Annotated in this window: 52 protein-coding genes, 1 tRNA gene, 4 pseudogenes and 1 other annotated feature (2 of these 58 running past the window's edge); of the genes and pseudogenes, 32 read left to right on the top strand and 25 right to left on the bottom strand. The window is 66.2% G+C overall.

The window, feature by feature from the left end; genetic code table 11:
- The 3 genes from PW843_18870 to PW843_18860 form a co-directional block, all read left to right on the top strand.
- Positions 1-240 carry the final stretch of a DUF4743 domain-containing protein gene (locus PW843_18870; protein MDE1148647.1) on the top strand. 624 nt of this gene lie to the left of the window's left edge, so 240 of the gene's 864 nt are visible here — the last part of the coding sequence; its start codon lies off the left edge, out of view; it ends in the stop codon at positions 238-240.
- A 163-nt stretch (positions 241-403) separates the two neighbouring features.
- Positions 404-892, top strand: a complete 489-nt coding sequence (locus PW843_18865; GenBank protein MDE1148646.1) for a VOC family protein — start codon at positions 404-406, stop codon at positions 890-892.
- An 11-nt stretch (positions 893-903) separates the two neighbouring features.
- Positions 904-1350 (top strand): DoxX family protein, encoded by a 447-nt coding sequence (locus PW843_18860; GenBank protein MDE1148645.1) that lies wholly within the window; start codon positions 904-906, stop codon positions 1348-1350.
- A 146-nt stretch (positions 1351-1496) separates the two neighbouring features.
- Here the strand turns inward: PW843_18860 and PW843_18855 are convergent, their stop codons facing one another.
- Together PW843_18855 and gluQRS are read right to left on the bottom strand one after the other, a co-directional pair.
- A complete protein-coding gene (locus PW843_18855) occupies positions 1497-1976 on the bottom strand; it encodes a hypothetical protein (protein MDE1148644.1) in 480 nt (159 codons plus the stop codon).
- Between the two features lie 95 nt (positions 1977-2071).
- Complete coding sequence (gluQRS, locus tag PW843_18850) at positions 2072-2947, bottom strand: tRNA glutamyl-Q(34) synthetase GluQRS (protein MDE1148643.1); 876 nt, start codon at positions 2945-2947, stop codon at positions 2072-2074.
- 243 nt (positions 2948-3190) lie between these two features.
- Between gluQRS and PW843_18845 the strand changes: the two genes are divergently transcribed.
- On the top strand, positions 3191-3754 hold the full coding sequence (locus tag PW843_18845; GenBank protein ID MDE1148642.1) for an HNH endonuclease: 564 nt from the start codon (positions 3191-3193) through the stop codon (positions 3752-3754).
- A 164-nt stretch (positions 3755-3918) separates the two neighbouring features.
- Here PW843_18845 and PW843_18840 read toward each other — a convergent pair whose 3' ends face one another.
- Genes PW843_18840 through PW843_18830 form a run of 3 tightly spaced genes read right to left on the bottom strand, consistent with a single transcriptional unit; the run spans position 3919 to position 5644 of the window.
- A complete protein-coding gene (locus tag PW843_18840; protein MDE1148641.1) occupies positions 3919-4491 on the bottom strand; it encodes a demethoxyubiquinone hydroxylase family protein in 573 nt (190 codons plus the stop codon).
- 10 nt (positions 4492-4501) lie between these two features.
- The gene (locus PW843_18835; protein ID MDE1148640.1) at positions 4502-5026 is read right to left on the bottom strand and encodes a disulfide bond formation protein B; all 525 of its coding nucleotides are present in this window, start codon (positions 5024-5026) and stop codon (positions 4502-4504) included.
- 30 nt (positions 5027-5056) lie between these two features.
- On the bottom strand, positions 5057-5644 hold the full coding sequence (locus PW843_18830; protein ID MDE1148639.1) for a DedA family protein: 588 nt from the start codon (positions 5642-5644) through the stop codon (positions 5057-5059).
- A gap of 373 nt (positions 5645-6017) precedes the next feature.
- Here PW843_18830 and PW843_18825 point away from each other — a divergent pair, with 373 nt between their 5' ends.
- Complete coding sequence (locus PW843_18825; GenBank protein ID MDE1148638.1) at positions 6018-6293, top strand: hypothetical protein; 276 nt, start codon at positions 6018-6020, stop codon at positions 6291-6293.
- A gap of 177 nt (positions 6294-6470) precedes the next feature.
- Here PW843_18825 and PW843_18820 read toward each other — a convergent pair.
- Positions 6471-6881 (bottom strand): annotated as a pseudogene (locus tag PW843_18820) (ATP-binding protein).
- Between the two features lie 318 nt (positions 6882-7199).
- On the opposite strand from PW843_18820, the gene PW843_18815 reads away from it, so the two are divergent.
- Together PW843_18815 and PW843_18810 are read left to right on the top strand one after the other, a co-directional pair.
- On the top strand, positions 7200-7361 hold the full coding sequence (locus tag PW843_18815) for a hypothetical protein (GenBank protein ID MDE1148637.1): 162 nt from the start codon (positions 7200-7202) through the stop codon (positions 7359-7361).
- Positions 7342-9390, top strand: a complete 2049-nt coding sequence (locus PW843_18810) for a recombinase family protein (protein MDE1148636.1) — start codon at positions 7342-7344, stop codon at positions 9388-9390. The genes PW843_18815 and PW843_18810 overlap by 20 nt, the downstream gene beginning before the upstream one ends.
- A 31-nt stretch (positions 9391-9421) precedes the next feature.
- On the opposite strand, the pseudogene PW843_18805 reads toward PW843_18810, so the two are convergent.
- Together PW843_18805 and istA are read right to left on the bottom strand one after the other, a co-directional pair.
- Positions 9422-9742 (bottom strand): annotated as a pseudogene (locus PW843_18805) (ATP-binding protein).
- Positions 9742-11241, bottom strand: a complete 1500-nt coding sequence (istA, locus tag PW843_18800) for an IS21 family transposase (GenBank protein MDE1148635.1) — start codon at positions 11239-11241, stop codon at positions 9742-9744. The pseudogene PW843_18805 and the gene istA overlap by 1 nt, the downstream one beginning before the upstream one ends.
- Positions 11242-11681: 440 nt before the next feature.
- On the opposite strand from istA, the gene PW843_18795 reads away from it, so the two are divergent.
- The 3 genes from PW843_18795 (at position 11682) to PW843_18785 (ending at position 13123) form a co-directional block, all read left to right on the top strand.
- Positions 11682-12098 (top strand): hypothetical protein, encoded by a 417-nt coding sequence (locus tag PW843_18795; GenBank protein ID MDE1148634.1) that lies wholly within the window; start codon positions 11682-11684, stop codon positions 12096-12098.
- 40 nt (positions 12099-12138) lie between these two features.
- Positions 12139-12223: transfer RNA gene (locus PW843_18790), tRNA-Leu, on the top strand.
- Between the two features lie 279 nt (positions 12224-12502).
- Positions 12503-13123: a hypothetical protein gene (locus PW843_18785; GenBank protein MDE1148633.1), complete on the top strand. Its 621-nt coding sequence runs from the start codon at positions 12503-12505 to the stop codon at positions 13121-13123.
- 161 nt (positions 13124-13284) lie between these two features.
- On the opposite strand, the gene PW843_18780 is transcribed toward PW843_18785, so the two are convergent.
- Positions 13285-13698 carry a hypothetical protein gene (locus PW843_18780; GenBank protein MDE1148632.1) on the bottom strand — a complete coding sequence of 138 codons (414 nt, stop codon included), beginning with the start codon at positions 13696-13698 and terminating at the stop codon, positions 13285-13287.
- A gap of 368 nt (positions 13699-14066) precedes the next feature.
- On the opposite strand from PW843_18780, the gene PW843_18775 reads away from it, so the two are divergent.
- The 6 genes from PW843_18775 to PW843_18750 all read left to right on the top strand — a co-directional run bounded on the left by PW843_18775 (position 14067) and on the right by PW843_18750 (position 18639).
- Positions 14067-14957, top strand: a complete 891-nt coding sequence (locus tag PW843_18775) for a zincin-like metallopeptidase domain-containing protein (protein MDE1148631.1) — start codon at positions 14067-14069, stop codon at positions 14955-14957.
- Positions 14958-15000: 43 nt separating this feature from the next.
- A complete protein-coding gene (locus PW843_18770; protein ID MDE1148630.1) occupies positions 15001-16278 on the top strand; it encodes a ParB/RepB/Spo0J family partition protein in 1278 nt (425 codons plus the stop codon).
- Positions 16279-16287: 9 nt separating this feature from the next.
- A complete protein-coding gene (locus tag PW843_18765) occupies positions 16288-16692 on the top strand; it encodes a hypothetical protein (protein MDE1148629.1) in 405 nt (134 codons plus the stop codon).
- A gap of 233 nt (positions 16693-16925) precedes the next feature.
- Positions 16926-17822 carry a hypothetical protein gene (locus PW843_18760; GenBank protein MDE1148628.1) on the top strand — a complete coding sequence of 299 codons (897 nt, stop codon included), beginning with the start codon at positions 16926-16928 and terminating at the stop codon, positions 17820-17822.
- A gap of 7 nt (positions 17823-17829) precedes the next feature.
- Positions 17830-18156 carry a contact-dependent growth inhibition system immunity protein gene (locus PW843_18755; GenBank protein MDE1148627.1) on the top strand — a complete coding sequence of 109 codons (327 nt, stop codon included), beginning with the start codon at positions 17830-17832 and terminating at the stop codon, positions 18154-18156.
- A gap of 171 nt (positions 18157-18327) precedes the next feature.
- Positions 18328-18639, top strand: a complete 312-nt coding sequence (locus tag PW843_18750) for a hypothetical protein (GenBank protein MDE1148626.1) — start codon at positions 18328-18330, stop codon at positions 18637-18639.
- Here the strand turns inward: PW843_18750 and PW843_18745 are convergent.
- The 4 genes from PW843_18745 to PW843_18730 all read right to left on the bottom strand — a co-directional run bounded on the left by PW843_18745 (position 18602) and on the right by PW843_18730 (position 23364).
- Positions 18602-19381 (bottom strand): hypothetical protein, encoded by a 780-nt coding sequence (locus PW843_18745; GenBank protein ID MDE1148625.1) that lies wholly within the window; start codon positions 19379-19381, stop codon positions 18602-18604. The genes PW843_18750 and PW843_18745 overlap by 38 nt on opposite strands.
- 43 nt (positions 19382-19424) lie before the next feature.
- The gene (locus PW843_18740; GenBank protein ID MDE1148624.1) at positions 19425-20735 is read right to left on the bottom strand and encodes a radical SAM protein; all 1311 of its coding nucleotides are present in this window, start codon (positions 20733-20735) and stop codon (positions 19425-19427) included.
- Positions 20736-21001: 266 nt separating this feature from the next.
- Positions 21002-22230, bottom strand: a protein-coding gene (locus PW843_18735) for an IS3 family transposase (protein ID MDE1148623.1) whose coding sequence is annotated in 2 segments (ribosomal slippage) — positions 21002-21942 and positions 21942-22230 — 1230 coding nt in all. Because the reading frame shifts where the segments join, the coding sequence is not laid out codon by codon here.
- Positions 21833-21949 (bottom strand) — a sequence feature (AL1L pseudoknot). (Overlaps the previous gene by 117 nt.)
- 15 nt (positions 22231-22245) lie before the next feature.
- Positions 22246-23364, bottom strand: coding sequence for a site-specific integrase (locus PW843_18730; GenBank protein MDE1148622.1), 1119 nt, complete (start codon positions 23362-23364; stop codon positions 22246-22248).
- A 360-nt stretch (positions 23365-23724) separates the two neighbouring features.
- On the opposite strand from PW843_18730, the gene PW843_18725 reads away from it, so the two are divergent.
- The 3 genes from PW843_18725 (at position 23725) to PW843_18715 (ending at position 25627) form a co-directional block, all read left to right on the top strand.
- Positions 23725-24666 carry a S1/P1 nuclease gene (locus PW843_18725; GenBank protein MDE1148621.1) on the top strand — a complete coding sequence of 314 codons (942 nt, stop codon included), beginning with the start codon at positions 23725-23727 and terminating at the stop codon, positions 24664-24666.
- A 126-nt stretch (positions 24667-24792) separates the two neighbouring features.
- Complete coding sequence (locus PW843_18720) at positions 24793-25026, top strand: hypothetical protein (protein MDE1148620.1); 234 nt, start codon at positions 24793-24795, stop codon at positions 25024-25026.
- A gap of 46 nt (positions 25027-25072) precedes the next feature.
- Complete coding sequence (locus PW843_18715) at positions 25073-25627, top strand: GNAT family protein (protein ID MDE1148619.1); 555 nt, start codon at positions 25073-25075, stop codon at positions 25625-25627.
- A 158-nt stretch (positions 25628-25785) separates the two neighbouring features.
- Here the strand turns inward: PW843_18715 and PW843_18710 are convergent, their stop codons facing one another.
- From PW843_18710 to PW843_18680, 7 genes and pseudogenes are all read right to left on the bottom strand, one after another.
- On the bottom strand, positions 25786-26385 hold the full coding sequence (locus PW843_18710) for a YitT family protein (GenBank protein MDE1148618.1): 600 nt from the start codon (positions 26383-26385) through the stop codon (positions 25786-25788).
- A gap of 659 nt (positions 26386-27044) precedes the next feature.
- Positions 27045-28382: pseudogene (eat, locus tag PW843_18705) on the bottom strand (ethanolamine permease).
- Positions 28383-28464: 82 nt separating this feature from the next.
- Positions 28465-28746 (bottom strand): transposase, encoded by a 282-nt coding sequence (locus PW843_18700; GenBank protein MDE1148617.1) that lies wholly within the window; start codon positions 28744-28746, stop codon positions 28465-28467.
- 9 nt (positions 28747-28755) lie between these two features.
- Positions 28756-29901 carry an N-acetylglucosamine-6-phosphate deacetylase gene (gene nagA, locus PW843_18695; GenBank protein MDE1148616.1) on the bottom strand — a complete coding sequence of 382 codons (1146 nt, stop codon included), beginning with the start codon at positions 29899-29901 and terminating at the stop codon, positions 28756-28758.
- On the bottom strand, positions 29901-30938 hold the full coding sequence (locus PW843_18690) for an SIS domain-containing protein (GenBank protein MDE1148615.1): 1038 nt from the start codon (positions 30936-30938) through the stop codon (positions 29901-29903). The genes nagA and PW843_18690 overlap by 1 nt, the downstream gene beginning before the upstream one ends.
- Positions 30935-31711: a GntR family transcriptional regulator gene (locus PW843_18685; GenBank protein ID MDE1148614.1), complete on the bottom strand. Its 777-nt coding sequence runs from the start codon at positions 31709-31711 to the stop codon at positions 30935-30937. The genes PW843_18690 and PW843_18685 overlap by 4 nt, the downstream gene beginning before the upstream one ends.
- The gene (locus PW843_18680; GenBank protein MDE1148613.1) at positions 31708-32616 is read right to left on the bottom strand and encodes a BadF/BadG/BcrA/BcrD ATPase family protein; all 909 of its coding nucleotides are present in this window, start codon (positions 32614-32616) and stop codon (positions 31708-31710) included. The genes PW843_18685 and PW843_18680 overlap by 4 nt, the downstream gene beginning before the upstream one ends.
- A 373-nt stretch (positions 32617-32989) precedes the next feature.
- On the opposite strand from PW843_18680, the gene PW843_18675 reads away from it, so the two are divergent.
- Genes PW843_18675 through PW843_18665 form a run of 3 tightly spaced genes read left to right on the top strand, consistent with a single transcriptional unit; the run spans position 32990 to position 34147 of the window.
- The gene (locus tag PW843_18675) at positions 32990-33511 is read left to right on the top strand and encodes a DUF2975 domain-containing protein (GenBank protein MDE1148612.1); all 522 of its coding nucleotides are present in this window, start codon (positions 32990-32992) and stop codon (positions 33509-33511) included.
- 3 nt (positions 33512-33514) lie between these two features.
- Complete coding sequence (locus PW843_18670) at positions 33515-33721, top strand: helix-turn-helix transcriptional regulator (GenBank protein MDE1148611.1); 207 nt, start codon at positions 33515-33517, stop codon at positions 33719-33721.
- A 15-nt stretch (positions 33722-33736) separates the two neighbouring features.
- The gene (locus PW843_18665; protein ID MDE1148610.1) at positions 33737-34147 is read left to right on the top strand and encodes a hypothetical protein; all 411 of its coding nucleotides are present in this window, start codon (positions 33737-33739) and stop codon (positions 34145-34147) included.
- 5 nt (positions 34148-34152) lie between these two features.
- On the opposite strand, the gene PW843_18660 is transcribed toward PW843_18665, so the two are convergent.
- Both PW843_18660 and PW843_18655 read right to left on the bottom strand, forming a co-directional pair.
- Complete coding sequence (locus PW843_18660; GenBank protein MDE1148609.1) at positions 34153-35043, bottom strand: N-acetylmuramic acid 6-phosphate etherase; 891 nt, start codon at positions 35041-35043, stop codon at positions 34153-34155.
- Between the two features lie 82 nt (positions 35044-35125).
- On the bottom strand, positions 35126-36817 hold the full coding sequence (locus PW843_18655; GenBank protein MDE1148608.1) for an ABC transporter substrate-binding protein: 1692 nt from the start codon (positions 36815-36817) through the stop codon (positions 35126-35128).
- A 378-nt stretch (positions 36818-37195) separates the two neighbouring features.
- On the opposite strand from PW843_18655, the gene PW843_18650 reads away from it, so the two are divergent.
- From PW843_18650 to PW843_18605, 10 genes and pseudogenes are all read left to right on the top strand, one after another.
- Positions 37196-38644 (top strand): hypothetical protein, encoded by a 1449-nt coding sequence (locus PW843_18650; protein ID MDE1148607.1) that lies wholly within the window; start codon positions 37196-37198, stop codon positions 38642-38644.
- A 307-nt stretch (positions 38645-38951) separates the two neighbouring features.
- Positions 38952-41621 (top strand): TonB-dependent receptor, encoded by a 2670-nt coding sequence (locus PW843_18645; GenBank protein ID MDE1148606.1) that lies wholly within the window; start codon positions 38952-38954, stop codon positions 41619-41621.
- Between the two features lie 267 nt (positions 41622-41888).
- Positions 41889-43937, top strand: a pseudogene (locus PW843_18640) (glucose PTS transporter subunit IIA).
- A gap of 88 nt (positions 43938-44025) precedes the next feature.
- A complete protein-coding gene (locus PW843_18635; protein MDE1148605.1) occupies positions 44026-44481 on the top strand; it encodes a hypothetical protein in 456 nt (151 codons plus the stop codon).
- A gap of 1 nt (position 44482) precedes the next feature.
- Positions 44483-46228: an N-acetylglucosamine-specific PTS transporter subunit IIBC gene (nagE, locus tag PW843_18630; protein MDE1148604.1), complete on the top strand. Its 1746-nt coding sequence runs from the start codon at positions 44483-44485 to the stop codon at positions 46226-46228.
- A 27-nt stretch (positions 46229-46255) separates the two neighbouring features.
- Positions 46256-48271, top strand: a complete 2016-nt coding sequence (locus PW843_18625) for a family 20 glycosylhydrolase (GenBank protein MDE1148603.1) — start codon at positions 46256-46258, stop codon at positions 48269-48271.
- A gap of 138 nt (positions 48272-48409) precedes the next feature.
- Positions 48410-50350, top strand: a complete 1941-nt coding sequence (locus PW843_18620) for a potassium transporter Kup (protein ID MDE1148602.1) — start codon at positions 48410-48412, stop codon at positions 50348-50350.
- A 102-nt stretch (positions 50351-50452) separates the two neighbouring features.
- Positions 50453-50719, top strand: a complete 267-nt coding sequence (locus PW843_18615; GenBank protein MDE1148601.1) for a hypothetical protein — start codon at positions 50453-50455, stop codon at positions 50717-50719.
- A gap of 14 nt (positions 50720-50733) precedes the next feature.
- Positions 50734-51975, top strand: a complete 1242-nt coding sequence (gene zigA / locus PW843_18610; protein ID MDE1148600.1) for a zinc metallochaperone GTPase ZigA — start codon at positions 50734-50736, stop codon at positions 51973-51975.
- Entirely contained in the window at positions 51972-52640 is a 669-nt protein-coding gene (locus PW843_18605) for a DUF1826 domain-containing protein (protein MDE1148599.1), read from the top strand. The genes zigA and PW843_18605 overlap by 4 nt, the downstream gene beginning before the upstream one ends.
- Here PW843_18605 and PW843_18600 read toward each other — a convergent pair.
- From PW843_18600 to PW843_18590, 3 genes are all read right to left on the bottom strand, one after another.
- Positions 52637-53953: a DUF1501 domain-containing protein gene (locus PW843_18600; GenBank protein MDE1148598.1), complete on the bottom strand. Its 1317-nt coding sequence runs from the start codon at positions 53951-53953 to the stop codon at positions 52637-52639. The two genes, PW843_18605 and PW843_18600, sit on opposite strands and share 4 nt — an antisense overlap.
- Positions 53954-53966: 13 nt before the next feature.
- Complete coding sequence (locus PW843_18595) at positions 53967-55571, bottom strand: DUF1800 domain-containing protein (protein MDE1148597.1); 1605 nt, start codon at positions 55569-55571, stop codon at positions 53967-53969.
- Positions 55572-55825: 254 nt separating this feature from the next.
- Positions 55826-56949 carry the 3' portion of an oligopeptide transporter, OPT family gene (locus PW843_18590; protein MDE1148596.1) on the bottom strand. It continues 904 nt past the right edge of the window, so 1124 of the gene's 2028 nt are visible here — the last part of the coding sequence; the start codon falls outside the window, past its right edge — the gene reads right to left on this strand; it ends in the stop codon at positions 55826-55828.

Genomic DNA, 56949 nt, shown 5'->3' with positions numbered 1-56949 from the left:
CTGTTCTGCTATGACCTGGCGCTCAGCCGCGACATCATCCCGCGCAACACCGATGGCGAGGTCGAGGCGTTCGAACTGTGGCCCCTGGACCGCGTGGCCGCCAGCGTGCGCGACAGCGACGATTGGAAGTTCAACGTCAACCTGGTGATCATCGACTTCCTCATCCGCCACGGCCAGCTGATGCCGGATGCGGAGCCCGACTACATGGATCTGGTCACGGGCCTGCGCGCCGGCGCCTGAAACCCTGCGCGATCATTGGTGATTTTCCCGCAAACTTAAGTTCAGGCGGCACGGGATGGAGCGCCTTGGCGCCCGGGCGCTAAGGTGTTGTGCCGATCTCCGGCCTTGGGGCCGGGGCGGAACAACAACAAGCGCCGCCAGCGCATGACCGGGAGCGGGACCCATGGATCAGCCGAAAATGTCCATCAACCACCTTGTCTTCAACGTGGAAGACCTGGACAAGGCCGTGCGCTTTTATACCGAGGTGGTCGGCATGCAGCTGGTGCTGAAGTTCGACGACCGGCGCATGGCCTTCCTCTCCTTCGGCGGACGCCACCACGACATCGGCCTGTTCGAGGTTGGCGGCACGGCGGAGCATGACCGGCAGTGGCACGGCTTCAACCATCTGGCCATGGAATATGAGGGCGGCCCCGAAATCCTGGATGGCCTGCATGAGCGCCTGAAGGAAAAGGGCGCCAGGATCGACAATGTCGAGGGCCACAACGGTGGCCGGCACAAAAGCGTCTACTTCTTCGATCCCGACGGCAACCGCCTGGAATTCTATTGGGAGAATCCGGATTGGCGCCGCCAGGCCAGCCAGGGCGGCTGGCAGCAGGGCGGCTTCACCGCCGACAAGGCCACGGCGGTCCCCGCCGGTTCGGCGAAGGAATAAGCGGGGCGGTGATGATGATCTTCAACGGCGGGATCGGGCGTTTCACGCCCCAGGCCCAGGCGGCCCTGCGCATCGTGGCGGCCCTGGTCTTCATGCAGCATGGCTTGGAAAAGCTGTTCCATTTCCCGGCGGCGGGGCACTTTCCCGGCCCCTTCGTGCTGTTCAGCATGCCCGGTGTGGCCGGCATCCTGGAAACCTTCGGCGGCTTGTCGCTGGTGCTGGGTCTGTTCACGCGGCCGGTGGCCTTCCTGCTGTGCGGGGAAATGGCGGTCGCCTATTGGACCGTGCATTTCCGCGTGGGCCTGGCCCTGCACAACGGCTTCTTCCCGGCGGTCAACAACGGCGATGCCGCCGTGCTGTTCTGCTTCATCTTCCTATTCATCTGGGTGGCGGGCCCGGGGGCGTGGAGCCTGGATGGCTTGCGCGTGCGGCCCAAAACCGTGGCGCTCTCGGCCTGACATGCGCTGACCATCACCGGCATGAGATTTGACTCATGCCGGTGTAGGCCCCAACTGGGGCCGCCGGAGTTTTGCGGGGAACGAAGTGGACTGCAAAACGAGGAAGCCAAGCCAGCGGATGCTGGCGCCCGGCGCTTGAGGGAACCCTAAAACATGTCGTCGATGGCGCTCTGGTCCAGGGTGGCATGCTCGGTGGCGCCATGGACGATGGCGCTGCCCCTATCCACCAGCTTCTGCAGCCGTTGCCAATAATCGGTGGCCAGGAAACCCAGCATTTCCGGCGAGTCGGTCTGGGCCGATAGGGTTTCCACCGCCTCGGCGATGGTGGCTTCCAACTCCATGACCGTCATGTCGAACGGTTCCCGGAACTGGGGGGGCACATGGTCGTACGCCTCGATGGCCAAGGCGGCGAAGCCCAGGCCGCTGCCCTCGAAATGCTGCGTATAGGTCTTGGGCTGCCAGGCCCGGATCTCGTCCAGCATGTCCGGCATGTCGCCCAGCATGGACAACAGCATGATCACTTCATTGAAGTGATTGAAGTAGTCCGTCGACAGCAGCGTGTTGCTGTCTATCGTCGTGTCTTTGACGAGGTCGCGGTACTGGGCAAGGGTATCGGCATCAGGCATAAGCCGTTCTTACCATGACCTCTTCCGTCTTGGTGCCGAAAAATTCGCTAAAAATCGAAGTGGGGCCTGCGCGGGACGCGTTACTCGCAGGTCGATCACGGCGCCTTGATCACGGGTGGGAACAGGCCCAGGCGGGCGCAGACCTCAGCCGGGGTCACGCCCGCCTCACGCAAGGTTGCCAGGGCCGCCGCACCGTCGCGTTTGGCCAGCCGTTCCCCCCGTTCATTGGTCAGCAGCGGGTGGTGGTGCCAGGTGGGGACGGACAGGCCCAGCAAGGCCTGCAGCAGGCGATGGATGTGCGTCGCCTCCATCAGGTCGCGACCCCGGGTCACCAGCGTCACACCCTGCAGATGGTCGTCCACCGTCACCGCCAGGTGATAACTGGTGGCGACGTCACGGCGCGCCAGCACCACGTCGCCCAGGATGCCGGGCTGCGCCGTGATGGTGCCGGCCGCGCGGTCGGTCCAGGTCAGCGGGCCGGCAACATCCGCCGCCTTCGCCGCGTCCAGCCGCCAGGCGTGCGGGGTGCCGGCCGCCAGCATCTCCGCCCGCCGGCCCGCATCCATGTGGCGGCAGGTTCCGGGGTACAGGGGGCCCTCCGGCCCGTGTGGCGCCGCGCCGGCCCGCGCGATCTCCTCCTGGATGTCCTTGCGCGAACAGAAGCAGGGATAGATCACACCCAGACCTGCCAGCCGGTCCAATGCCGCGCGATAGTCGGCCATGTGTTCCGACTGGCGGCGGACCGGTTCCGGCCATGACAGGCCCAGCCAGGTGAGATCGCGGATGAACGCCTCCTCGAACTCCGGCCGGCAGCGGTTGGGGTCGATGTCCTCGAAGCGCAGCAGGAAGGTGCCGCCGGCCGCCCTGTTTCCCCTTTGGGCCGCGTGCCAGCCGAACAGGGCGGAATAGGCGTGGCCCAGATGGGGCAGGCCGGTGGGGCTGGGGGCGAAACGGGTGACGGCATGGTCCATGCCCCCTGATAGCATGGACGGCCTGGAGTCGCGAAATAGCGACCGCTGAACGGCCCCATTAAAAGGGGCGGTGCCGGATGCTGCCCCCATATCTTGTGGCCAGGGGTGTGACGTTATCGTGAAATCGCGATACCCCCGCGCCAGGGAGGATTGCCGAGAGGGGCTGGAATCAGGTAAGAGGAATGTGCTTTCTGGCCGAGGGTCCGGCCCTCGGCTGTTCTCGGGAACGGCGCGGGGGTGGTATTGTCTCCACCACTAGACAGTTGTCCGGCCTTGGTGCTGAACGCCGATTTCCGGCCGCTCAGTTACTTCCCCTTGTCCCTGTGGTCCTGGCAAGACACCATCAAGGCGGTCTTCCTGGACAGGGTGAACATCATCTCCGTTTACGACCGCGTCGTTCGGTCACCCACGGCGGAAATCCGAATACCTAGCGTCATCAGTCTGAAGGAATACATACCGGCGACGCGAAGGCCGGCCTTCACCCGCTTCAATGTTTTCCTGCGCGACCATTTCTGTTGTCAGTATTGCGGTGAGCCTTTCCCCACCCAGGAACTGACCTTCGACCACGTGATCCCACGCTCCCGCGGCGGACGCACCACCTGGGACAACGTCGTCACCTCCTGCTCCGCCTGCAATCTCGCCAAGGGCAATCGGTTGCCGCATGTCTGCGGCATGATCCCCTTGAGCCCGCCGTTTCAGCCCACGGTCTTCCAGTTGCAGGAAAACGGCCGCGCCTTCCCGCCCAACTTCCTGCACGAAAGCTGGCGGGATTTTCTCTACTGGGACACGGAACTGGATCCGTTCTGAGTTCCTCAGGCGCCGGCAGGCCCGTCCGGGCCTTTGGCTATCCTCCCTTTCCAGTCCACTTCGTTCCCGGGAAAGGTCCGGCGGCCGCGGTCGCGGCCTTGTCGTCGTGGCACTCCTCCGCCGGTGCCGGGGCCGGCGGATGCGGGGGTGGCTTGGGCCCGGCCTCAGATCCGCTCGGCCACCCAGATGACGGCGCGGGTGCCGGCTTTGATGAGGGTGTACAGCACGGGATAGCCGGTGGTCAGTTCGGCCTCGTTGGCGATGCCGATGTCGCGGTGTTCCACTTCTTCCGCGCGGAATTTCTCGATGGTGGCCTTCAGGTCGGCCTCGCCGGGACCCAGGCGTTCGGCCTGGGCGGCGTAGTGGGCGTCGATCACCTCTTCCACCGCCACGGTGCAGGCCATGGCCGCGCGCTCGCCCATCAGGGCGGTGCCGGCCCCCAGGGCGTAGCCCAGCACCTTCCACAATGGCTGCAGCGCCGTCGGGCGCACCCGGCGTTCCACCATCAGCTGGTTGAAGGTGTCCAGGTGCACCTGCTCCTGCTCCTCCATGTGGCGGATGGTGGGGCCGATGGGGGTTTTGCCCAGCACCGACAACTGGCCGGCATAGATGCGGGCCGCCCCGTACTCGCCCGCCTGGTCCACGCGGATGACGCGGCGCAACTGCGCCTCCGTGCCTAAATCGCCCGGCAGGGGGCGGCGGGCCAGGCGTTCGGCTTGCGGGGTGGTCTGCGTCATGGGTCTGTCCTCAAGCCTTACGGGCACGGATGGCCAGCACCGCCACCAGGGCCAGCAGCAGCGAGGCGGGGGTGTTGAACCCGGCCATGGAGATGCCATGCCAGGTCCACTGCGCCTGGTCGCAGCGCACCAGGGGGGCGGCCATCAGCATCTCCCGCATCTGGTCCAGCGTCAGGTGTTTGGGCGCTGAACTGCTGCAGGTGGTGAAGCCTTCCCACCAATGCTGTTCCACCCCGGTGTGGAAACCGGCGATCAGTCCGCCCGCCAGGAAGGCCAGGCCGCCCAGCGCCAGGGCCAGGGTGCGGTAGCGGGGCAGCACGATGGCGGGCACCAGCGCGATCAGGGCCGCGACATAGGCCCAGCGCTGCCACATGCAGAACTCGCACGGGTGCAGGCCGCCGACATATTGCGACAGCAGCGCCATGGCCAGCGCGCCGGCCGATGCCAGGGCCAGTGCCGCCTGCGGCAGGCGCGAATGGGCCAGGAAGGTCTGAGCGGCGGACGGGGTGACGGGGGCGCTGGGGACGGCGGTCATCGGGGCGTGGGGACCTTCGGATGGATGGCGTCAGTGCAGGTGCACGTATTTCACCAGGATGAAGCCGCCGACCAGCAACACCAAAAACAGGGTGGTGACCAGCGTCAGGCGCTTCTCCACGAATGTGCGGATAGGCTCGCCGAATTTCCAGAGCAGTGCGGCAACAAGGAAGAAGCGCAGGGCGCGGGAAATGATCGAGGCACCGGCGAAGGTCAGAAGATCGAACTTGAAGGCGCCGCTGGCGATGGTCACCAGCTTGTAGGGGATGGGCGTCATCCCTTTCAGGATGATGATCTCCGCCCCGTACCGGTCGAAGTCGGCCTTGAAACCGTTATAGGCATCGATCAGGCCATAGGCCTCGATGATGCGGTGACCGATGGTGTCCCACAGGTAGAAGCCGATGGCGTAGCCCAGGAAGCCGCCCAGGACCGAGGCGACGGTGCAGACGGTGGCGTACCAAAAGGCCTTGCGCCGATCCGCCAGCACCAGCGGGATCAGCAGCAGGTCCGGCGGAATGGGGAAGACCGAGCTTTCGATGAAGGAGACGGCGGCCAGGGCCCATACGGCATGGCGGTGCCCGGAAAGGCGCAGGGTCCAGTCATAAAGGCTTTTAAGCAACGGGCGTCTCCGACAGCGGGGCCCCCGCTTACAGGGCGGGGCCGGGCGCTACCCGTCTATCAGGTGCGCCCCCCGCCCGCAACCGCGCCCCGAGGCCGCGTGCGTGTCAACGCGGTGACTCCCGGGTGCGATGTGGCGCTTGACCCCCGGCTTTCTATCGCTATGATCCCCCGCACGCTGAAAGCGCCCGGTGCCTCCGTGGCGAAATGGTAGACGCGGCAGACTCAAAATATTTTCGCCACTACCAAAACGCTGAAAATAGCTGAACAAAATCAGCGTCTTACGGCGTTAACGATTTCTAAAACAACCTACGGTACACTTACACATCACTTACACAAAATCGCGTCCAAGGCGGTTGTGAGTGGGGTGCACCATGGCTGAGCAACACACGATCCTTGAAGGCAAGGTTCACCTCTATCAACGAGGTGAAAGCCGCCATTGGCAGTGCTCGGCATTCCTCAACGGAAAAAACCATCGGCGCAGCACGAAGGAAGAAAGCCTCTCCCACGCGAAGGAAATCGCGGAGGACTGGTATTTCGAGCTGCGGGCCTCCCTGCGCAAAGGCACCAATGCCATCAAGGTCGAGGGCAGCGAAGCCGCCCCAGTGTCAATCGGCAGCGTAACGGGACCCCGTATCGGCGCCCAATAGGGACCCCAGTGATGTGCTGGCAATCGGGTTGTCCCGGTAGCGCATAGGAGGGCCCTGTCCCCGGAGCGCAGCGCCTCCGGCGATGCGCGGAGCGGAGGGGACGGGAGGTGCCTGTGCGCCCACCGGGGGAACCCGCGGGGGTGGGGTCCGGGGCGGGGGGCGGTGATGGGAGGGCGGTCAGGCGCGGTTCTTGAAGCGCCAGCTCTCGTTGCCGGTCTCGACGATCTCGCAGTGATGGGTCAGGCGGTCGAGCAGGGCGGTGGTCATCTTGGCGTCGCCGAAGACGGACGGCCATTCGCCGAAGGCGAGGTTGGTGGTGACGATGACCGAGGTCTGTTCATAGAGGCGGCTGATGAGGTGGAACAGGAGCTGGCCACCCGCCTGGGGGAACGGCAGGTAGCCCAGTTCGTCCAGGATGATGAAGTCCAGGCGGCTGAGGTGATCGGCCAACCGCCCCTGGCGCCCCAGGCGGCTCTCGGCCTCCAGCTTGTTGACCAGGTCGACGACGTTGAAGAAGCGGCCGCGCCTGCCGCCCCGGATGCAGGCACGCGCGATGGCGATGGCCAGGTGGCTCTTGCCGGTGCCAGTCGAGGCAGCGGCATACTGCCCGATATCAGGGGCAGGACGCGACGATCCATTATCCGTTTCATCCGCGATGCGGTGAACGCGTAGGCATCATCCGGCGCCATTGCCTTGGCGGTAGCGTCATGCTGGTGGTCGAGCAACCGGACGGCACGCTGACCCATGTGCCGGAATGGATGACCGCCCCTGCAGCCCGTGACGCCGCCATCCGTGACGCTCCCCGCTTTCCCATGGAGGTATTGCAGGCTCTGCGTCTGACCGCTGACGCGGCCCTATCGTTGCTGTGTGAACGACGCAACGGAGGGCGGCATGAGGCATCGCGGAATGATGGTGCAGACGGATCTGTTCACGGCGACCCGGCCACTGGCAGCTCTTCCGCAGGAGGTTGCGCGCCGAGTCTTGCCGCTTCTGGAACAACTTTTGCTGGAAGTCCTGGCGAGCGAGGCCGTGACGCTGGAGGGGAACGATGAACAAGATCACCCCTGACCACCTGGCCCGTCGCGCCTACATCTACGTCCGTCAATCCAGTGCCGACCAGCTCCTGCACAACCATGAGAGCCGACGGCGCCAATACGGACTGGCGGATCGTGCCCGCCAACTCGGTTGGACGGATGTGGTGGTGATTGACGATGACCTCGGGCGATCAGGTGGTGGCATCGCGCGTCCCGGGTTCGAGCGGCTGCTGGGGGCGATCTGCGAAGGGCGGGTCGGCATTGTCCTGGCGATCGAAGCGTCGCGGCTCGCCCGCAACGGCCGGGACTGGCACACGCTGTTGGAGTTCTGCGGCCTCGTTGACTGCCTGCTGGCGGACGAGGACGGGGTCTACGACGCGCGGCTTCCGAACGACCGTCTCGTCTTGGGCATGAAGGGCACCATGAGCGAGATGGAGCTTTCCATCCTGCGCCAGCGATCGCTGGAAGCTCTGCGGCAGAAGGCCCGCCGGGGCGAGCTGTTTTTGACCGTGGCGGTCGGCTACGTCAAAACCCGCCATGACCGGATCGCCCTGAATCCGGACCAACGGGTGCGCGAGGCGCTCGCCTTGGTGTTTCGCAAGTTCGCCGAGTTCCAGAGTATCCGGCAGGTCCACCTCTGGCTTCGTCAGGAGCAGATCAGGCTACCGGCTGTCGAACAGACCGCCGACGGCCCCCGCATCGCGTGGAAGCTGCCTGTCTACAACACCATCCACCATCTGCTGACCAATCCCGTCTATGGCGGCGCCTACGTGTTTGGTCGGACCGGCAGCCGGGTCAGCGTGCGGGATGGGCGCAAACATGTCGTGCGCGGCTTCCGTCGCGCCCAGTCGGAATGGGAGGTGTTGATCCCCGAGCATCACGAGGGCTACATCTCGTGGGCGGAGTTCGGAAGGAACCAGGCACTGATCGCCGATAACGCCAACGGCAAAGGGCTTATGGCCCGCGGTTCGGTGCGCCGCGGTGACGCGCTGTTGGCTGGGCTGCTGCGCTGCGGGCACTGTGGTCGACGACTGCACGTCTCCTACAGCGGCACGGGCGGCTATTGTGTGCGTTACAACTGCCGTGGCGCACACATCAATCATGGAAGCGAACGCTGCATCTCGTTTGGCGGCTTGCGGGTCGATGGTGCCGTTGCGACAGAGGTCCTCAGGTTTCTGGCCCCATTGGGCATCGAGGCGGCCTTGCAGGCGATCGAAGCCCGCGAGGCCGAGGGGTCCGAGGCGCGCCGACAGACGGAACTCGCTTTGACCCAGGCCCGCTATGAGGCCGAGTTGGCACGCCGCCAGTATGATGCGGTTGATCCCGGCAACCGTCTCGTGGCGGCCGAGCTTGAGCGTCGGTGGAATGACCGGCTGGTAGAGGTCCACCGGCTGGAGGAACGCATAGGGGCGTTTGACGCCAACCCACGGGCCAGTTTCAAGGCCCAGGACCGTGCCCGCCTGATGGCGCTGGGCGCCGACATCCATACGCTCTGGCATCATGCTGGCGCGACGGCGGAGACGCGCAAGCGTATCCTGCGCACGGTCATCATCGAGATTGTCGCGAGGGTCGCCGCCGACACGATCCACCTCACCATTCACTGGCAGGGAGGCGATCACACCAGTCTGACCGTGCCGAAGAACCAAACCGGCAAACACCGTTGGCGAACCGACGCCGACACCGGTGACCTCATTCGGACCCTGGCACGGCAGCAGCCGGACGGGGGTATCGCCGCGATCCTGAACCGGGCCGGTAAACGTACCGGCAAGGGTAATAGTTGGACCGAAGCGCGGGTGCGCAGCTTCCGCAGCGCCCATGGCATAGCCGTCTACAGGGAGGGCGAGATCGCTGAACGAGGGGAACTGACCTTGGAGGAAGCGGCCACACGCCTACAGGTCAGCAAGATGACGGTGTTGCGTCTGATCGCCGGTGGTGCCATCCAGGCAAACCAGGCGTGTAAGGGAGCGCCTTGGGCGATTCCTGAAGCCCAGCTATCCGGGCTCAATCCGGCTTACCGTCCGGTAACAAAAAATCCGGATCAGAAGACCTTTGATTTCCAATAACGTAGCGAGGTGGGCATCATGACGCGAGAGCGGTTCCGCCGACCAGGACGACGTTACGCTGATGGGCCAGGAAGTCGCCGCCCGCCAGGTCACGGACCAGGGTCTGGTTGATGGGTGTGCCCTCGAACGCGAAGTCATCGACGTCCTTGGCCAGGGGCAGCTTGGCCAGGGTGATCTGGTAGCGGATGGAACGAGCCTGCTTCTCGCTGATCTCTGCACCCAGCAGGTCGCCGACGATGCGCTGGGGTTCGTGCTGGCGCTTGACGGCCGTGGTGATGATCTCGTCATACGCCGCCTTCATGCCGTAGAGCTTCAGCTCGGCCATGGCGGCCAGGATTTCCGGGCGCTCCATCACTGTACCCTCCCCAAGGTGTCGTACCGGGCGCAATCGGCCATGGGGGCTTGGTGCAACCGCAGCGTCTCGGGCGTTTGAATGGGCGCCGGCGCCGCCGCTTCCCGCCGCCGGGCCAAGATGTTGAGGATGACGGCGGCGGAATGGACGTTCTCGCGCAGCGCCTCGGCACAGGCCGCCTCCACCGCCGGGAGGCCGTCGCTCAGCACCGCCGTCAGGATGTCGACCATCTGCCGGTCGCCATCGTCGCTGCCCGCCAGCTTGCGCCGCACCCGGTCCAGCGCCGTGGGCAGCACCCAATCCTTGAAGGGCGCGCCGTTGCGCAGGGCCCCCGGCTTGCGCGCCAGCACCGGCACATAGTGCCAGGGATCGTAGACGGTGCGGTCGCGGCCGAAGCAACGCGCGTGCGTCCCCACCACCTGGCCGTCCTGGCGCAGTTCGATCCGGTCGGCATAGGCCCGCACCTCCACCGGGCGCCCCACCGCCTTGGCCGCCACCGAGTACTTGTTGTGGTCGAACCGCACCAGGCAGGTCTTGGACACCGACGCCGGGGTGGCGTGGAAGCCATCGAACCGCCCCACGTAGCCCACCAGGCTGGGTCGCTCCGCCTCGAACATCTCCCAGACGGTGCGGTCCCGCTGCTCGGGATGCCGGTGCGCCCTGGCGTAGGCGACGCACTGGTCCAGCAGCCAGCCGTTCAGTTCCTCGTAGCTCGCCACCCGCAGGCGCGGCGTGAAGAACCGTTCCCGCACCAGGCCCACCTGGTTCTCAACCTGGCCCTTCTCCCATCCCGCCGCCGGGGTGCAGGCCACCGGCTCCACCAGGTAATGGCTGCACATCTGCTGGAAGCGCCGGTTGTAGGCTCGCTCCTTGCCCACGAAGATCGTCTCCACCGCCGTCTTCATGTTGTCGTAGATCCCGCGCGTGCACGTGCCCTTGAAGAAGGCGAACGCCCGGTCGTGGGCGTCGAACACCATCTCCTGCGTCTCGCGCGGATATGCGCGCGCGAACAGCATCCGGCTGTGGCACAGCCGGACATGCGCCACCTTCACCGTGACCGTCACCCCGCCGATCAGCACCACCTCGTGGCTCCAGTCGAACTGGTAGGCCTCCCCCGGCGCGAAGCTCAACGGCACGTAGGCCGCCGCCTGCGACGCCCCCCGCGCCTTCTGCCAGGAACGGGCGTAGCGCCGCACGGCGTCATAGCTGCCGTCGTACCCGGCACCCCGCAGTTCCTCGTAAATCCGCACCAGCGTCAGCCGCTCACGCGCCGCCTTGGTCTCGTTGGCCAACAGCAGCGCGTCCAGCCGATCACGCCACGGGCCGATCTTCGGCTGGGGCTGCGCCGTTCGCTCGTACCGGAACTCCGTCGCCTCCGAACGAAGCACCTTGCGGACTACCTTCCGCGACAAACCCAGTTCACGGCAGATCGCCTTGATCGGCTTCTGCTGAACAAAGTAGGCGCGCCGGATCTTCGCGATCGTCTCCACTATCAGCATCCCAATCAAGGCTCCCGCCATTGCCATGGGAGCCAGTATGGACCCGCACAAAAGGGGTCCCGATTGGACGCCGATCACCCCTCATACGGGGTCCTTATTCCACGCCGATTCACATCCACCACGCCATCGTCGTGCAGATCGAAGGCGCCAGCTACAGGCTACGCCAGCATGCCGACCTCATCCCCGAGAACGTGCGGCGAAGACCCGACACCGCGCCGCTCCAAGCCATCCGAAAACGTGGAAGACCGCCGAAAGTGAGGCCCGCCGACACCCACCCAATCAATTAGCCAAACAAACCATCTGGGGATTTTTAAGTCGCCACTTCTGGGGAAAATCACTTCGCCATTTACAAGGATCACGACAGCGGCAAGACCATTCTTGAAATCGAGGTGCGTGGGAAACGGGGGGTCGGCTTTTGCAAATCCACCCCTGCGGCCGTTGTGCCTTTCGAGCGTTTGAAGGCACGCCCGAGGCCGGAGGCCATCGGCCGAAATCTTCGAGTCGAGGACGAGAGCCGCCGTGGCAAACCACCCGCACCGACCGACCTGATATTCCCCGGCAGTTGCCGGGACTTGCTCAATACGATCCTTGATGATGAAGGGCTCAAGCATGACCGGGACGGCAACATCCGTACCGCGTACAGCTTACGTCACACCTACATCTGCTTCCGCCTGATGGACGGGGCGGACATCTACCAGATCGCCAAAAACTGCCGCACGTCGGTGGAGATGATCGAGAAGCACTACGCGGCGCATCTCAAGAATACCCTCAACGCCGCTGCCATCAACGTGCGGCGTTCCCGACCCAGACGGACGGCAAAGGCACCGGCCGACACCCAAGATGCCGCGCCGAATTAAGGCTTCCAGTTTCCGAATTGGTAGGCTAGAAGGGGGGCGCGCGGGCGTGGTGGAACTGGTAGACGCGCCGGACTCAAAATCCGGTTCCGAAAGGAGTGTCGGTTCGATTCCGACCGCCCGCACCACCTTCTAAATTTAAGCTTGAATGGGTTTTGGGAAGCCGAAGGGCTCGCCCATTCAAGCCTTTGAGCCCGCCTTGTGCGGGCGTTGAGGTGCACCGCTTGGCGGTGCACCCTTCTGCGGGCTTGGCCCGCCTTTTCCCGCCGAAGGGCGTTTTCCAAATTTGATCTGATCGCTCTATATCCTAAACTACTTTCCGGCTTCGCACTTTAAGGTTGCTGCCTGACTCCATAAATGAAAGCGTTACAGAGTAATCTGTTTCGCTCACTGAACGGAGAGTTCCGATGGACACTTATTCGCTGCGGGTAAGAGAAAATATTCTCCCTCTATCCGTTGCAGATACTTTGCCGAAAGCTTTTGAGGAGTGGTATTTCACTGAGTCTGTTCATGACCATGAAGAGCCCGTAGAAACCTGTGGGCTATGCGATAAAGAACAAATTCGGTATCACTTCGAGATTGCCAATTTATTTACAAAAAATACTCTTTGGGCTGGCTCTCATTGCATTTTACAGTTTGATGTTTCTGTTTTTGAGGAGGATAGGCGTCTGTCGCCGGAAGAGGCAAAGAGAAAGCTCGACAAGCTGACAACGCAGATGCGACAGGAGGCTTGTATTAGGGCGCTTCGTAAGCTGGCTGAAGCGGAAGATTCGGATATACTTACCAATGCTCTTCATTATTATGAGTTGAATAAGAAGCTTACGCCGAATTTTGCGTTCGTAGTTTTTTGGCGACTGCAAAAGAATCGCATCGATCATAACCCATCATTCTTCAAGATAAATCTCAGTAAGGGAAAATACGTCGCCGATCTGAGAAAGATGGAAACATCGCGGGTTCATTTCTTCTGGCATGCGTTGTCGGCAAGCCAAAAAAAGAAGGCCATCGCTTTGGGGCATAGAGCCCCCTAGGGTAGGAGGACGGGAATGTGGGTATGAGGCCTGTCTGTTCGCACCATCCTCTTTCCAGTCGTTACCAGACGGCTGGTGACGTGCCGCTTGGTAGTGCGCCTTTGCCGGGCTTGGCCCGGCATCCGGGTAGGCTTGGCCTGCCTTTTTATGCCTAAGCGCTTTCACTCAAAATCGCTGTAACTATAGCCCATTTCTTCCCGTAGATTGCGGCGAATAATCGGCACAAGTTCGTTGAGGGCATCTTTTGTCTTTGGCCAGTCAGCGCTCTCAAGAGCTTCTACAAGTGCTTCGTATCTTGTTCGCTCCGCCATGTAGCCATATAGTTGAACAGAAAGCCGTGCTTTGGCCAATTTTTCCGGCAAGTCCTTGTCCTGCTCAAAAGGAACCCGATAGTTCATAAGAGGCACGACAGCTTGGATGACATCATCCAGCATGGACAAGCGTCGCTCCAGTCTTTTCTGAAATATGTGATGTTTTCTATCTTTTCGTGCCGCCATTACCCAGCCAACAGATGCCACAATGGCCGAAGCAAATATGGCGGCGGCCGATATCCAGTCTTTAATTTCTAATGGCATGTTTATACCTCGGGCACTTGCAAGACTTTACCGTCAGTAACACTCACAACCTTTAGGAGCAAGCGGCACCCCCCGCCCATGCGGGCGGGTCGGGCTGTCGTGAACCGAACCCGCCCAGGGCGGTTTCGGCCATGCGGCTTCCATCCCTGATGCAGTCATGCCGTCCGCAGACGCGGACTCAGGGGGGAGTGCGGGGACGCTGCCCCTTCTCTCCCCCGAAGCAAAATCGACGTGGCCGAGGCTCGCCTGCGGCTGCGCCCGCACCACCCACATCGATTTCCCTTCTCCCCCTCCCAACCCCGCGTTCGCCACGCGGCAGAGGTGCAGCAGCAGCGCTGCGCACCTCAATTCCAAAGGGAGAAGGAACCATGACCGCCGATCACCGCCAGAACGTCTATAGCCGGGTCACTGACAGCATCATTGCCGCCATCGAGGCGGGGGCCGGGGATTGCCGGATGCCGTGGCACAGTCAGGGCGACCTTGCCCGACCCGTGAACGTGGCCAGCAGCAAGCCCTATCGCGGCATCAACACTGTGGCCTTGTGGGTGGCGGCGCATGCCACCGGCTTCGGCTCCCCGGTGTGGGGTACCTACAAGCAGTGGCAGGAACGCGGCGCGCAGGTTCGCAAGGGTGAGAAGTCCTCCACCGTCGTGTTCTGGAAGGTGAGCGACACCGGCGCCGACGATGTGGGCAGTCAGGCTGAGGAAGAAGGCCAGCCCCACGCCCGCGTGTTCGCCCGCGCCTACAGCGTGTTCAACGCCGCGCAGGTGGAGGGGTGGGAAGCGCCGGCGATGCCGGTCCTGCCGCAGGCCGAACGCATCGCCCATGCCGAGCAGTTCTTTGCCGCCCTTGGCGCGACCATCCGGAAAGGCGGCCCCCGCGCCTGCTACATCCCCAGCCGCGACGAAATCCACCTGCCGCCCTTCGCCGTCTTCCGCGATGCCGTGGCCTACTATGCCACCTTGGCCCATGAGGCGACCCACTGGACCGCCCATGCCAGCCGGTGTGCCCGTGACCTCAAGGGCCGCTTCGGTTCCGAGAGCTACGCCGCCGAGGAACTGGTGGCTGAGCTGGGGGCTGCCTTCCTGTGCAGCGACCTCGCGCTGACGCCGGAACCCCGGCCCGACCACGCCGCCTACATCGCGTCATGGCTCACGGTGTTGCGGGGCGATCCGCGCGCCATCTTCACCGCCGCCGCCAAAGCACAGGCCGCCGCCGACTGGATGCATGCGCGCCAGTCGCAGGCCGTGGCCGCCTGACCTCCCCCGTTTTTTTTAACCTCACTTTTTAAGGAGTTTGACCATGACGACCCTCATTATCACCCCCATCCCCCTCAACGATCTGGTGCCCTCCGCCGCCAATGCGCGGCGTACCGGGCGCATGGACGGCATCAAAGAATTGGCCGCATCCATCGCCGCCCACGGGCTGCGCCAGAACCTCAATGTCCGGCAGGCCCCCAGCGGGCGCTATGAAGTGGTGGCGGGCGCGCGCCGCCTCGCCGCCCTCAAATGGCTGGCCAAGCGGAAGCGGCTGGCACTGGACGCCCCCATTCCCTGCCATGTGCTGGGCGACAACGACGACCCCACCGAAATCAGCCTCGCCGAAAACGTCATGCGCAACGCCATGCATCCGGATGACGCATGCCGTGCCTTCCTCGAACTGGCCGAGGGCAAGGGCATGACCATTGACGACATCGCCGCCCGCTTCGGCACCAGCCCCGCCATCGTGCGCCAGCGCCTGAAACTGGCGCGGGTGTCCCCGGCGCTGCGGGCCCGCTTCCGCAAGGGCGAGCTGACCCTTGCCCATATGGAAGCGCTCGCCATCAGCGATGACCATGCCGCGCAGGAACAGGCGTGGGAAAACCTGCCGGACTGGAACCGTTCCCCCCACCTCCTCAAACAGGCCCTGACCTACGAGGCCGTGCCGCTCACTGACAAGCTGGCCGTGCTGGTCGGCGTTGCCGCTTACGAGGCGGCGGGCGGCGTCATCATCCGCGACCTGTTCGACGCCGAGGACGAAGGCTACATGGCCGACCGGGCGCTGGTGCTGCGCCTTGCCGCTGTGGCCATGGCCGATACCGTCACCGCCGTGCAGGCCGAAGGCTGGAAATGGGTCATTCCCGAGATCGAGCCGGACTACAGCACGCGCTATAGCCGCGTCTATCCGCAGGCCGATGGGGAAGGGATGGCCTACGCCGCCGAGGACAAGGCGCGGGCGGGGGCACGGGTGCGGCTGGAACATGACGGCAGCTTGCGGGTGGAACGCGGGCTGGTGCATCCCGACGACGCGTCCGCCGACACCAAGCCCGCCGGTGCCCGCCCCGCCAACACCGACCTTCCGGCAACGCTGGTGGCGGAGCTGACCGCCCACCGCACCGCCGCGCTGCGTTTGGAGCTGGCCCGTAACCCCGCCGTTGCCTTGGCCGCCACGGTGCATGCGCTGGCCCTGCCGCTTTGCTACGGACAGGAGCGCGGCACCTGCCTCGCTATCCGCAGCCAGAGCGCCAACCTCGCCCGCCATGCCAAGGCACCGGGCGAGTGCCCGGCCCATGCCGCCATGGAGGCGGAAGGTGAACGCTGAGGCGACCGCTTGCCCGGCGATGCCGCCGACCTGTTCGGCTGGTGCGTAGCCCAGCCGCAGGAGGTGTTGCTTGACCTGCTGGCCTACCTTGCCGCCAGCACCGTCGATGCCGTGCAGCATGGCGGACAGGAACGCAGCCAGCTTGCCCATGCTGACCGGCTTGCCCGCGCCCTGTCCCTCGATATGGCGGCCCATTGGGCGCCCGGTGCCGATGGGTTCTATGCCCGTCTCTCCCGTGCCCAGCTTGCGCAGGCGGCACAGGAGGCCGGGGTGGTCGCAGCCTGCGGCAATCTCAGCGCCATGAAGAAGGCCGATGCCGTGCGCCGGGTTGCCGGGGCGATGGCCCCCACCGGCTGGTTGCCCGTGCCGTTGCGCTCGCCGGAGGTGCTGCAGGTCGAGGCCATGGCGGCGTGAGGGACGGCACGTACGGCACCGCCTCCGCCCTTACGGGGCGGGGGCGGTTTGCGTATCCGGCCCGCGCCGCCGGTGCCAAGGCACGCGGCCCCGCCCGCCTGTGCGCATGCGGACCACTGGCCGATACGGGGAGCGCGCTTCCCCCTTTGGCGTACTGCCTTCCCCTACGTTGAAGAAATGCACCGCACCACCAACCTCGCTGCATGGCCGGACGGCAGCACATGGAGGGGTGGATGCAACAGGCACAGACGGTGCAAGGCGCTCAGTGGTGGTCCGCTGCCCCCTATGACCTGGCCGACGATCAGGAGAAGGAAAGCGGCCTGTCCATCATCCTCTCCCCGGTGCAGCTTGCGGCCATCCTCAAGGGCATGTCCATCGAGGCGACCGAGACGGACACCGGCCGGTTCATGACCCGCGCCTTCGGGGCGCTGGAGATCGTGGGCGGTGCCATTGAGTTCGTCGCGGCGGGCGCGCTGCTCATCACCCCCGAGCCCACCATGGCGACCAAGGTCGGCGGCGTGGTGCTGGCCTTCGATGGGGCCGACAACGTGAACACCGGCCTGCATGACCTGTGGACCGGCAATCCCCACAACACGCTGAGCTATCGCGCCGTGCGGGCCGCCGCCGAAAGCCTTGGCCTATCGCCGGAGTCGGCGGACAAGGTAGGCGTGGCGGTGGAAATCGCCGTGCCGCTTGGCATCGCCGCCAAATGGGCGGCCCTGCGCATCATCTCCATCCGTAACGGCTGGTTTAACCTCGCCGTCGAGGATGCCGCCGGCGGGCACACCATCCTCAAGCATATCAGCAAGGACGAACGCTACCTGCGCCAGCGGCTGATCGACGAGCCGGGTATCCCGGCCGCCGGCACCTTCACCACGCGGTTCGAGGCGGAGAAGTTCATCAGTCAGGCGGTGCAGGCCAACAGCCAGCGGATACAGCAGTGGGCGGCGGCGGGCACGAAGGGCAAACTTGCCTTCACGCATCAGGCGGGCCAGACGGTGGGGTGGGTCATTCCCCGCGCCAGCGGCGTGATGACCCGCACCAGCGAAGTGCTGGTGGTGCTGCGGCGCGTGACGCCTGCCGGGACCAGCAAGACGTACTATATTCTCACCGCCTATCCATCCATCTGAGGGAAGCATGATGGAGCACGCGACGGAGCAGGATTTTCCGGAACTGTACCAGCTCATCCGGGCCTACCTGAATCAGGACTACACGATCAACGGCCCGGAGCTTGAGGACTCGGTATACGCCTTCATTGAGGATTCTGTGCCGGAGGTGATTCAGGCCGCCCGCGAGGATATCGCGCGGTTCCTCGTCACGTTCCCCGGCAACCTTGATGCGGCGATGGAAGTGTTTGTGCGCGGCGACTGGGCCCGCTTGCCGGGAACCACGGCGCACGACTACCTGCTATGGCTGGACGGGCTACTCGCCGGTGCCCTCGAACATAACGGCCAGCACGTTTAGCGCTGGGGCTGCTGGTCCATTCGGGTTGGGCGATATCAAGTTGGGACAGGCAGGAGCTTGCGGCTAATATCCAATTAGCTTCGGCCAATCTCAATGCGAATTTATGATATAATATATCAATTGCAAATATTTGAATAATGTGAGATAGATTATTCCATAATGGAGATGTGTATGGGTGATAAAAAGAGCGTACCCGAATCAATGGCTCCGGCAGAAGCGCTTGCTCGCGCAGATCATGAAAAAATAAAAAAATGTGTTGATCAGGCGAATTCTGATGAGAAGCGTTTCCTTGAAACGGTTAATTCTATGCCTGAATTATCTTTCAGGGTTTTAGGGGTGGAGCCATCTAAAGACCATGATGGGAATTACATAATGTGGGGAGACGTACTTCGTGGTGCATTAGGAAGAATTGACCCTGGATTAAAGAGATTGGCCCGTAACCATTTTAATGGCGTTCGAAAATCTTGCGAAAGCGAGAGATAGCTAATCCAAGAATGCTTTTATTTTGATTCTTCTTATGGCATTCTGAATTTTCGTTCCCGGCCTGGGCGGGGGAGGGATCATTTGGCGGAATATCAGGGTGTTTCCCCTGTACATTTGGTGTGAATGTTTGCGCAACCCCTGTTGTCTTTTCTCTCATAATTTTAGCCATCATATTATGAGCACGTGCGTAATCGCAGTCTGCCGGGGATTCTCCGATGGTTAGAATATCTCTGAGTTGGTCATTTAAAAAGTGAACCAGATGCTTCTTGTATTCTTCGTCAAATAGTCCAGATTCCGGCTGTCTTGTTTTCTGAGCGATTGATAGGCACAAAGAGTTCATTGTCCTGTGGCGATCTTGTGATGATATTAGCGTCGACCTCTTAGACATTACTGAGAGATATAAGGAGTACACGGAAATTAATGCCGACGCGGCGATGAAAAATTTCGATAAAAAAGAAAGTGTTTCTCCAACATATTTTTCGAATTCTAAATGAAATAAATCGGACAGTAACTTTCCAAGAGAATCAGAGATTCCGACATCTGATATTGAGAGGCCGGCCACTAGAACACCTATCCCAGAAATGGCATAACGCATTTCTTTTCTATATTCCGTTCTTTCTTCTTTTTCTATTCTCGATACAGCAAAATCATGACCAAATGCTTTTGCGCGAGCGCGGTACCATATTATGTATAAAGATGGATCTTCGGGGCAATCTAATCGCTCATCCGTATTTTCGTTCATGTCTTGGGCCAATCATGTAGTTGTCCTACCTTTTTGCAGATTCTTACACAGAGAGCGCATTCATGTCGGATGGAACATAATATCCCCCATTCCGTACAATTCTTTCAAAGAAGAAATCGGCTGAAAGATCAGTTGCCTCAGCGTCAAAATAAGTTCGCCGATCATAAGACTCAATGGTGATGGCATCCAATTCCACCGCTGTTTTAGAGCGAAGCTGATGTAGCGGGGTATATCCAGTGTAGCGAAGCATAATGCCCCATTCTTGAGCAAACTCCTCGAGACGAAGGACATCGTCCTCATTTTGTCCAGGATACCCTAGCATCACCAAGCCCTTTAGGCGGATGCCGCTATTACGTGCCATCTTAATGACAGATTCAAGCTCTGAGATCGATGATTTTGCCGTTCTGTCGTGGGAACGCGAGAGTGTTTCAATGCCTACCGCCAACTCAATACAGCGAGCCTTTCCTGCAAGATGAATGATCTCTTCATTGAGCAGAGATTTGATCGTCGTTACGCCACGCCAGGTGAAGGTATCGCCGCGCCGAATATATTCGTTGCAGAAATCCCTCATCCAGGTGCGATTGGCAAAAAGTGTCGATGCAAATAGGTGAAGAGTTTCGCTGCGCTTTTTAAAGCCAGATTCGTCAATCCATTTGAAGACATGACTTATAGGGCGGCGCCTGTCTATGGCTCCCTCTTCCTGAGGGGCGCCACAATACGCACAGCCAAAGTCGCATCCTTTGGACACGGTTATTGCTAACCGTGTCCGATAATCTTTTCCATGGGTGTTCCGCGTAAATTCCGCGTACTTATCTAATGGAAGATCAACGAGGCTTGGCACTGGCCAGTTGGCAGGTGCAAGTCGCTGCCCTTGATGGCGCACATAACGCTTTTCTTCTGGGGAGAATATTGACCATCCGGCTGGCGGGCGGGAAGTTCCTATTGTCTCAATATAATCAATGATGGCAGCCTCGCGGTCGCCGCTCACATGAATGGCATCAAATGGAGGCCGCTCAAAATATTGAGGCATAAAAGCCGTCGCTCTGCCGTAGACTAATACGGGAGTTTCGGGCGAAACTTTCTTTGCTAGTTCTGCGATTTGTTTGGCAAGTCGTGCCTGATGTACGTCGCACCAAATTAAAATTAGGCTCGGTGATTTGAGGAAAACTTCAATATATTTCGTGAGGCTTGGGGTATCGACATCAAGATCATGGCACTCGACGCCCCAACCGAAACGCCGAACGGCATCGACCATCTCACCCAGGTAGACCGCCTTGTAGACGGTCGCCGGATTATGCTCCAACGCATTGCGTAGAGCGAAAAAGACGGCGAAGGGCGACTGCTGCTTAGACATGGCACCAAGCGATCCTAGAAGCGGTGATGGCGATGGGCAGCGCCAGAAACCTTGCTTGGTGCCGCCCGGCTATCGGACTGATTGACGGCGACGGTAACGTAAAGTAAATATTCTAGTTCTCCGTATTGTCCCACTGTGAGCGTAACCCGGCAAGGGTTTTTATCCATGCTCACAGGCCATAGTTGTGCGCCGGGTGTGATGCTCTTGGCCATTCTATGGCGAAGCCATGAACCGCGCCGGGATTGTCGGAGGCCGTTTGGTTTGAGTCAGGCGGCCATCGCCGGGGTGTCCGTCATGGCGTGGAAGCGAGCCTCAGCTTCGGCGGGTGGGATGTTGCCGATGGGGCCCAGGATCCGCCGGTGGTTGAACCAATCGACCCATTCCAGGGTGGCGTATTCGACGGCCTCGAAGGATCGCCATGGCCCACGCCGGTGGATCACCTCGGCCTTGTAGAGGCCGTTGATGGTTTCCGCCAGGGCGTTGTCGTAGCTGTCGCCGACACTGCCGACCGAGGGCTCGATCCCGGCGTCCGCCAGGCGCTCGGTGTACTTGATGCTGACGTATTGAACGCCCCTGTCCGAATGATGAACCAGGCCGCCGTGCTTGGCCGGTTGCCGTTCATGCAGGGCTTGCTCCAGTGCGTCGAGCACGAAGGCGGCATGGGCCGTCCGCGATACCCGCCAGCCGACGATGCGCCGGGCGTAGGCGTCGATGACGAAGGCCACGTAGACGAAGCCCTGCCAGGTGGCAACGTAGGTGAAGTCCGACAGCCACAGCATGTTCGGCCGGGGCGCATGGAATTGCCGATTGACATGGTCCAGCGGACAGGGTGCCGCCTTGTCGCTCACCGTCGTCCTCACCGGCTTGCCCCGGATCACACCTCGCAGGCCCAGGTCCCGCATCAGCCGGGCGACCGTGCAACGCGCGATGGCTTGGCCCTCCCGCTTGAGCTGGTGCCAGACCTTGCGCACGCCATAGACGGCGAAGTTCTCGTCGAACACCCGCCGTATTGCGACCTTCAACCGTGTGTCCCGCTTGGCCCGCGCCGGCAGGCGGTCCGGGTTGGAACGCCGCGACGCATGCCGGTGATAGGTCGACGGGGCGATCGGCAACACCTGGCAGATCGGCTCGACCCCGTGCGCACCCCGATGCTCATCGATGAAGGCAATCATGGCTTGAACCGGCGGTCGAGCTCCGCCGCCGCAAAATACGCGCTCGCCTTGCGCAGGATGTCATTCGCTTGGCGCAGTTCCCGGTTCTCCCGTTCCAGCGCCTTCAGCCGTTCCGCGACATCGCTGGGAACACCGGCCCGCGTGCCTGCTTCAACCTCGGCCTTCTTCACCCATTCGTTCAGCGTCTGTCCGGAACAGCCGATCTTCGCCGCGATCGACATCACCGCCGCCCAACGGGACGGATGATCCTTCTCGTGATCCAACACCAGCCGCACCGCGCGGGCACGAACTTCGGGGGAAAACTTGTTCGTCGTCTTGCTCATCGTGGCTTCAGTCTCTCAGGAGTGAAAGCCTCCGACAATCCCGGCGCGGTTCAGGGTCTTGTGTCCCAGCTTGTCGCGTACCAGGAAGGCGTTGGCACCCGTCTGGCCGGCGTAGGTCCCGACGGTGTGGCGGAGGTCGTGCAGGCGGACGTCCTCCAGCTTGGCCTTGGTGCGGATGCGGCCCCAGGTGTGGCTCAGCGAGTTCGCCGCCAGCGGCTTGTTGGCGTCCTGGATGCCGGGCAGTACCCATGGCGATGTCCGCCCCATCTCCGTCAGGAAGGCTACCGCGACGGCGCCGATGGGGTGGGCCCGGGCGCCGGCCTTGGCATCGCGGATGAGGAGGAGGGCCGCCTCCAGGTCGATGTCTGTCCAGCGCAAGGCCAGAAGCTCACCCACGCGGCAGCCGGTCAGAAGCAGAAGGCGAATGGCGTTCAGGACCGAGTCGTGCGCCGTCCGGTCATGTTCCGCGGCGGCCACCGCCTTGCCCACCTCCACCACTTCGTCGTCGGACAGGAAGCGCTCGCGGGCGGTTTCCCGATAGCGCTCGATCAGCCGGCACGGGTTGGTGTTGTCGGGGCGGAAGCCCCACACCTCCGATAGGCTGAACATCTTGGACAGCACGGACAGGACGTGGTTGGCTTGGCGGGGCGTCGCCCTTAGCCGGTGGTGCAGGGCGGAGATGTCGCCCCGGGTGATGGATGCCGTCGCGCGGGTGCCCAGCTCGGGCTTGATGATCGTTTCGACGAGGCGCCGGAACTCCTTCTGCGTGGTCGCCTTGTTCTTCATATCGACGTGCTGGGAGAGGTAGCGGTCCGCCAGTTCGGTGACCGTGAAGCCCTGGGCCAGGCGTTCCTTTTTCTCCACCGCCGGGTCGGTGCCCTGCCGCACCTTGGCCAGCAGCTTCTCCGCCTCCGTACGGGCGCTGTCCGGCGTCCAGGGGGAGCCGTGGCGCCCGATGGTGTATTTGCGCAGGGGAGTGGCCCGGCCGCCCATGCGATAGCGCACCAGGTATGTCTTGGCGCCCAGCGGCGTGACTTTCAGGATGAAGCCCTTCAGGAGGGTGTCGAACACCAGGATATCGGTCGGTCCGGGCTGCATCTGGTCGACCAGTTTTTTGGTGATTTTCGCCTGCATCAAAACCCCCAGGACTCACGGTTTTGGACTCACCCAGGACTCACCGTAGCGGCAATCCAGGGGTTTTCGCCCCGTTATCGGAAAACTGGGAAAGCCTATAATGCGTGTTAAATCAAGGCAATGACATATGGGCGGAAAATTCCCCCAATCCGGGAAAATTCTGTTGGACGAGACTCAAAATCTGTTGGCCGCAAGGTCGTGTTGGTTCGAGTCCGACCGGGGGCACCAAATTCCGCATCAGTTTGAAAAGTGGCCCCTTTGCGGGCCATTTTTTTTGACCATGCGGTCAACTTCTCTGACATGACAGCGCAACGTTCGCCGGTTACCTTGGGCGCTCTTCAGCCAGACCGGGAACCCCAGATGACCGCCACGCGCCGCCTGCTTGCCGCCGCCTTCCTGTCCGCCACCGTCCTGAGCGCCGGCCCGGCCCTGGCCTGGGGCCCCAACGGGCACGCCATCGTCGGCGACATCGCGCAGGATCGGCTGAGCCCGAAGGCCAAGGCGGTGGTGGAACAGCTGCTGGCCCTGGAAGGCCATCACACCCTGGATGAGGTGGCGTCCTGGCCGGACACCGTGGGCCACATTCCGGAGGACAAGGGCGGCCTGCCCAAGACCCTGCCCTGGCACTATGTCGATGTGCCGGTGGAGGCGCCGGGCTATGACGCCGCGCGCGACTGCGCCGGCGACAATTGCGTCATCGCCCGTCTGCCGGAACAGGCCCGCATCCTGGCCGACGCCCACGCCACGCCCGAGGCCCGCCTGGCTGCGCTGAAATGGGTGGTGCACCTGGTGGGTGACCTGCATCAGCCCCTGCATGCCAGCGAGCGCGACCACGACAAGGGCGGCAACGACGTCAAGGTCCGCTATTTCGGCGAGGACCGGAACGGCCGCCTGAACCTGCATTCCCTGTGGGATGAGGGCATCGTCGATCGCAAGCTGGGCCTCAGCGTCAACAAGGACTATTCCATCGACCTGGCCCAGGCCAAGGCGGCCGCCGGCACGCTGGAACAGGGCATCTCGCTCGCCGACGCCAAGGCCTGGGCGCCGCACACGCCGCTGAAGGCTGGGCTGGGCGGACTGGACCAGGACGTCCAGGCCTGGGGCGAGGAAAGCCACGGCCTGGCCCGTGACGTGGTCTATGGCTTCCTGCCGGCGCCGGAATCGGACGGCAAGGAAGGCCTGGCGGGCGGTTATGAGACGTCGGCGTGGCCGCTGGCCCGCATGCGCCTGGAAATGGCCGGCGTGCGCCTGGCCTGGCTGTTGAACCAGGTGCTGGGCGGCAAAGGGACGGCGCACTCTTGATGGTGGCGCTAACATTGGAATGGGTCCAAATACTTGACCCATGTCAATAACGCCACCCAATACTATTGCTCAGTTGCCTGAAAACCTCCCCGGGATTTCCATGGAGATCCAAGGTGGGAGGTTTTCATGGACCAGAACAGCACCTACGCTCTTGTTTTAAGAGAACATATCGCCGATCTCGATCCCCTGATCGCCCGTTGGACCAGTGGCCATTTCATCCTGAGCGGCATGGCCCGGGACGAGGCGGCGGAATTCGTGGAGCGCTTGCGGGCCATACGGTCGGAAATGGTGGGCCGCATGGGCCGGCCGGACCTGGATGCCCGCCTGCCCCGGGTGGCCGACGGCCTGATGGCGCGCTGAGGGCCGGAATGGCGGCGGCGCCCATGCAGCCGGCGTAAGATAAGGCATGACCGAACCTCCATTGCTGATCCAGGCCGACGGGTTTTCCTTGCGGCCCTTTCATCCTGACGATGCGCCGTCCCTGTGGGGCGCGCTGGAGGAGAGCCGGCCCGCCCTGCGGCGCTGGGTGGGCATCGGTGACATGGACGGGTCGGTGGATCTGGTCCGGGCGCGCATCGCGCAATGGTCGGCCGCGTTCGATGGGCGAACCCGCCTGCAATATGCCCTGATCAGCGCCGATGACGCGGTGCTGGGCGGTTGCGCGCTGGAACATATCGACTGGCCGGCGCGCACCTTTCAGCTGGGATACTGGGTCCGGACGTCGGCCCTGGGCCGGGGGCACGCCACCGCCGCCGCGCGGGCGCTGACGCGCGCCGCCTTTGAAGTGCTGGCTGCCCGCCGGGTCGCGATCTGGACCGATGTGGCGAACGGGGCCAGCGTGGCGGTGGCCCGGCGGCTGGGCTTCGTCCTGGAGGGGCGGTTGCGCCATGAGCGCCTGAACGCCGCCGGCCAGCCGCAGGACACCTGTATCTTCGCCCGTACGGACGCGGCCGGCCTTTAGCAGGGTGCGGAAAAATCATTGTGCTGCTGCGCTCGGGAAACTTTCGGTCATCTCGCGTCAAACCCTCGTTAGATAGCGCCGCTATCTCGCCTCGGCTTTTCCTAATCTGACCGAATTTTCCCGTCGCTCGCCACGCACAAGCCTTTTTCCGCACCCTGTTAGGCCGCGGCCGGCGGCCTTTCGCGGCGGGCCAGGTCGCTGCTGAGCGCCAGATAGCGGTCGCCGCGGTGGTTGATGGCCACGATCATGTTGGCGATGAAGGCGCCCATCACCGACAGGGCCAGCCGGTCCGGCGTCAGCACGAAGCACGCCGCCGTCATGATTATGGCGTCCAGGCCCAGTTGGACATAGCCGGCGCGTAGGCCGAACCGTTCCTGAAGATACAGGGCCAGGATGTTGATGCCGCCGATGCCGATGCGGTGGCGGAACAGGATCAGCAGCCCGGTGCCGATCAGGCCGCCGCCGGCCAAGGCCGCATAGATGGGATTCAGCACGGCGAAATCCATCCAGCCGGGTGTCAGCCGCGTTTCCACCGTCACCAGGCAAACGGCGATGAAGGTGCGCATGGTGAAGCGCCAGCCCATGCGTTTCCACGCCAGGACATAGAAGGGCAGGTTCAGCACGAAGAAGATCAGCCAGAACCCCGTGCCGGTCACATATTGCAAAAGCAGCGCCGCACCAGCGACACTGCCCACCAGCAACGTCGACTTCGCATACAGCGTGGTGCCCAGCGAGACAAACAATGTACCGATGAACATGGCGGCGAAGTCTTCATGCAATCTGTGGTGGATTTGATTTTGTGATCGCATAATTCGCCGCCGTATTTGAAATCCGCTGTTATCAGCATAAATTTATTATTGTGCAGTGCGAAACGACTTTATTTCATAGGTGTGCCCCGCGCCTTGTCCATACTGCGGATCTGGGTTGGGTCCATAATTGGGACCTAGCCGAGGCAACCTAGTCGGACCGCATAGGGCGCATTGTCGCTTACGGGCTTTCGGCTTAGGGGCATTAACCAATGCCCTGTTGCCGATCCGCCCTGTTTTTGAAAGCCTTGAAGGGTATCAACGCCGGAGGAAGTCATGAGCCAGAACGCCGCGTACACCCGTATCCTGCAGGAACGCATCGCCGATCTCGACCCGCTGATCGAGCGGTGGAGCAGCGACAGCCTGATCCTGAACGACACCGCCGGCGATGAGGCCGAACAGTACCTGGAACGCCTGAAGGTAATCCGCGCCGAGATGGCCGGCCGCCTGGGCCGCCCCGATTTGGAGGAGCACCTGCCCGGCATCACCAACAGCATGCTGGTGCGCTGAGGTCGGTTTTGCCCTGTACGGAATTCGAAAACGGCCCGGACCTCAGGTCTGGGCCGTTTGTTGTTCAGAACGGCCGTTTCCGTCACCACCTCGGCCACCGGCGCCTCATCCCGCTGGTGGGCGGTCAGGCGGTAATACGCCCACGCCGCCGCGAACAGGGCGACGAACACGCCGAAGACCAGCAGGTTGTAATAGACCATGGCGACCAGGCACAGGACGGCCAGGCCCAGGGCGATGGCCGGCACCAGCGGGTATCCCGGTGCCAGGAAGGGGCGGTCCAGGCCCGGCGCCAGCCGGCGCAGGCGGAACAGGCTGGCCATGCTGATGATGTACATGACGATGGCGCCGAACACCGACAGCGTGACGATGTTGGCGGTCAGCGGCTGGCCGCCGAAGGCCAGCACGTCGTCGGAGAAGATGGCGGCGATGCCGACCGCCCCGCCGGCCAGGATGGCCCAGTGCGGCGTGCGGCGGCGCGGGTGCAGGCGGCTCAAGGCCACGGGCAGGAAGCCGGCGCGGGCCAGGGCGAAGATCTGGCGGGAATACCCCATGATGATGCCGTGGAAACTGGCCACCAGGCCGAACAGCCCGATCCACACCAGCATGTGCAGCCAGCCGCTGTCCGACCCCACCACCGCCTTCATGGCCTGGGGCAGGGGATCGTTGATGTTGGCCAGATCGCGCCAGTCGCCCACCCCGCCGGCCAGCACCATGGTGCCGAAGGCCAGCGCCACCAGGGTCAGGATGCCGGCGATATAGGCGCGGGGGATGGTGCGGGCGGGGTCCTTGGCCTCCTCCGCCGCCATGGCCGCCCCCTCGATCGCCAGGAAGAACCAGATGGCGAAGGGGATGGCGGCGAAGATGCCGCCCAGGGATGTCGCGGCCAAGGGGCCGTCGCCAGCCCAGCCGTGGGCGGTGAAGTGGCCCCAGGTGAAGCCCGGCGACACCACGCCCATGAACACCAGCAGTTCGCCGATGGCCAGCAGGGTGACGCACAGTTCGAACGTGGCGGCGATGGTGACGCCGGCGATGTTCAGGCCCATGAACACGACATAGGCGCCGACGGCGGCGATCTTGGGGGACAGCCCGGGGAACTGGACGTTGAGATAGGCGCCGATGGCCAGCGCTATGGCTGGCGGGGCGAAGACGAACTCGATCAGCGTCGCGGTGCCGGCGATGAAGCCGCCCAGCGGCCCGAAGGCGCGGTGGCTGTAGGCGAAGGGCCCGCCGGCATGCGGAATGGCGGTGGTCAGCTCCGTGAAGCTGAAGATGAAGGTGGTGTACAGCACCGCCACCAGCACGGTGGTGGCCAGGAACCCCAGGGTGCCCGCCTGGGCCCAGCCGTAGCTCCACCCGAAATACTCGCCCGAGATCACCAGGCCGACGGCGATGCCCCACAGATGCAGCCCGCCCAGGCTTTTGGTCAGCCCTTCCGCCATGTCCCCATCACCCCGTCAGCCCGTCCCCAAGCCGCCAGTATGCCTGCGACGGTCGGGGCGCGCAGGGGAAAATGCGCAAGGTTTAGGCGAATTCGCCGATGCCCAAACCTTGGGCATCCGGCGTGCGGCCGGTGATCTGGGCCAACTGGCGGCGCAGGGCGGCGTTCTCCGCCTCCAGCCGCAGCACCCGGTTGTGCAGGTCGGCCACCGGTGTTGCCGTCTGGTCGCGGCGCCAGCGATAATAGGTCATGCGGCTGACGCCCAGGATGCGGGCCACATCCACCACCTTGGCGCCGTCCCCGATCAGGCTGTCGGCGCGGGCCAGGCATTGCGCGATCTCTTCCGCGGAATGGTTCCGTTTCATCTGATCCCCCTAGTTCTTGATCCCGGCCACCCAGACGTCGCGGACCCCCAATTCCGGCGACAGCAGGACGAAGTCGGCGCGGGCGCCGGCGCCGATGCGGCCCAGATCGGCCAGGCCCAGGAAATCCGCCGGCACGCGCCCCGCCATGGACAGCGCGGTCTCCGGCGTCACCCCCATCAGGCGCACGGCCCCGCGCACGGCGGCGGCCATGTCGATGTCGGCCCCGGCCAGGACGCCGTCGGCCGTCACCAGGCGGCCGTCGCGGCGGTAGATGGTGTGGCCGTACAGCTCGAATTCCTGGGCATCCGTGCCGGTGGGCGACATGGCGTCGGTCACCAGGAACAGGCGGTCCGGCCCCTTGGCCCCCAGGGCCAGGCGCAGCATGGCCTCATGCACATGCACGCCGTCGGCGATGACGCCGCACCAGCCCTGTTGCCCCGCCGCCAGGGCCGCCCCGGCGATGCCCGGTTCCCGGTTCATCAACGGCGGCATGGCGTTGAACAAATGGGTGAAGCCGGTCAGGCCGTGGTTCAGCGCGGCACGGGTGCGGGCATAGCCGGCCGCCGAATGGCCGCCGGCCAGGATCACGCCGGCCTGGGCCAGGCGTTCCAGCACGTCGTCGCCCACCACTTCGGGGGCCAGGGTCAACAGCACGCGGCCCGTGGGGAAGCGCGCCGGCAGGCCCAATAGGAAGTCGATATCCTCGGCCGTGGGGGCCCGGACATAGGCAGCCTCATGCACGCCGCGCCGTTCCAAATTCAGGAACGGCCCTTCCAGGTGGATGCCGACCACGCCGCCGCCCGGAACCTGGGACGCCGCCGCCGCCGCGTCCACCGCCAGACGCCACTTGCCGGCGGCATCCGTGATGAAGGTGGGCAGCAGGGCGGTGGTGCCGAAACGCCGGTGGGCGGCGGCGATGGCCCGCGCGCCCGCAATCGTGGGCGTGTCGTTGAACAGCACGCCGCCGCCGCCGTTGACCTGGGCGTCGACAAAGCCCGGGGCCAGCAGCCCGTCCTCGGGCAGGGCCACCACCGGCACGCCGGCGGGGGCTTGGGCGCGCAGGTCCAGCACCCGGCCGCCCTCCACCAGCACGCCGACATCGGTCAGCGTGGCCTCACCGGTGAAGACGGGGCAGCCCTGGAAGAACTGGCGCATCACACCGTCTCCGTCACCTTGCGCAGGTTGGGCGGCACGTCGGGGTCCAGGCCCCGCATGCGCGCCACCTTGTGGATGGCCATGTAGAAGCTGGCGACCGCCGCCAGGGGGCCCACCTCCGGCGGCAGGCCGGGCACTACGGGCAGGGCCTCGACGCCCTCGATCCCCTCTTCGGTCGCCAGGATGGGGGCGCCCAAGGACGCCGCCTTGGCCAGCGTGCCGCGCGTCACCTCCGCCGTCACGTCGTGCTGGGTCAGCGCCAGGATGGGGAAGCCGGGACCCACCAGGGCGAAGGGGCCGTGCACCACCTCCGCCGCGCTGAACGCCTCGGCGTGCAGGCGCGAGGTTTCCTTGCACTTCAGGGCGATCTCGGCCGCCGCCCCGCTGCCGATGCCCCGGCCCAGGACGTACAGGCCGGTGGCCAGTTCCAGGCGGCGCAGCGCGGGGTACCAGTCCAGGCCCACGGCGGCATCCAGCCAGCCCGGCACCTTGGACACGGTGTCCAGCAGGGCCGCATCCTCCTGCCAATGGGCCACCAGTTGCAGGAAGGCGACGCAGGCGGTCAGGTAGGACTTGGTGGCCGCCACACTCTTTTCCGGGCCGGCGCACAGCGGGATGAACACGTCGGCCAACTGGGCCAGGGGCGATTCCTCGTCATTGACGAAGCCCACCACCAGGGCGCCGCCGGCCTTGGCCGCTTCCGCCAGGCGCAGCAGGTCGGGGCTGCGGCCCGACTGGGATACCGCCACGAACAGGGCGCCCTCCACCTGCAAAGGCGCGTTGTACAATGACACGACCGACGGCCCGACGGAGGCGACGGGCAGGCCCAGGCGCGTCTCGATCAGGTACTTGCCATAGGCGCTGGCGTGGTCGGAACTGCCCCGCGCGCAGGTGATCACCACCTTGGGCTTCAGGGCCCGCAGGCGGGCGCCCAAATCGCGGAACAGGGGGGCGGCGCGGTCGATCTGGCGGGCGGCGGCGGCGCCGGACTCGGCGGCCTCAAGGGCCATCAGCGGGGTGGCCTTAAGCGTGCTCATGACAAATCCTGTGGGTCGGTTGCATCGGTGTGCGGCGGCAGCGACAGCTCCACCACGAAATCATAGGCGTCGCCCCGGTAGTGGGAGCGGACGAGTTCCAAGGGCGCCCCGCTGGCCAGGAAGCTGCGGCGCTCGATGGCCAGGGCGGCGGCACCGGCGGGGGTGTCCAGCAATCGCGCCACCCCCTCGCTCAGCACCACGGCGGTCAGGCGCTGCACCGCGCGGTGGGGGGCATAGCCCTGGCGGCGCAGGGTTTCATAGAGGGAGCCGGTGACCTGTTCCGGGTTGGGCAGGTAGGCGTGCGGGATGACGGAGGTTTCCACCGCCAGCGGCACGTTGTCGGCCAGGCGCAGGCGCTTCAGTCGGCTGACCTTGGCGCCGGGGGCCAGGCCCAGGGCCATGGCCTCATCCGGTGCCGCCGGGCCGGTGCCGCGCGCCAGCCAGCGGGAGGAGGGCTCCAGCCCCCGGCGCACCATGTCCTCGCTGAAGCCGGTCAGGGTGGACAGCGGCTGTTCCACATGGATGGCGCGGCTGACATAGGTGCCGGCGCGGGCGCGGGGTTGCAGCAGCCCCTCATCGGCCAGGGATTGCAGGGCCTTGCGCACCGTGACGCGCGAGACGTCGAAGCGCCGCGCCAGGTCGCGTTCGCCCGGCAGCGCGTCCTCCACCTGCAAGGCGCCGTTGGCGATCATGCGGCGCAGATGGCGGGCCAACTGCCGGTACAGGGGCAGGGGGTCGTCGCTGGACAGGGTGGTGAGATCGGCCGTGGTCATGCCGCGCGCTCCCGCGCCATCACGCCGGCCGCCTGGCGGGCCAGCCACAGGCCGCCGTCCAGGGCGTCGCCCCGGGCCGGCACCAGCAGGCGGCGCGCCCAGGGCGCCATCCATGGCTCGATCACCGGCGCCAGGCCGCCCATCATGCAGACGCGCGGCGCGCCCAGTTCCACCAGGCGGCGGACGTGGGTCGTCAGCCGGTCGGCCGATTCCGCCACCAGGCTTGCCGCCACGGCGTCGCCAGCGGCGGCGAAATCCAGGGTCAGGGGGGCGAAGGTGCCGTAGTCGCCGGGCTTGGCGGCGCCCACCCACGCCACCACGGCGGCGGGGTCGCCGCCTATCCGCTCCATCACATGGCGGGTGAAGGCGCTGTCGGGCCCCAGGCCGTCATGGCCGCGCAATGCTGCCCGCACCGCCTCCCGCCCCAGATAGGCGCCGCTGCCTTCGTCCGACACCTCGAACCCCCAGCCGCCGATGGGCCGCCCGACGCCGCCTACCAGGGCGTAGCCGATGCTGCCGGTGCCGGCGATCAGGATGGCGCCGTCCTCGCCCTCAAAGGCGCCCAGGCAGGCGGTGTGGGCGTCGTTGCGGGCGGAAGTGGAGGCGAAGGGCTGGCCGGCGCACGCCGTCGCCGCCCCCTCCACCGCGCGTTCGTCCGCCGGCTTGCAGATGCCGGCCAGGCCCAGGCCGACATGGATGCGGGGGAATGCCGAACGGGTCAGGCTGGCCTGGGCCAGCGCCTGGTCGGCGGCGACCAGGATGGCGCCCCAGCTGACCTCCAGGCCCAGGCGGATGTTGGCGGCACTGCCCTGGCCCTCGCCCAGGCGATCGCCGTCGGCGTTGCTCAGCCGCACGCGGCAGCCGGTGCCGCCGCCATCCACACCCATGAAAAGAATCTCGTCCATGCCGCTGGTCCGTTTATCCCTGCGCCTCTCTCAGGTAGGGACAATACCAGAAGAAGACCAGATGGGAAGGGGCGAGGGCGATGGCAACGCGGGAAAATTTCGCCAGAGCGCGGGAAGTGTGCCGAAAACAACGCTGAAATCGTCAAAGTCATTTCATATTTAATAAACATATCAATTAGTTAACTTCCTTGTGAGATGGCATTCCAGGGTGCCACCGCTGACGGAACCAGTGGCAGACCAGGACGAGGCCAGAAACAGACCAACGGGCCTGTCGCTCTTGTCCCGGCAGCTTGATGGCCTTATCGTTTTTCGATAAATCCAGTTGACGATGATGGTCTTCAGTGTTTATCGTTTTTCGATAAGGAGATCGATCATGAACAAACGCACCACCTTGATTCACTCATCGGCGCTGGCCGTGCGGCTTGCCTCGGCCGCCAACCTGGTCTGCCTGTTGGCGCTGGTGGCCGGCCTGGCCGCGTCCTGGCTGATGGCCGGGCAATTCACCACCCTGCTGCTGGGCGACGGCGCGGCCATCGACCTGGCCGAACGGACGGCGGGCCTGCGCTGGCTGCTGGTGCTGGGCATCGCCATGGCGGTGTCCACGGCCGTCCTGCTGCGCACCCTGGGGGCCATGGTCGCCACGGTATCGGCCGGCGACCCCTTCATCGCCGCCAACACCGACCGGCTGCGGTGCATCGGCTGGGCCCTGCTGGTCCTGCAATTGCTGGACATCCCGGGCTTCCTCATCCGCCAATCCTTCCCCGCCCTGGGGGCCGCGGCGCCCGAGGGCGGCGTCTCACCGGGCGGTTGGATCGCCGTCCTGATGGTCTTCGTGCTGGTCCGTATCTTCGCGGCGGGGACGGCCATGCGGGACGATCTGGAAGGGACCGTCTGACCCATGCCCATCATCGTCACGCTGGACGCGGCGCTGGAGCGCAAGGGCATGACCCTGACCCAGTTGTCGGAGGCGATCGACATCACCCTCGCCAACCTTTCCATCCTGAAGACGGGCAAGGCCAAGGCCGTCCGCTTCTCGACCCTGGAGGCGATCTGCCAGGTGCTGGACTGTCAGCCGGGCGAAATCCTGTCGTTCGAGCGGGAATGAAATAGGAGTATCGAGATGCCCACCGTTTCCGTTTTCCGCCTGAACGCGCTGCGTGGCGGCTATCTGCTGTTGGCCGCCGGCATCGGCGCCGCCATGGCCCCCCAGCTGCTGGTCCAGGGGCCGGACCTGGAACTGATGCAGGGGGCCACCCTGTCCATGCTGTGCGCGGTCGGGCTGCTCGCGGTGCTGGGCCTGCGCTATCCCCTGGCGATGCTGCCCCTGCTGATGTTCGAGATGGCGTGGAAGGCCATCTGGCTGCTGCGCATCGCGGTGCCGCTGTCGCTGGACGGCCGGCTGGACCCCAGTTTCATGGGCACGGTCGATGCCTGCCTGATCGCCGTGATCTTCCCCTTCCTCATTCCCTGGCGCCACGTCCTGGATACCTACGTGCGCCGGGCGGCCGATCCCTGGCGCCGTGCCGCCTGACCGCTTCAGGCGGGCGGCAAGGCCAGGGCGGCGCGCAGCCGTCCGCCGGTGGTCTCCAGCGCCTGGGCGGCGCCCTCCGCCGTGTGGCCGGCCAGCAGCAGGGCCGCTGTCTTGACCCCGCCGCCCGCCTGGTCCAATGCCGCCAGGGCGTCGGCCTCACTGGACCCGGTGATGCGCACCAGCATGTCGGCGGCGCGCTGGCGCAGCTTCACATTGTCGATGCGGACGTTGACCATCAGGTTGTCGTAGGTCGCACCCATGCGGACCATCAGCGTGGTGCTGAATAGGTTCAGCACGGCCTTCTGTGCCGTGCCGGCGCCCAGGCGGGTGGATCCTGCCACCACCTCATCCCCCGTCAGCACGGCGATGCGGTGCGCCGCCGCTGCGAACAGCGGGGCCGTGGGCGTGCAGGCCACGGCGATGGTCAGCGCCCCGCGCCGCCCGCCCTCGGCCAGGGCCTCGATGGTGAAGGCGCTGCGCCCGCCGGCGGAAATGGCGACCACCACGTCCAGGGGGCCACAGCCGGTGGCGGCCACCCGCCGCGCGCCTTCATCCCCGTCATCTTCCACCGACCCGTCGAACCCGGTGGCCAGATCTGAGATGCCGGCCAGGATCAGGCTCAGCCGCTCGCGTGGCCAGCCGAAGGTGGGCCCCAGTTCCAGCCCGTCCAGCGCCGCCAGCACGGCGGAGGTGCCCGCACCCACATAAATCAGCCGGCCGCCTTGCTCCAGCCGCGCCATGGCCTCGTCCACCGCCGCCCCCAGGGTGGGCAGCACGGCCAGGCAGGCGGCCACCGCCCGGTCCTGCCCCGCCCACAGGGCCTCCAGCACGTCGGCGGTGGACCAGGTGTCCAGCCCCTTGAACCGTTGCCCCACGCTTTCGGTCGTAACACTCATGCCGCTTCCCGTTCTTCCGCCGTCCCGACTCCACGATAGGGCCCTGGAATAACACGGGAGGCCCCTTCCGCGACAAGGCCGCTCAGCCGCCGGTCGCCGCCTGCCCCCGCACCGGTTCCAGCGCCAGCAGGTGCAGCAGGCGCTCAGGCGTGCCGTCGAAGACGTCGGGCCGGGCCACGGGGTTGTCGGCGTTGAACCAGCCCTTGAAGCGGGTGGTGTTGTATTCGTACCAGGTCGGGTTGCTGAACAGCGGCACATAGGGCGTGTTGGCCGCGATGATCATCTGCACCCTGTCCATGGCGCGGCGCTGTTCGCTGGGGTCGATGGTGGCCACAAACGCGTCCAGCGCGCTGTCCAGGTCGGGGTCGGTGAAGCGGGTGGGGGCGAAGCGCGTCTTGCCGCTATAGCGGGAATGGAAACCCGTATCGAAGCTGCGATACGGCGTCTCCCCCGGGAACAGGCCGTTGATGGCCATGTCGTAGTCGCCGCTGATCAGCCTCTGTGCCCAGGACGCCGGCTCCACCGTGGACACGCGCACGTTCAGGCCCAGGGCGTTCAGGCTTTCCGCCACCAACTGGGTGGCGTTGACCCAGTCGGTCCAGCCGGCCGGTACCAGGATGTCGAAGGCGATGAGGCTGCCGTCGGCGTTGTCGACATAGCCGTCGCCGTTGACGTCGCGGAAGCCGCTTTCGGCCAGCAGGGCCTGGGCGCCGTTCTTGTCGAAATGGGCGTAGCGGCCGTACTGGCGCTCAGCCTCCGGGTTCACCCAGTCCTGGTAGGCGCGGCCGATGCCGCTGGCGTACTCGTTGACCTCGGGATAGCCGTAGCCGGCGATGTCGACGATGGCGCGCCGATCCACGGCCATGCTGACGGCGCGGCGGAAATTGACGTTGCGGAAGGCGGTACGGTTGCCGCGCGAGGGACTGTCCAGATTGATGTCGATGGCGACGGTGCCGCCGGGCGGGAACCAATAGCGGTGATGCCTGGGATCGGCCGCGACGTAGGTGCGTTCGATATCCGGCAGGAAGGCGCCGAACCAGTCCAGCTTCCCCTCGGCAGCGGCGGTCAACAGTTGTTCGTTGTTGCGCACCTGGGGGAAGCTCAAACAATCGACCTTCAGGTCGGTGGCGTCCCAATAGTCCGGGTTGCGGCACTGGACGTAGATTTGGGGGGTGAAGCGCCGCACCTCCGTCATCGGGCCGGTGCCCACGGGATTGTCGTTGGTGAAGGCCACCGGGTCCGCCACCTTGGACCAGACGTGGCGCGGCACGATGGGCACGCGCACGATCTCGAACACGATGCTGGTGTTCACCTTCTTCAGGGTGAACACCACGGTGTGGGCGTCGGGCGCCTCCACCCCCACCACGCGGTTGTCCATGTCCAGCGTGTCCAGCGCCTTGTGGCGGCGCAGCAGGTCGAAGGTGTAGGCGACGTCGGCGGCGGTGAAGGGCTGGCCGTCCGACCACAGCACGCCGTCGCGCAGCTTGAAGGTCAGCTTCAGCAGGTCGGGGGAAAAGGCGTAGTCGGTGGCCAGGCGCCATTCCGGCCGGCCGCCATACATGGAATTGAACACCACCAGCGGCTCATAGATGAACTCCCGCACGCTGGGCAGGCGGCCGGTCTCGCTGAAGGGGTTGAAGTTGCGCACCCAGCCGCTGGACATGGCGGCCAGCACCGTCAGGGTGGTGGGTGGGGCGTCGGCGCCGATGGCCGTTCCCGCCAGGCCCAGGGCTACAAACGCGGTCGCGATGCTGGTAACGAAACGTCTGATCAAAGGCCGTCCCCGGAACTGGAAACTCATGACGATGCGCCGCCGGATTCTAATGGGTCCGGCGCGCGCCGTCCCGCCCTTGCCCAACCGCCAACGGGTGGGGCGGTGATGGATCTGTGGGATCGCCAGGACGATTCCACGGGGAATTTCAGGGGCTTCTGATTGTCGGTCAAGCTCCCCGGCGATCAAGGCCCGCTTTGCGGATTGACGATTTTGACGGTATGCTCGCGGTCGTGCGCCGGTAAAGCCGATTTAAAAACAGTAAAGTTTGGGGATTTGGATGTAATCCTGTCCCCATCAAAGAAACAGGGGGTGGCTGGGGTGGTCGGGTTTGACAGGTGGGCTATCAGGGCGCCGGCCGGCCTCGTCACGCTTGCGGTGTTGCTGGGGCTGTCGCTGCTGACGGCGCTGTACGCCGTGACGGACCGGGCCGACACGGCCGTGGCCACCGCGCGCGACATGGCCGCCCATGACCTGAGCGTCCTTTATGAATCGGCGCGCGACCAGAGTGCCGCCTTCTCCAGCACCAGCTTCATCGGCTACAGCGTCGGGCGGTATTACGGCTTCGCCTCCGCCTTCGCGCAAATCTCCCCCAATCCGGAACGGGCGGCCACCATGCTGCGCACGGCGTTCGCCCAGGGCGACGCGCAGCAGCAGGGCGCCACGTCGGCGCTGGCCCCCTACATGGCGGTGCACGACCGCTTCCATGCCAGCTTCGTGGACATGATCGGGTCGTCTGTGTTCGACGACCTCTACCTCATCGACCGCTTGGGCCGCGTGGTCTATAGCCTGCGCAAGGACGGCGCCTTCGGCCAGGATCTGAACGACGCCCGCGCCCGCGACACGCCGCTGGGCGAGGTGTTCCGCGAGATCATGGCCCGGCTGCAGAAGGTGGACGATCCCGCCCAGGTGCTGGTGGTGACGCACCCCGAGGCGCTGGACGGCACACCCGGCGGCAATGGCGAGGCCGCCGGCATCGGCATGCTGGTGGCCCGGCCGGTGGTGCGCCACGGCGCCGTCGAGGGCGTGGTGGCCTTCCGCCTGCCGCTGGCCACGGTGGACCGGCGCCTGGCGGCCTTGGCCCGGCCCGGCATCGGTTTCATCCTGACGGATGCCACCGGCCAGCCGGCCGACCAGCCCGCCGCCGCGCGCGGCCTGTCGCCCCAGGGCACCTATTCCGTGCCGGGATCGCCCTGGCAATTCCAGGTGGACGCCAGCGGCATGGCCCTGTCGGGCTGGCTGGGCTGGTGGACCTGGGGGCTGGCCCTGGTCAGCCTGGGCGCCGGCGGCTGGACCTGGCGCCAGGCCCGCGGGCCGGTGCGGGTGGCGCCCAAGATCGCCCGCCTGGCGGCCGAACCGGCACCGATTCCCATGACCGCCACCGTGGCGTCCCCGTTCCCCGTCGCGCCGCCGCCGGCCAGCGCGGCGCCTGTGCCGCCAGCCTTGCCGGCCCCGCCGGAGCCGGCGCCCGACGTGGCGCCCCAGCCGGCCAACGACCTGGACGCGAACGAGGAATTCCGCCGCTGCATCGTCGATGTCATGACCCTGACGTTGGACTTCTGGCACCACGCCAAACGCAAGGGCAAGATCGAGCTGGCGGAGGAAAGCGGGCTGTGGCGCGTCTATATGGACCGCAGTTCCCTGCAGACCCGCACGCTGGACAAATACCTGCTGGTGGAAACCTTGCCCCGCAACCCCCGCTGGCGCGACGTGGTGCGCACGGCGGAGTTCGTGCTGCGCCACTGCCCCGACCCCGGCGCGGAACGGGATGGCGTGCGGGAGTCCCTGGGCCGGCTGAAACAGCACCTGCGCCATGCCGAGCGCATCTGATCCCAGCGCCGGTTCTTTAGTAATGTCCTGTAATGTTACGGTTTTCAGGGATTGTTGCAGTCAAAATCCCCGGTTTTGCCGTCATTTTCGACATTCTGCCGGAACCAGCCTTTCGCCCCCGCCCCCCTCTCATGCCTGATATGCCGGAACGCACGGCCAACCTGGAAGCCCGCATGACGGGCCGCAACCCAGGGCGGCAATGTCCGCTTCAAAGGGCACAGGCCCGCCAGCGCCGGATCTTCGGGTAGGGATCCGGCGGCCAAGGGGCGGCGCCGATAAACACAAAAGATGGGCACAGGAGGGTTTGATGGTTATTGGGAGAAAGATGCTGCGCGGCTCCGCCAGCGTCATGGCGATGCTGGCCGTATCGGCCACCGCCTATGCGGCCGACGCGCCGGCGGCGGACGGCCTTGATGAAATCGTCGTCACCGGTTTTCGCAAGTCGATCCAGGACAGCATCGATGTGAAGCGCGACCAGACCGCCGTGGTCGATGTGGTCAGCGCGGAGGACATCGGCAAGCTGCCGGACAAGAACGTGGCCGACGCCCTGCAACGCCTGCCCGGCGTGATGATCCAGTCCGCCGCCTCGGGCGAGGGCGGCTTCGATGAGGCCGACCGCGTCAGCATCCGCGGCTCCAGCCCCTCACTGACCAACACCACCATCAACGGCCATGGTGTGGCCACCGGCGACTGGTTCCTGCTGGACCAGTATTCCACCGTCGGCCGGTCGGTCAGCTATTCGCTGCTGCCGTCGGAAATCGTCGACAAGGCCCTGGTGTACAAGACGCAGCAAGCCGACCTGGTGGAGGGCGGCGTCGCCGGCTCCGTCGACATCATCACCCGCAAGCCGCTGGACTTTAAGCAGGACTTCACCGCGGCCGCCGATATCGAGGGCGTGTACAGCGACATGGCCGACAAGGCCTCGCCCCAGTTCAACGGCATGCTCGCCTGGAAGAACAAGTCCAACACCTTCGGCGTGATGGCGCAGGCCTTTTATGAGGAACGCAACGTCCGCCGCGACGGCCAGGAAATCTTAGGGTATTCGCAGTTCGCGCCCACCGACGCCGCCGTGGCGGCGCATCCCGAACTGAATGGCGTTTACTATCCCACGCTGATCGGCTCCGCCATCTTCGAGCAGAAGCGCAAGCGCATGGGCGGTGACTTCGATGTGGAGTTCCAGCCCACCGACAAGCTGACGGTGGACGTCAACGGTTTCTATTCCCACATGGACGCCGACAACGTGAACCGCAACTTCATGTACTGGGGTTCCAGCATCTTCTCCACGCAGCAGGCCGTGCCCACCGCCTACACCGTGAAGAACAACACGCTGGTCTCGGCCACCACCCCGTCGGTCGCCAACGCCATCGTGTACGACCAGATCTCCCGTCCGGGGGCGGCGTCCGAAACCTCCTACATCGACACGGACCTGAAGTACCAGGCGACCGACCGCCTGACCCTGACCGGCAAGTTCGGCTACACCTACGGCCTGGGCGACACCCCCAGCGAGCCGGCGTACGAGGCGGTGGCGTCCTCTTCCGCCAGCTACGCCCTGAACGGTCTGTCGTCGCCGGCCACCGTCAACTTCGGCATTCCGACCGGCACCCAGAACGGCAACTACGCCACCGGCTGGGCCTGGAACGACGTGCTGACCTCCGTCGATCAGGAATATTACGGGCAGCTGGACGCCCTGTATTCCATCAAGTCCAGCATCTTCGACTCGGTCAAGGCCGGTGTCCGTTTCGCCAGCCACCAGCGCAACACCCAGTTCAAGGTGGACGGTGGCTGCTGCGCCAACGGCGGCTGGGGTGTGGCCACGCCCACGGCGAGCGGCACTTACCCCAGCGGCTACGCCAGCAACCTGGGCGGTCCCATCCTCAACAACATCTGGACCCTGTCCGAGGCGCAGATCGCCGCCTTCGACAACGCTTATGGCATCAACAACCCGGATCCCATTCCCGGACAGGACGCTTCGTCGCGCTACTACTGGCCGGGTTCGTTCAAGGTCACGGAACAGGACAGCGCCGCCTACGTCATGGCCAATGTCGGTGGGGCGGGGTGGTCCGGCAACTTCGGCGTCCGCTTCGTCGATACTAACGTGAACAGCCTGGTCTACGTCAGCGCCACGTCCAGCACGCCGGGGGCCATCACCACCTCCGCGTTCGGGCCGTACGTGCCGACCAGCATCAGCCACGACTACGTCAACGTCCTGCCCAGCGCCAATTTGAAGCTGGAGATCGAGGACGATCTGGTGGCCCACCTGGCCGTCGCCAAGACCATGGCGCGCCCGGACTACAGCGCGCTGGGCGGCTCCGTCAGCCTGAACGACGTGGCCTCTTCCGGTTCGGGCGGAAACCCCAACCTGAAGCCCATCGAATCCACCAACTACGACGCCTCGCTCGAATGGTACTACGGGCCCCAGGCCCTGCTGTCGTTCGCCGTGTTCTATGAGGATTACAATTCCTACGTGACCTACGGCGTCGCGCCGCAGACCTATTATTCCGACTACTACAAGGCCAACCACAGCTACCTGGTCACCACGCCGCTGAACACCGCGGCCAAGAACCGGGGCTTCGAACTGGCCATCCAGCAGCCGATCTATGCCGGCTTCGGCGTGCAGGCCAACTACACCTACGCCTATGGCACCGAGGAAAACGGCAGCCCGATGATCGGCAACTCCCGTCACACCTACAACCTGACGGGCTATTACGAGAACGACTGGATCAGCGCCCACCTGTCCTACACCTACCGGGCGCACTTCCTGGTGGGCCTGGACCGCAGCTCCGCGGAAAACCAGGACAACTATGGAACGCTGGACGCCTCAATCAACGTGCCGGTCAACGACTATCTCAGCCTGACCTTCTCGGCGTTGAACATCACCGACGAGCTGATGAAGTACTACGCCAACAATACAGACCAGCCGCGTGCCATCTACGACAACGGCCGTCAGTATTACTTCGGTGCGCACTTCAAGTATTAAGTCGCGTTTCCCTGTTCCTGAGCGTGTGGCGGCCGGCTGGTTCGGCCGCCACCAGTACCCCGGTGCGTTCTTTCTCAACGCGGGCACCGGGTTTCCCATGAGGGCGTTTTGGATTTTTGCCCTCAATCTCCCCGAACTCAAGACGGCCCGGACACCTTGTCCGGGCCCCTTTTCCGGGAATTGCGGTTGGATGGAACGGCGCCGCCGGGCGTCGGGAAAAGAGGAAAAGGCGTGGGTGGTTCGATGGCAGGCGGTTCTGGGGCTCACATGACGCGGCTGACCTTGCTGGCGCCGGTGGACGGTTGGGCGGCACCCTTGGATGAGGTGCCCGATCCCGTCTTCGCCCAGCGCATGATGGGCGAGGGCCTGGCCATCGATCCCACCGGTTCCACGCTGAAGGCGCCGTGTGACGGCCAGATCATATCGGTGCATCGCGCCCGGCATGCCGTCACCCTGCGCGCCGATTGCGGCGTGGAAATCCTGATGCACGTCGGGCTGGAGACCGTGGCCCTGGGGGGCCGGGGCTTCACTGTCCATGTGGCGGAAGGCGACCGGGTGCGCGCCGGCGACGCCCTGCTGGATTTCGACATGGATGTGCTGGCCCGTGAGGCCAAGAGTCTGCTGACCCCCATCATCCTGGCGGGCGGGCCGCCCGCCGTCGTGGCCGAACTCAAGTTCGGCACGGCCGTGCGCGCGGGCGAGCCCATCCTGACCCTGGTGGTCGAGGGTGGGGCGGATGCCGGCGTCGATGCGGCACCGGCGCAACAGGCCGAACAGTCGGTGGTGGTGCCCTTGCTGCACGGTCTGCACGCGCGCCCGTCGGCCATGCTGGCCGCCGCCGCCAAGCCCTTTGGGGCATCCGTCTTCCTGGCGGCGCAGGGCCGTCGCGCCAATGCCAAGAGTGCCGTGGCCGCCATGGCGCTGGGCCTGCGTCATGGCGATGCCGTGACCGTGCTGGCCGATGGCGCGGACGCGGCCGCTGCCGTCGCCGCCGTCGCCGCCGCCATCGCCGCCGGTCTGGGTGAGACGCCGGTACCGGTGGCTGTGACTCTGCCCGTGCCGTCCCTGCCCACCATTGCCGCCCCGCCGCCCGACGAACCGGCGGCGCCAGCGGAGCCTGAGCCCCCCTTCGCCTCGGACGAATCCATCGTCATCCGGGCCGTCACCGCCGCCCCGGGCCTGGCGCTGGGCCGCGCCTTCCGCCTGCAGGAGGAAGAGGTGGAGGTGCCGGCCACCGGGCAGGGCGTGGCGGCGGAGCAAAGGGCGCTGGCCGCCGCCCTCACGCGTGTCCGCGCCCGTCTTCAGGCCGCCGTCACCCACGCGGATGAGGCGCGCCAGACCCAGCGCCGCGACATCTTCCAGGCCCATCTGGCCATCCTGGACGATCCCGACCTGCTGGAGGACGCCCAGGCCGCCATATCCGGCGGTGCTGGCGCCGGCCAGGCCTGGCGTCTCGTCACGGACCGGTCGGTGGCGGCCCTGCGCGCCCTGGGCAACGCCCGCATGGCGGAGCGCGCGGCCGACCTGATCGACCTGCGCCGCCAGGTGATGCTGGCCCTGGCGGGGCGGGAGCCGCAGCCGGTGGTCCTGCCCCAGGGCGCCATCCTGGTGGCGGAGGAACTGATGCCCAGCCAACTCAGCAACCTGGATGCCGGCCGCCTGGCCGGCTTCTGCACGGCGCGGGGCGGGCCCACCAGCCATGTGGCCATCCTGGCGGCCTCCATGGGCGTGCCGGCGCTGGTGGCGGGCGGCTCCGCCATCTTGCGCATTCCGGATGATGCGCCGCTGATCCTGGACGCCGACCGGGGCCTGCTGCACGTGCAGCCGCCGGCCGACGATTTGGCCAAGCTGGAACGGGAAACGGCCCAGCGCCGGGCCCGGGCGGCGGCCAACCTGACGGCGGCGGCGGCTGAGTGCGTCATGGCCGACGGCACCCGGATCGAGGTCTACACCAATGTCGGCAAGGTGGCCGACGCGGTGAAGGGTGTCGCCTGGGGGGCGGAGGGCTGCGGCCTGCTGCGCACCGAATTCCTGTTCCTGGACCGCCAGACGGCCCCCGACGAGGATGAACAGGCCGCCCAGTACCAGGCGGTGGCGACCGCCCTTCAGGGCCGGCCGCTGATCGTCCGCACCCTGGATGTGGGCGGCGACAAGCCCTTGCCCTACCTGCCGCTGCCGCGTGAGGAGAACCCCATCCTGGGCCTGCGCGGCGTGCGCATCGGCCTGCGCTGGCCGGAGATTTTGCGCACCCAGTTGCGCGCCATCCTGCGCGTCCGCCCCGTTGGGCAGTGCCGCATCATGGTGCCCATGGTGGCGACGTTGGATGAGGTGCGCGCCGTGCGCGACATGCTGGACCAGGAGCGTGAGGCCCTGGGCCACGCCCCGCCGGTACCAGCTGGGTGTCATGGTGGAAACCCCGGCGGCGGCGGTGACGGCCGACCAGCTGGCGACCGAGGCCGATTTCCTGTCCATCGGCACCAACGATTTGACACAGTACGTGCTGGCCATGGACCGGGGCAACCCCGACCTGGCCGCCCGGCTGGACGCCCTGCACCCCGCTGTGCTGCGCCTGATCCGCCTGACGGCGGAAGGGGCGGCCAAGCATGGGCGCTGGGTGGGGGTGTGCGGCGCGCTGGCGTCCGACCCGGCGGCGGCGGCCCTGCTGGTGGGCCTGGGCGTCACCGAGCTGTCGGCGACGCCGCCCACCATTCCCGACATCAAGGCGGCCCTGCGCCCCCTGACCAAGGCCGCCTGCGTGGCCCTGGCCACCGAGGCGTTGGCGCAAGAATCGGCCGCCGCCGTGCGCAGCCTGCTGGCGCGCGCCGGCATGGTGGCCGCCGTTACCGAGGGAGCCGCCTGAGATGCGCGACCGTTTCGCCCTGATCCAGCAACTGGGCCGCGCCCTGATGCTGCCCATCGCCGTGCTGCCGGTGGCGGGCCTGCTGCTGCGCGCGGGCCAGCCCGATTTGCTGGGTATCCCCTTCATCGCCGCGGCGGGTGAGGCCATCTTCACCAATCTGGGCCTGGTCTTCGCCATCGGCGTGGCCGTCGGCCTGGCGCGGGAGAATAACGGTGCCGCCGGCCTGGCCGGCGTGGTCGGCTTCCTGGTGGCGACGCAAGGGGCGCAGGCCCTGTTGCAGGTGCCGCCCGAGGTGGCAGCGGGGCTGACCGGTGCGGCGGCCGACGCGGCCGTGTCCAGCTACAAGATCAAGGCGGTGGCCAAGATCGGCATGCCGGCCGGCATCCTGTCCGGCCTGGCGGCGGGCGCGCTGTATAACCGCTACAGCGAAATCAAGCTGCCGGAATTCCTGTCCTTCTTCGGCGGGCGGCGCTTCGTGCCCATCGCCACCGGCTTCGTCGGCTTAGGGTTCGCCCTGCTGTTCGGTTTCGGCTGGCCCTTCCTGGAGGCGGGGCTGGACGGTCTCAGCCGGGCGGTGCTGTCGTCCGGTGCCTTCGGCCTGTTCCTGTATGGGTTGCTTAACCGGGTGCTGGTCATCACCGGCCTGCACCACATCCTGAACAACGTCGCCTGGTTCATCCTGGGCGACTATCACGGCGCCACCGGCGACCTGAAGCGCTTCTTCGCCGGCGATCCCACCGCCGGCGCCTTCATGGCGGGCTATTTCCCGGTGATGATGTTCGGCCTGCCGGCCGCGTGCCTGGCCATGTACCGCGCGGCCCGGCCGGAACGGCGTGCTGCCGTGGGTGGCATGCTGCTGTCCATGGCGCTGACCGCCTTCCTGACCGGGGTGACGGAACCGATCGAGTTCAGCTTCATGTTCCTGGCGCCGCCGCTGTACGCCCTGCACGCCGTGCTGACGGGCCTGTCGATGGTGGTGATGGATGCGCTGGGCGTGAAGCTGGGCTTCACCTTCTCCGCCGGTCTGGTCGATTACGTCGTCAATTTCGGCAAGGCGACACGGCCCTGGCTGCTGCTGCCGGTGGGGGCCGTCTATTTCGCCGTCTATTACGGCGTCTTCACCTTGGTCATCCGCCGTTTCGACCTGAAGACACTGGGGCGGGAGGATGCGGCGGTGCCCGTCGTCTCCACCCAAACGGTGGTCCAGGGCGGGCGCGGCGGCGGTTTCGTCGTGGCGCTGGGCGGTGTCGCCAACATCCGTACGGTGGATGCCTGCACCACCCGCTTGCGTCTGGTGCTGGCCGACAACCGCGCGGTGGATGAGAGGACGCTGTCCGCCCTGGGGTCGCGCGGCGTGGTGCGTCCCAACGCCACCGCCTTGCAGGTGGTGCTGGGCCCCATCGCCGACCAGGTGGCGGGGGAGATACGCCAGGCGCTGAAACTTCCGCCGGTCGGAAGCGCCGTGGCGGTGACGATTACCGAACCCTTGGTGGCGGCCCCGTCTTCGCCCTTGCCCGACTTGGCCGCCGTCCTGGCGGCGCTGGGTGGTGCCGCCAACCTGCGCGCGGTGGAGGCGCGGGCCACCCGCCTGCTGCTGGGCGTGGCCGATGATGCCGGCGTGGATGAGGGCCGGCTGGCGGCCCTGGGCCTGCGCGGTGTCGCCCGGCCCGGCCCCGCCCGTCTGCACCTGCTGCTGGCCACCCCCGCCGCCCCGCTGGCCGACGCCTTGAGCCAAGCCATTTCCTGAGACCGTTTCCCCGAAGGCGCCTGTCCCATGCGTGTCATCCCCCTGCTGGTTTCCGCCATCGCCCTGATGGCCAGCTTCGCCCCCTTGGTCCATGCGCAGGAGGCCGCACTGATGCCCCTGCCGGCGGCCATGACCACCAGCACGGGGCAGTTGGCCATCGATGGCGGTTTCACCGTGGCGCTGGCGGGGCCGGCGGATCCGCACCTGGCAGCGGCGGCGCATACCCTGATCCAGCACCTGACGGCCAAGACGGGGCAGTTCATGGCGGCAGCGCCCGTCACGGGTGCGGCGACCCTCACCCTGACGGTGACGCGGGCCAGCGCCGCCGTGCCGGCGCCCAAGGAGGATGAGGCCTACACCCTGACGGTCACACCCACCGGTGCCAGCATCACGGCGGCGACGTCCATCGGCATCAACCGCGGCATCGCCACCTTCGTGCAACTGGTGGCCAATGGCCCCCAGGGCTACGCCGTGCCGGCCGTCACCATCCATGACCAGCCGCGTTTCCCCTGGCGCGGCCTGATGCTGGACGTGTCGCGCCACTTCATGCCCATGGACACGGTAGAACGCACCGTCGACCTGATGCAGACGGTGAAGCTGAACGTCCTGCACCTGCATCTCAGCGACAACCAGGGCTTCCGCGTCGAAAGCAAGGCCTTCCCCAAGCTGCACCTGCTGGGCTCCGACGGTCATTTCTACACCCAGGACCAGATCCGCCACCTGATCGCCTATGCCGCCGACCGGGGCATCCGCGTGGTGCCGGAATTCGACATGCCGGGCCACACCACCGCTTGGCTGGTGGGCTACCCGGAACTGAGCAGTGCCGCCGGCCCCTACACCATCGAGCGTCACTGGGGCGTGTTCGACCCGGCCTTGGACCCGACCCGCGACAGCACGTACAAATTCCTGGATCGTTTGCTTGGCGAAATGATCGCGCTATTCCCCGACCCTTACTTCCACATCGGTGGGGATGAGGTGAACGGCGAACAGTGGAAGGCGTCGCCCGCCGTCCAGGCCTTCATGAAGGCGCACGGCCTGAAGGACACCGCCGCCTTGCAGGCCCTGTTCACCACCAAGGTCCAGGCCATCGTCGCCCGCCATGGCAAGCACGCCATCGGCTGGGATGAGATCATGGACGGCGACATGCCCAAGGACGTGGTGGTGCAGTCCTGGCGCGACGCCGAATCGCTGAGGAAGGCGGCGCAGGCGGGTCATGCCGGCATCCTGTCCGCGCCCTATTACCTGGATCTGAACTGGCCGGCCGCCCGCCACTACGCCGCCGATCCCATGCCGGTGGACCTGCCGCCGGATCTGGAACCCCTGATCCTGGGTGGCGAGGCTTGCGCCTGGGCCGAGCGGCTGTCGCCCGAGAACCTGGACATCCGCCTGTGGCCGCGCGCCGCCGTCGTGGCGGAAAAGCTGTGGTCGCCGAAAGCCATGACCGGCGATGCCGCCGGCATGTACGCCCGCCTGGACGCCGTCTCGACCGACCTGGCCTGGGCCGGCGGCCGGCAGATAAGCGCCACCCGCGCCATGATGGCCCGGGTGGCCGGCCCAGTGCCGGTGGCATTGCTGGCGCCGCTGGCCGAGGTGGTGGAACCGCTGAAGGACTATCGCCGTTCCGCCCTGCGGCCGGACGCGGTGCAGGGCACGGCCTTGAACCGGCTGGTGGACACGGTGCCGGCCGAAAGTGCGGTGGCCCGCGCCTTCGGCCAGGCGGTGGACCGCTTCATCGCGGCGCCCAAGGATGCGGCGGCGCGGGCCGATGTGGTGGTCCTGCTGGACCGCTGGCAGCGGGCCGAGGCCGCGCTGGCGCCCCATCTGGCCGAAACGCCGCTGCTGGCGGAACTGGCCGGCCCCCTGGCCAAGCTGTCCCGCCTGGCGGCGGCGGGCGGCAACGCGGTGGACGCCATCGCCGCAGCCAAGCCGCTGGCAGACCGTCCGGCGGCCGAAAAGGCCCTGGCCGATGCCGCCGATGCTGGCGCTGAACTGGAGTTCGCCATCCTGCCGGCGGTCACCCGCCTGGTGAAGGCGGCGCCTTAAGGGTTTGTCTGAAAGGCGTCTTCCCCCATTGGCCGCATTGCCGCCCCCATCCCGCTGACGGTAGAAGGTCGAACGGCCACGGCCTATCTACGATCTTACGTCCGGGCGATGGTTGCCCGGCAGCGGCGGGGCGGGACCATGACGCAGGCGGCGCAGGTGGAGAAGAAGCAGGGCGGTGCGGTGGCCGAGGACGGCCATCACGATCACCCGGCGCACGGCAAGGGGGCGGCCCTGCTGGTGGTGGGCGCCTTGGGTGTCGTGTTCGGCGACATCGGCACGTCGCCCCTTTACGCCATGCAGACGGCCCTGGGCGCTGTCACCCACCATGGGCGCCTGCCCAGCGAGGGCGACGTGCTGGGCGTGGTCAGCCTGATCCTGTGGGCGCTGATCCTGATCGTGGCCGTCAAGTATGTCGGCCTGGTGTTGCGCGCCGATAACGAGGGCGAGGGCGGTATCCTGTCCCTGCTGTCGCTGGTGCATCCGCCCAATCCGAAGGAAATGGTGCCCGTGGTGGTGTTCCTGGGCATCTGCGGATCCGCCCTGCTGTTCGGCGACGGCGCCATCACGCCGGCCATTTCCGTGCTGTCGGCCATGGAGGGCCTGGTGGTGGCGGACAAGAACCTGGCCGATTTCGTCCTGCCCCTGACCATCGCGGTGCTGGTGGGCCTGTTCGCCATCCAGCACCGGGGGACGGGCGCCATCGGCCGGCTGTTCGGGCCGGTCATGGCGCTGTGGTTCGCGGTGCTGGCCGGTGTCGGCCTCTATCACGTGGTCCAGCGGCCGGACATCCTGATGGCCTTCAATCCGCTGTCGGCCGAACATCTGCTGATCCACGCGCCGCATATCGCCTTCGCCGTGTTCGGCGCCGTCTTCCTGGCGCTGACGGGGGCGGAGGCCTTGTACGCCGACATGGGGCATTTCGGGGCGACCGCCATCCGCCGCGCCTGGTTCGCCATCGTCTTTCCCGCCCTGATCCTGAACTATCTGGGCCAGGGCGCCCTGCTGCTGGACAACCCGCAGCATGTGGACAACCCCTTCTTCCACCTGGTGCCGGACTGGGCGCTGGTGCCGCTGGTGGCCCTGGCGACCCTGGCGACCGTCATCGCCAGCCAGGCGCTGATCTCGGGCGTGTTTTCCATGACGCGGCAGGCCATCACCCTGCGCCTGCTGCCGCGCATGACCATCTCCCCCACCTCGCGCAAGTCCTACGGCCAGATCTATGTCGGCGTCGTCAACTGGATGCTGATGACCATGACCCTGGCCATCGTCCTGGGCTTCCGCCATTCCGAGGCGCTGGCCGCCGCCTACGGCATCGCCGTGTCGGCCACCATGCTGATCACCACCGTGCTGCTGCGTCGGGTGATGCGGGAGCTGTGGAACTGGCCGGCCTGGCCCACCAACCTGATGATGGGCCTGTTCGCCGCCCTGGACCTGGCCTTCTTCGTGGCCAACAGCACCAAGTTCCTGGAGGGCGGCTGGCTGCCGCTGGCCATCGCCGGTTTCATCGGCTTCCTCATGGTGGCCTGGCGCAAGGGCAGCGCCACCGTGCAGATCAAGCTGAGCGAGGGCGGCATCGCCTTTTCCGACTTCATGCGCCGGGTGGAGGAGACGGTGCCCTACCGCCTGCCGGGCACGGCAGTGTTCGTCACCCGCACGGCCGACCGCGTCTCCCCCATGCTGGTGCACCACGTCACCCATAACCGCGTGCTGCATCAGAACGTCATCCTGCTGACCCTGGTGCCGACCAAGCGCCCCCGCGTGCCGGCGGGCGAGCGGCTGTCGGTGGAACAGGTGGGCGGCGGTTTCTGGCGGGTGACGGTGCGCATCGGTTTCATGCAGCGGCCGGACGTGCCCATCGTCATGCGCGGCCTGGCCCGCATGGGCCTGGCCTTCTGCCGGGAAGAGGTCACCTACTACATCTCCCACGAAAGCCTGGTGCGGAAGGATAAAGGCTCCGCCCTGTCGGCACCGCTGTGGACGGCCTATCACCTGATGCAGCGGCTGGGCCTGCGCGCGTCCGACTATTTCGACCTGCCGCCGGAACAGGTGATGGAAGTGGGCTTCCGGCTGGAGGTTTGAGGCTGGGGCGCCCGCGCTCCGCTGCCGCATTCTGTGCTTGAATTGTTATGTTATAACATAACATAATCTCCGGGCCTTTCCTTCAAGGGAGCCCCTCGTCCCATGTCCCCCCCGTCCATCCCCATTTCGGCCCTGGGCCTGCCGGTCGGCGCCGTGCCACCGCGGTTCGCCGAGGCGCTGGCCGTATTCCGCGACGCCATGAGCCGGTGCCAGGCGGCGGGCATTCCCGCCCATAGCGCCCTGTCGGCGGCCTTGGTCGAACTGATGCCGCGCCTGATCAGCGCCTATGGCGGCGATGGCCTGGCCGATGTGCTGCGCACCCTGGCCGCCCAGGTCGCCGACACCGACACGCCCGCCACCCGCCAATAGCCGAGACGCCGATCATGAACCCCGATCTTTCCAGGCGGGCGCCCAAGGGCCGCCTGCCCGTCACCGTCCTGTCCGGCTTCCTGGGGGCCGGCAAGACCACCCTGCTGAACCACGTGCTGAACAACCGCCAGGGCCGCCGCGTGGCCGTCATCGTCAACGACATGGGGGAGGTGAACATCGATGCCGACCTCATCCGCGCCGGCGGTGGCCAACTGTCCCAGACCGACGAGACCCTGGTGGAGATGACCAACGGCTGCATCTGCTGCACCCTGCGCGACGACCTGTTGCAGGAGGTGCGGCGCCTGGCGGCCGAGGGGCGGTTCGACTACCTGCTGATCGAATCCACCGGCATCGCCGAACCCTTGCCGGTGGCGACGACCTTCGATTTCCGGGATGAGGCGGGCGACAGCCTGAACGACGTGGCCCGGCTGGACACCATGGTCACGGTGGTGGACGCGGCCAACCTGCTGCGCGACTACGCCTCCGTCGATTTCCTGCGCGACCGGGGCCAGTCGCTGGGCGATGACGACGGCCGCGCGGTGGTGGATTTGCTGGTGGACCAGATCGAATTCGCCGACGTTGTGGTGCTGAACAAGCTGGACGCCGCCACGCCGGAACAGGTGGAGGCGGCGCTCACCATCATCCGGTCGCTGAACCCCGATGCCGATGTGGTGGAAACCACCCTGGGGCAGGTGGATTTGGACCGCATCCTGGATACCGGCCGCTTCGATTTCCAGAAGGCCCAGGAACATCCCCTGTGGTTCAAGGAACTGTACGACCCGGCGGGCCATGTGCCGGAGACGCAGGCCTATGGCATCGCCAGCTTCGTCTATCGCGCCCGCCGGCCCTTCCACCCCGCCCGTTTCCACGCCTTCCTCGACCAATCCTGGCCCGGCGTGGTGCGGGCCAAGGGGCATTTCTGGCTGGCCACCCGCCCGCAATGGGTGGGGGAGCTGAGCCAGGCCGGGGCCCTGGTCCGGCATGAGGCCATGGGCTTCTGGTGGGCCAACGTGCCGCATAGCAGCTGGCCGGATGATCCGCAGTGGCGCCAGACCCTGGGCCGCCGCTGGCATCCGGTCTACGGCGATCGCCGGCAGGAGATCGTGTTCATCGGCAGCGGCATGGATGAGGCGGCGCTGCGCCGCCAGCTGGACGCCTGCCTGGTGGGGGATGAGAATGCGACCCGCCTGGATCTGGACAGCTGGCACCGCCTGCCCGACCCCTTTCCCACCTGGAAGCGGGGTGACGGGGCATGAGGGCCGCCGCTGCAACCCTTGACCGGGCGCCGCCCGCCGCCAGCGGTATCGCGGAGGGGGCTGAGGCCCGGGTCCTCGCCCGCGTGGCCGATCCATCGGTCGGCCTGGCGTTGTGGCGCCGCGACCTGATGCCGGGGGCCGCCCTGGACCCCTGGCTGGACGCCCTGCCGCCGGACCGGCTGCCCCAGGCCCGTTTCCTGGCGCGGTTGGGCGATGTCGCCGCCGCCCTGGCGCCGTCGCTGGCGGGGACGGGCGCGCCGCCCGCCCTGATGGTTGACGTGGTGGATCTGTGCGCCCGTTTCCTGGCCGTCGCCGGTGGCGAATGGGTGGACGTGCGGCTGGAGGCGGTGGTCGGTGACGCCTGCTGGAAATTCCACCGCGACCATGTCGCCTTGCGCCTGATCACCACCTATCGCGGCCCCGGCACCCAGGTGGTGGCGCCCATCGACGCCGACCGGGCGCTGGCGGAACAGCGGCGCTACGGCGGCCCGCTGTACCAGATGCCCCGGCACGCCGTCGCCCTGTTCAAGGGCTGTGGGCCAGGTGGATGCGATGGCGGCGGCGTGGTCCACCGCTCCCCGCCCGTCGCCGGCACTGGCGCGGTGCGGCTGGTGCTGTGCCTGAACCTGCCCTCCGCCGCCTCGCCGGAGGCGTGGATCGGTTAGGCTCTGAATAGCGCCGGGTCGCCGGTGCCGGGGCGGAAGCCGGGGAAGACGGTGTCGAACTGGGTGATGCCCAGCCGGTGCTTCAGCACGGTGGCCAGCACCTCGCGGTAATCGGTGGTGACCGCCAAATCCACGCGTTCGTCCAAATCCTGGGGCTGTAGTCCCGGCCAGCGGCCCAGCAGGCGGCCGCCGGCCACCCCGCCGCCCAGCACCATCATCACCGACCCGTGGCCGTGGTCGGTACCGCCGCTGCGGTTGGCGCGCAGGCGGCGGCCGAACTCGCTGACCGTCACCAGGGTCAGGCGGTCGTGATAGTCGGACAGGTCGTTCCAGAAGGTGGCCAGCGAGCCCGACATCTGGTGGATCAGGCCCTTGAACCGGCCGGCCTGGCCCTCATGCGTGTCCCAGCCGCCCATGTCGACGCAGGCCACCTTCAGGCCGGCATCCATGCGGATCAGCCGGGCCACCGTTTCCAGCGATCGGCCGATATCGCCCTCGAACGCGCCGCCGTGTTCCGGCTGATAGGCCGCCACCTTGCCGTCCGGCCCCCGGGGCAGGGCGGCGTTCAGGCGCAACGCCGCGTCCAGGGCGGTGCGTCCGCTTCGGCTGACGTCGGGGTTGAAGGCGGCGGACTGGCCGCCGCCGGGGTACAGCCGTTCCAGCACCGCCTGGGTGCCGGCGCCACCCGGCAGGCCGAAGCCGTTGCGCAGGTCGGGGATGGACAGGGCCTGCGGGAAGCCCTGCAACAGCCGGGGCACGCCGCCGGCGGTGCTGACGGCCGTCAGGCCGCCGTTGCCGCCCATCTGCTGCAACAGGCGGGCGGCCCAGCCGCCCTCCGTGCCCAAGGCGGCGTTGCCCTTGGGCTCCGCCGCCAGGCCACGTTCCATCAGTTCCTGCGCCTCGAAATGGCTGCGCGTGGCGTTGGCCAGGCCGGTGGCCTGGACGATGGCCAAGTCGCCCTGGCGGTAGATTTCATGCAGGGCGCCGGCCTCGGGATGCAGGCGGAAGTCCACGCCTGGCGCCAGGTCGCTGTCCAGCGCGATGCCGGCCCTGTCGCCGCTGTCCAGCAGGCGCAGGTCGGCCGGCCGGGCGTCGATGTAGACGGCGTCGTTGGACGGGCCGATGAAGTTCATCACGTCCATGCCGCCGCGGAAGAACAGCACCACCAGGATGCGGCCGTCGTCGGCCATGGCCATGCCGGGGGTGCTGAACGCCAGCTGGCCCAGGCCGGGGCCGGCGGTCAGGGCGCCGGCGGCGGCCAGGGATTTCAGGATGTCGCGCCGGTTCAGCGCCGATAAGGGCTTGAAGGCCATGGCGATGTCTCCCTCAACGCAGCTGGAAGGCCGGGCTCATGGCCACATAGGCGGCCAGGCGGCGGTTGGCGAATTCGCCCGTCTTGTTGTCCACCCGGGGCGGGGCGTCGGCATCCAGGTCCAGGCCACCCAGCAGGGCGCCGGCGTCGATGGCCGTGGGGCTGCCCAGCAGGCGGTCGGACCAGAAGGCGACGGCCTGGCCGCTGTGGCCGGCCGCCGGCCCCATCTGGGCGGATGCGGCCAGGCCGGGCGGCATCCACGCCCCCTCCGCCAGGCCCAGGGCCAGGGTCCAGCGTGCCCGCATGTTCTGGGCGCCCAGCCAGTAATCGTCGGACACGGGATGGCCGTCCGGGCTGGGCCAGGCGTACAGCTTCTGCCCGGCGCTATCCATGACGCCCACCAGCGGTTCGCTGGCCGTGACCGGCGTGCCGGTGGCGCGGGCGAAGCTGGCCACCAGTTCCAAGGGGCGCTTGGGCCGGGCGCCCCAGCCGGCCGTGGCGGCCGGCGACAGGGCGATCAGGCGCACGACCCGGGCGATCTGGTCGGGGCGCTGGCGGTTGTCCAGCCAGGTGGCCGCCGCCGCGCGCACCAAATCCGGCGACGGCTCGCCGCCCAGCAGCGACCGCACCAGCTTGGCGCAGATGTAGTGGGCGGTGGCCGGGTGGGCGGCCAGCAGGTCCAGCACCTTGTGCCCGTCGGTCTGCGGCGGCTGATAGCTGTCGAACTCCGCCGCCAGCACGCGCTTCTGGTAGTTGTCGTGCCAGCCTTCAATGTAGGTGAAGCGACCGTCGCTGGGCGCCTTGTAGCCACCCAGATCCTGGCCGCTCTGGATGCTCCACCCCGTGAACGCGCGGCTGGCCTCATAGACGTCCTGGTCGATGTAGCCCTCGGGTGCGCCTTTCAGGGCGCCGGGCACGTCGCGCCAGCGGTCGTACTGGGTGTTGAGGTAGGCGTCGCGGCCCAGGGTGTGCAACTCGAACAGTTCGCGGGCGTAATTCTCATTGGCGGCCCCGCCGCGCGACGACCGGTTGTTCAGGTAGATCAGCATGGCCGGGCTGGTGGCCACCGCCTCCAGCAGGTCGCGGAAGTTGCCCAGGGCGTGGGTGCGGATGGCCAGGTCGTAGGCCGGCAGGGCCGGGGCGGTATAGCTGTCGGCGCCGTTGACGGAAAAGTGGTCGTGCCAGAACAGGGTCATCACCTGGCCCAGCTGGGCCGGGTCGTAGACGCTGCGGATGACCGTCGCGGCCGCCAGTTCCATGCGGGGCCGCACCCGTTCCTGGTAGGGCTGCTTGCGTCCGGGCTCATTCAGCTGCCACAGGGCATCGACCGGCTGGCCCAGGGTGCGCAGGGGCCGCATCTCGTCCAGCGCGGCCCAGCCGTCGCCGGCATCGTACTTGATGCGCAGGACGGCGGTGTCCAAATGCTGCCGGGTTTCCGGCGCCGGGTCGGGCTGGGCGGCCAGGCGGATCTGTTCATCCAGCCAGCGGGCCGTGCCTTGCTGCTTCAACGCGGTGGCGTCGCCGGGCCGGGGGCCGTAGGCGAAGCGGTTCAGGAATATCCATTCAGCGCTGGGCGGAACGGCGGCTCCTGACGGTGGCGCCGGGGTGGAGACGACCATGGCGGGTCCTCCTCAGGTCTTGTCACTCGACCCTTATGGTACGCCCGTTTAGTGCCCGACCCGACATCCGCCTGTGGCGGTAGGGTCTATGGATAGAAAAAGGGGGGCCGCAAGCGCCCCCCTCTAACCCTTACGACTCTGCGTTATTCCGCCTCACTTGCGTTCATGCGCGACAGTTGATCGTTACCGATCAACTGTCCCCTCAGGCGCCGGGCGCCAGCATCCGCTGGCTTGGCTCCCGGGCCTTGCCCGCCTCACTTGCGTTCGGCCAGCACCCAGCGATAGCTCCACAGGCAGGCCACCAGGAAGACGGCACCACCCAGCCATTCGGCGGCCCCGGCGAAGCCGTCGCCCATGACGGCCAGGGGCTCCTGGTTGCCGGTGGCGGAGATGATGGCCGCCTGGGCCACACCGAACAGGCTCTCGCCCACGATCATGCCGGACGCCAGCAGCATGGCGCGGCGCTGCGGCACGTCGGCGTATGTGGCGAAGGGCACGCCGGCGGCCTTGGCCCGGCGTTCCAGCGCGCGGTCGGCCAGCCAGGCCAGGAAGGCGCCGATGCTGACGGGCACGGTGACGGTCATGGGCAGGTAGATGCCCAGGGCCACGGCCAGCGGCGGCAGGCGGAAGCGGCGGGTGGTGGCCTTCAGCACCTCATCCACGATCACCAGGCAGGCGCCGACGATGGCGCCGATGCCCAGCATGGACCAGTCCAGCTTGCCGCTGAGGATGCCGGTGGCCAGGGTGGCCATCAGCGTCGCCTGCGGCGCGCCCAGCACCTTTTCCGGGTCCATGCCCGGATCCAGCGGCGCGCCGGCGAAGCCGTAGGCGTGCTGCAGCAGGTTCAGCACCGGCGGGATGACCACGGCGCCGACGACGCAGCCCAGCACCAGGGCCACCTGCTGGCGCCAGGGCGTGGCGCCCACCAGCTGGCCGGTCTTCAGGTCCTGAAGGTTGTCGTTGGCGATGGTGGCGATGGTCAGCACCACGGCGGTGGTGAACAGGGCCAGGGCCACGGCGGTGGCGCGCACCACCGGGTCGGCCACGGCGGTGTTGCCCAGGATGCCGATCAGCATCAGGGACGAGGCGATGGCCGCCAGGATGCCGATGCTGGAGATGGGGCTGTTGGAACTGCCGATCAGGCCGGCCATGTAGCCGGAGGCTGCGGCCACGATGAAACCCATCACGGCGGCGAAGGCCACGCAGGCCAGCACCAGGGTGACCAGCTGGCCCGACAGGGGCGTGCCCAGGATGAAGGCGATGAACAGGCCGGCCAGCGGCACCAGCAGCACGGCGGCGAAGGCCATGACGTAGTGGAAGGGGATGTCCCGCTCCACCCGCGGCAGGGTGTGGCCCTGGCCGCCGCGCACATGCTTCA

This window comes from Azospirillaceae bacterium, assembly GCA_028283825.1.
Classification (GTDB): Bacteria; Pseudomonadota; Alphaproteobacteria; order Azospirillales; family Azospirillaceae; genus Nitrospirillum.
The sequence above is the reverse complement of the archived record's forward strand: the minus strand, read 5'-3'. Positions and strand labels throughout refer to the sequence as shown.

Bases quoted from the DNA above. Each gene is read 5' to 3' on its own strand.
- PW843_18645 (MDE1148606.1), top strand. From the start codon at position 38,952: ATGGTTATTGGGAGAAAGATGCTGCGCGGCTCCGCCAGCGTCATGGCG.
- PW843_18740 (MDE1148624.1), bottom strand. From the start codon at position 20,735: ATGTCTAAGCAGCAGTCGCCCTTCGCCGTCTTTTTCGCTCTACGCAAT.
- PW843_18685 (MDE1148614.1), bottom strand. From the start codon at position 31,711: ATGACCACGGCCGATCTCACCACCCTGTCCAGCGACGACCCCCTGCCC.
- PW843_18835 (MDE1148640.1), bottom strand. From the start codon at position 5,026: ATGACCGCCGTCCCCAGCGCCCCCGTCACCCCGTCCGCCGCTCAGACC.
- PW843_18755 (MDE1148627.1), top strand. From the start codon at position 17,830: ATGATGGAGCACGCGACGGAGCAGGATTTTCCGGAACTGTACCAGCTC.
- zigA (MDE1148600.1), top strand. From the start codon at position 50,734: ATGAACCCCGATCTTTCCAGGCGGGCGCCCAAGGGCCGCCTGCCCGTC.
- PW843_18715 (MDE1148619.1), top strand. From the start codon at position 25,073: ATGACCGAACCTCCATTGCTGATCCAGGCCGACGGGTTTTCCTTGCGG.
- PW843_18810 (MDE1148636.1), top strand. From the start codon at position 7,342: ATGAACAAGATCACCCCTGACCACCTGGCCCGTCGCGCCTACATCTAC.
- PW843_18780 (MDE1148632.1), bottom strand. From the start codon at position 13,698: ATGCCATTAGAAATTAAAGACTGGATATCGGCCGCCGCCATATTTGCT.
- PW843_18595 (MDE1148597.1), bottom strand. From the start codon at position 55,571: ATGGTCGTCTCCACCCCGGCGCCACCGTCAGGAGCCGCCGTTCCGCCC.
- PW843_18680 (MDE1148613.1), bottom strand. From the start codon at position 32,616: ATGGACGAGATTCTTTTCATGGGTGTGGATGGCGGCGGCACCGGCTGC.
- PW843_18665 (MDE1148610.1), top strand. From the start codon at position 33,737: ATGCCCACCGTTTCCGTTTTCCGCCTGAACGCGCTGCGTGGCGGCTAT.
- PW843_18865 (MDE1148646.1), top strand. From the start codon at position 404: ATGGATCAGCCGAAAATGTCCATCAACCACCTTGTCTTCAACGTGGAA.
- nagE (MDE1148604.1), top strand. From the start codon at position 44,483: ATGCGCGACCGTTTCGCCCTGATCCAGCAACTGGGCCGCGCCCTGATG.
- PW843_18625 (MDE1148603.1), top strand. From the start codon at position 46,256: ATGCGTGTCATCCCCCTGCTGGTTTCCGCCATCGCCCTGATGGCCAGC.
- gluQRS (MDE1148643.1), bottom strand. From the start codon at position 2,947: ATGGACCATGCCGTCACCCGTTTCGCCCCCAGCCCCACCGGCCTGCCC.
- nagA (MDE1148616.1), bottom strand. From the start codon at position 29,901: ATGCGCCAGTTCTTCCAGGGCTGCCCCGTCTTCACCGGTGAGGCCACG.
- PW843_18745 (MDE1148625.1), bottom strand. From the start codon at position 19,381: ATGAACGAAAATACGGATGAGCGATTAGATTGCCCCGAAGATCCATCT.
- PW843_18730 (MDE1148622.1), bottom strand. From the start codon at position 23,364: ATGCAGGCGAAAATCACCAAAAAACTGGTCGACCAGATGCAGCCCGGA.
- PW843_18725 (MDE1148621.1), top strand. From the start codon at position 23,725: ATGACCGCCACGCGCCGCCTGCTTGCCGCCGCCTTCCTGTCCGCCACC.
- PW843_18750 (MDE1148626.1), top strand. From the start codon at position 18,328: ATGGGTGATAAAAAGAGCGTACCCGAATCAATGGCTCCGGCAGAAGCG.
- PW843_18710 (MDE1148618.1), bottom strand. From the start codon at position 26,385: ATGTTCATCGGTACATTGTTTGTCTCGCTGGGCACCACGCTGTATGCG.
- PW843_18775 (MDE1148631.1), top strand. From the start codon at position 14,067: ATGACCGCCGATCACCGCCAGAACGTCTATAGCCGGGTCACTGACAGC.
- istA (MDE1148635.1), bottom strand. From the start codon at position 11,241: ATGCTGATAGTGGAGACGATCGCGAAGATCCGGCGCGCCTACTTTGTT.
- PW843_18760 (MDE1148628.1), top strand. From the start codon at position 16,926: ATGCAACAGGCACAGACGGTGCAAGGCGCTCAGTGGTGGTCCGCTGCC.
- PW843_18660 (MDE1148609.1), bottom strand. From the start codon at position 35,043: ATGAGTGTTACGACCGAAAGCGTGGGGCAACGGTTCAAGGGGCTGGAC.
- PW843_18670 (MDE1148611.1), top strand. From the start codon at position 33,515: ATGCCCATCATCGTCACGCTGGACGCGGCGCTGGAGCGCAAGGGCATG.
- PW843_18615 (MDE1148601.1), top strand. From the start codon at position 50,453: ATGTCCCCCCCGTCCATCCCCATTTCGGCCCTGGGCCTGCCGGTCGGC.
- PW843_18690 (MDE1148615.1), bottom strand. From the start codon at position 30,938: ATGAGCACGCTTAAGGCCACCCCGCTGATGGCCCTTGAGGCCGCCGAG.
- PW843_18855 (MDE1148644.1), bottom strand. From the start codon at position 1,976: ATGCCTGATGCCGATACCCTTGCCCAGTACCGCGACCTCGTCAAAGAC.
- PW843_18860 (MDE1148645.1), top strand. From the start codon at position 904: ATGATGATCTTCAACGGCGGGATCGGGCGTTTCACGCCCCAGGCCCAG.
- PW843_18700 (MDE1148617.1), bottom strand. From the start codon at position 28,746: ATGAAACGGAACCATTCCGCGGAAGAGATCGCGCAATGCCTGGCCCGC.
- PW843_18635 (MDE1148605.1), top strand. From the start codon at position 44,026: ATGGTGGAAACCCCGGCGGCGGCGGTGACGGCCGACCAGCTGGCGACC.
- PW843_18675 (MDE1148612.1), top strand. From the start codon at position 32,990: ATGAACAAACGCACCACCTTGATTCACTCATCGGCGCTGGCCGTGCGG.
- PW843_18720 (MDE1148620.1), top strand. From the start codon at position 24,793: ATGGACCAGAACAGCACCTACGCTCTTGTTTTAAGAGAACATATCGCC.
- PW843_18815 (MDE1148637.1), top strand. From the start codon at position 7,200: ATGATGGTGCAGACGGATCTGTTCACGGCGACCCGGCCACTGGCAGCT.
- PW843_18600 (MDE1148598.1), bottom strand. From the start codon at position 53,953: ATGGCCTTCAAGCCCTTATCGGCGCTGAACCGGCGCGACATCCTGAAA.
- PW843_18605 (MDE1148599.1), top strand. From the start codon at position 51,972: ATGAGGGCCGCCGCTGCAACCCTTGACCGGGCGCCGCCCGCCGCCAGC.
- PW843_18770 (MDE1148630.1), top strand. From the start codon at position 15,001: ATGACGACCCTCATTATCACCCCCATCCCCCTCAACGATCTGGTGCCC.
- PW843_18840 (MDE1148641.1), bottom strand. From the start codon at position 4,491: ATGACGCAGACCACCCCGCAAGCCGAACGCCTGGCCCGCCGCCCCCTG.
- PW843_18620 (MDE1148602.1), top strand. From the start codon at position 48,410: ATGACGCAGGCGGCGCAGGTGGAGAAGAAGCAGGGCGGTGCGGTGGCC.
- PW843_18825 (MDE1148638.1), top strand. From the start codon at position 6,018: ATGGCTGAGCAACACACGATCCTTGAAGGCAAGGTTCACCTCTATCAA.
- PW843_18785 (MDE1148633.1), top strand. From the start codon at position 12,503: ATGGACACTTATTCGCTGCGGGTAAGAGAAAATATTCTCCCTCTATCC.